A 48,389-nucleotide genomic window follows, 5' to 3' on the forward strand; every position below is an offset into this window, starting at 1 on the left:
GATTACATGCTTTCCGGTGGGCTTAACGCCGAGAACATCGGCGAGGCCATGGTGCAGACCCGCGCCCGGGCCATCGATATCTCCTCCGGCGTCGAGAGCGCGCCGGGCGTCAAGGATCTGAAGCTCATGGAATCGTTTTTCAATGCCGTTCGCCAGGCGGAGGCGGGCATGCCACGGTCAGGGAGCAGGACGTGAACCAGGCGCCAAAGTTGAATTCTTTCCGGGGCGGTCCCGACGAGGACGGCCGTTTCGGCATTTTTGGCGGCCGTTTCGTGGCCGAGACATTGATGCCTTTGATCCTCGACCTGCAGGACGAGTGGAACAAGGCAAAGGACGATCCGGCCTTCAAGGCGGAGCTGGCACATCTCGGTGCCCACTATATCGGCCGGCCGAGCCCGCTCTATTTCGCCGAGCGACTGACGGCCGAGCTCGGCGGTGCGAAGATCTACTTCAAGCGCGAGGAGCTGAACCACACCGGCTCGCACAAGATCAACAACTGCATTGGCCAGATCCTGCTCGCCAAGCGCATGGGCAAGACGCGCATTATCGCCGAGACCGGTGCCGGCCAGCACGGCGTGGCTTCGGCGACGGTTGCGGCTCGCTTCGGCCTGCCCTGCGTCGTCTACATGGGCGCGACCGATGTCGAGCGCCAGGCTCCGAACGTCTTCCGCATGAAGCTGCTCGGTGCAGAGGTTAAGCCGGTAACGGCCGGCAGCGGCACGCTCAAGGATGCGATGAACGAGGCGCTGCGCGACTGGGTCACCAATGTCGACAACACCTATTATCTGATCGGCACGGCTGCCGGTCCCCATCCCTATCCGGAAATGGTCCGCGATTTCCAGGCGGTTATCGGCCAGGAAGCAAAGGAGCAGATGCTCGCTGCCGAAGGCCGGCTGCCGGATCTCGTCGTCGCTGCCGTTGGCGGTGGCTCCAACGCGATCGGCATCTTCCATCCGTTCCTTGATGACGAAAGCGTCAAGATCGTCGGCGTCGAAGCCGGCGGCAAGGGCATCGAGGGCGACGAGCATTGCGCCTCGATCACCGCCGGTTCGCCCGGCGTTCTGCACGGCAACCGCACCTATCTGCTGCAGGACGACGACGGCCAGATCAAGGAAGGCCATTCGATTTCGGCCGGGCTCGACTATCCCGGCATCGGTCCGGAGCATGCCTGGCTCAATGATGTCGGCCGCGTCGAATATGTGCCGATCATGGACCACGAAGCGCTCGAAGCGTTCCAGACGCTGACCCGCCTCGAAGGCATCATTCCGGCGCTCGAACCGTCGCACGCGCTTGCCGAGGTCATCAAGCGTGCACCGAAGATGGGCAAGGACGAGATCATCCTGATGAACCTCTCCGGTCGCGGGGACAAGGACATCTTCACCGTCGGCAAATTGCTGGGAATGGGGCAGTAAGATCATGACCGCACGCATGGACAAGAGATTTGCCGATGTGGCGGCCGAAGGACGTCCGGTCCTCGTCACCTACTTCATGGCCGGCGATCCGGATTTCGAGACGTCGCTTTCGATCATGAAGGCGTTGCCGAAAGCTGGCGCCGACGTCATCGAACTCGGCATGCCCTTTTCCGATCCGATGGCCGATGGCCCGGCGATCCAGCTTGCCGGTCAGCGCGCGCTGAAGGGCGGCCAGACGCTCGCCAAGACGCTTGAGATCGCTCGCCGTTTCCGTGAAGACGACCAGCGCACGCCGATCGTGCTGATGGGCTACTACAATCCGATCTATATCTACGGCGTTGACCGTTTCCTGACCGATGCGCTCGCCGCCGGCATCGACGGCCTCATCGTCGTCGACCTGCCGCCGGAGATGGACGACGAACTCTGCATCCCGGCGCTTGAGAAGGGCATCAACTTCATTCGCCTGGCGACGCCGACGACAGATGAGCGTCGCCTACCGAAGGTGCTCGAAAACACCTCCGGTTTCGTCTATTACGTCTCGATGAACGGCATCACCGGCTCGGCTCTGCCCGATCCGTCGTTGATCGGCGGCGCCGTCGCGCGTATCAAGGCGCATACCTCTCTGCCGGTCTGCGTCGGTTTCGGCGTCAAGACGGCGGAACATGCAAGAGCCATCGGTGCATCCGCCGATGGCGTGGTCGTCGGTACGGCGATCGTCAACCAGATCGCGTCGAGCCTGACCGAAGAGGGCAAGGCGACCGACGCGACGGTTCCGGGTGTTGAAGCGCTGGTCAGAGGGCTCTCGGCAGGAGTGCGGTCCGCACGCCTCGCAGCAGCCGAATAATTGCCTATATTAGCGCGCACAACCCGAAGAAAGTCTTCAGGAGTTACTAAGTGAACTGGATCACAAACTACGTTCGGCCGAAGATCAACTCGATGCTGGGCCGCCGGGAAGTTCCGGAAAACCTCTGGATCAAGTGCCCGGAAACCGGGGAGATGGTGTTCCACCGGGATCTCGAGGAAAACAAGTGGGTCATCCCGCAGTCCGGCTTCCACATGAAGATGCCGGCCAAGGCGCGGTTGAAGGACCTGTTCGACGGCGGCATCTATGAGGCGTTCCCGCAGCCCAAGGTTGCCCAGGACCCGCTGAAATTCCGCGATTCCAAGAAGTATGTCGACCGTCTGCGCGACAGCCGTACCAAGACCGAGCTCGAAGACACGATCGTCGCTGGCCTCGGCCGCGTTCAGGGTGTCAAGCTCGTTGGCGTCGTGCACGAGTTCAACTTCATCGGCGGCTCGCTCGGAATGGCGGCCGGAGAGGCGATCATCAAGGCCTTCGAAAGGGCAATCGCCGAGAAGTGCCCGCTGGTCATTTTCCCGGCATCGGGCGGCGCCCGCATGCAGGAAGGCATCCTGTCGCTGATGCAGCTGCCGCGCACGACGGTTGCCGTCAACATGCTGAAGGAAGCCGGTCTTCCCTACATCGTCGTGCTCACCAACCCGACGACCGGTGGCGTCACCGCATCCTATGCGATGCTTGGCGATATCCACATGGCCGAGCCAGGCGCCGAAATCGGCTTTGCCGGCAAGCGGGTGATCGAGCAGACGTTGCGTGAGAAGCTGCCGGAAGGCTTCCAGACCTCGGAATACCTGCTGGAGCACGGCATGATTGACATGGTCGTCAAGCGCCATGACCTTCCGTCGACGCTCGCTCGGGTCCTGAAGATCCTGATGAAGAAGCCGGCAGAAGCCTCGAAGCTCAACGGCGGCACGCAGCCGGCCGCTTTGCCGGTCGCGGCAAGCGCTTAAGGCTGCTGTTCCAAGAAAAATCTGAACCGGATTTCTGGAACTGGGCACAAAAAATGAACATCTCCGCGCGACGGAGATGTTTCGGCAGTCGAGCTTGTCGCGGTGGGGTGAGAGATGACAGCGGTGGAAGCCAGCGAAGCGGGCTATGAGATCGAAAAACTCCTTGCCCTCCACCCCAAGGGCTTTGACCTGTCGCTGGACAGGATCACCCGGCTTCTTGCCGCGCTCGGCAATCCGCAGGACCGCCTGCCACCGGTGATCCATGTCGCCGGCACCAATGGCAAGGGCTCGGCAACGGCGTTTTCGCGGTCAATCCTGGAGGCCGCTGGTCTCAGCGTTCACGTCCACACCTCGCCGCATCTCGTCAATTGGCACGAGCGTTACCGCCTCGGCGTCAAGGGCGGCAGGGGCAGGCTCGTCAGCGACCCTGTTCTGGCCGAGGCCGTGCGTCGGGTGGCTCAAGCGAATGCTGGCGAGAAGATCACCGTCTTTGAAATCCTGACCGCGGTCACCTTCCTGCTCTTCGCCGAGCACCCCGCGGATGTCGCGATCATCGAGGTTGGCCTCGGTGGCCGTTTCGACGCGACCAATGTCATAGCCCGACCCGCCGTCTCGGTCATCATGCCGATCTCGTTGGACCATCAGGCCTATCTGGGTGATCGGGTGGAACTGATCGCCGCGGAAAAGGCCGGCATCATGAAGCGCGGCTGCCCGGTGGTGATCGGCCACCAGGAGGAAGAGGCCGCGCGCGACGTGCTGATCTCGACGGCCGAGCGTCTCGGCTGCCCGATGTTCGTTTATGGCCAGGATTTCATGGCGCATGAGGAATTCGGCCGTCTCATCTATCAGGACGGGAGCGGGCTCTCCGATCTGCCATTACCGAAGCTGCCGGGACGTCACCAGTACGCCAATGCCGCCGCCGCCATTCGGGCCGTGCGGGCCGCGGGCTTCGATGTTTCGGAGGCGGCGATCGAGAAGGGGCTTGCCGGTGTCGAGTGGCCGGGGCGCCTGCAGCGCCTGACGAGCGGCAAGCTTACACGCTACGGCCCGGCCGATGCAGAAATCTGGGTCGATGGTGGCCACAATCCCGGTGCCGGCCAGGTGATCGCGGAGGCGATGGCGACCTTCGAAGAACGCGAATCGCGCCCCTTGTTCCTGATCATCGGCATGATCAACACCAAGGATCCGATCGGCTACTTCCGGGCGTTTCTGGATCTCGCCGAACAGGTCTTCACCGTTCCGATCCGTGGTTCGGATGCGGGTCTTGACCCGGTGGCGCTTGCCACTGACGCCGCGGCTGTCGGGTTTGAGGCTTCGGCCGTCTCCTCCGTCGCCGAAGCGCTGACGATCATTGCCAATCTGGTCGATGAGGATCCGGCTCCGCCGCGCATCCTGATCGGCGGCTCGCTCTATCTCGTCGGCGATGTTCTCGCCGACAATGGCACGCCGCCGAAGTGATCCGCCGGTGGCGCCGCCTTCTGGAAATGCCAGATTCAAGATAAGAAAAAAGCCCGGCATGCCGGGCTTTCTGCTGCGGTAGTCAGCGAAGGTTTCAGGCGACCGCCGTGGAGATCCACGAGGAAAGGGCCGTCTTCGGCGCAGCGCCAACCTTGATGTCAGCCACTTCGCCAGCCTTGAACATGGCCAGTGTCGGGATCGAGCGGACGCCGTACTGGGCGGCCAGTTCCGGGTTTTCGTCAATGTTGAGCTTGGCAACCTTGACCTTGCCGGCGAGTTCGTTCGAGATTTCCTCGAGGCTCGGCGCGATCATTTTGCACGGGCCGCACCATTCAGCCCAGAAATCGACAACCACCGGCTCGGCGGAGTTCAGCACTTCCTGCTGAAAATTGGACGTATCGACCTTTACAGTAGCCATAGGCTGCTCCTTGCGTTCGGAATGGCAGTATCCAGATGTTGTGTCTCATGTGAGATGGCACCGCTGGATTTTCAATATCGGGTATCTCACTTTGTCGCGAGGTCTTCAAGGCTCCTGTCGAGCGCCTGATCCGCTACGACATGGATTGCCGGCCCTTCGGTAAAGATCAGCACGCATCGGAACGCGTGTCCGGGATAGAGTGGCCGCAACAGCTCGCGATAGATCGCAAGCTGTGCCCTGTAGGCGAAGGGGATATCACCTTGCGAAGCCGGCACCTGCCGGTTCGTCTTGAAATCCGCAATGGTCACGATGCCGTTGCTGACGGCGAGCCGGTCGATGCGGCCGGAGACCGCGTGCTCGCGGGTGCCGAGGGTCAACGTGCCCATGATCGAGACTTCGGCACGGCTGCCGGTCGAGAAGAGCGCCTCCAGATCCGGGTGGTCGAGCACGTTTTCAACGCCGGAAATCAGCGCCGAGCGCTGTTCGGGCGACCAACGGGGCACGGAACGCAGGAGGTAGCGTTCGGCTGCGGCGCGGCGATCGTGGCCGGCAATCATCGAGGGCAGAACCTGCAGGAGCCGGTGCAGGATGGCGCCGCGCAACATCGAGAGATTGGCCGGTGTCTTCTCTGAAAAGAGCGCGGATCCGACGAGCGCATCACCGTCATCCTCGTCGATGGCGATACCGACGCCGGAGGGGCTTAGCGGCCGCGGCAGCTGCTTCTGCGGCGGCAACGGTGTCGAGAGTGCTTTTGGCAGGCCGGATGCCGGGCGACTGGCGTCCGGTGCCGGCGTGCCCTCGGAGGGAAGGTCGCGTTCAAGCTGCTTCTCGCGCCAGGCATGGCCTGACCATTCCTCGCCGCCCGCATGAAAGGTCTTCGGGTGGCCGCGGCCATTTTCGTCGCCGGTGAGGCTTGCCTGAACCATAGCATGCCATGTTTCGGCGACGGTCCTCTGCCCGCGATAACCGCAGACGATCAAGCGATCGGCAGCGCGGGTCATGCCGACATAGAGCAGGCGGCGATACTCTTCCTCGGCGAGCGTCTTCAATCGGTCGCCGTCTGCGGTCACGAGCGTGTTCGATTCCGAGCCCGGTGCGCGCCACACCGGCAACGACAGGGCGGCGCCATTCCGTTGGGAGAGTTCAAGGAAGCGCAGAGAGGGGACATGCTGGTTGCTGAACGCCGCGCCACCGCCGTCGACGAGGAAGACGACCGGCGCTTCCAGGCCCTTGGCGGCGTGCACCGTCATGATCCGCACTTCGTCGCGCTCCTTGTCCTGCTCGCGCTTGACCGTCGGCGCCTCCATTTCCAGCGTCGAAACGAACGCCTGCAGGCCGGGGAGACCGCTTCTTTCCTGATCGAGCGCGAAAGTCAGGAACTCGTCGAGAATGTCGCTGACCTCGGTGCCGAGCCGCGCCAGGAAGGCGGCCCGGCCGCCATGGACGCCAAGGATGCGGGCATAGAAATCGTGCGGCGCAAGCTGGTCGGCGAGCGCCATATAACTTTTGAGCGACCTTGCTGTCTGGTGGAACAGGATACCCTCGGCCGCCTCGGCCTGCAGCCGTTGCCAGAGGCTTTCGCCTTCCTTGCGTCGGGCTGCGAGCTCGAACAGCGCGTCTTCCCCGAGGTTGAACAGCGGGCTCTTCAGCAGCGCGGCGAGTGACAGGTCGTCTTGCGGCAAGAGGGCGAAGCGTCCAAGTGCCAGCAGGTCCTGAACGGCAATATGTTTGGTGAGTACCAGGCGGTCGGCGCCGGCGACCGGAATGTTGTTTCGGCGCTTGAGAGCGCGGGTCAGGGCGTTCACGAAGGCGTCGCGCTTGCGGACCAGCACGATCACGTCGCCCGGACGCATCGGTCGGCGAATGCCCTTCTCGACGATCGTCTCCTTGCCAATCCAGCTCTCCAGCGTGGCTGCGATCCGGCGAGCGAGGATATTGACCGGTGCACTCTCGGGTGCCGCGTCGAATGCCGCTGTCCACTCCTCGTCCGTGTCAGTCGGCTCGGTGGCAATCACCTCCCAGATGTCGACCGCGCCGGGATGTCCGATGCGGTTCGACGCATGGACGACGGGCTCGTTGCGGGCGCTGAGGCCCCGGGCATGCGCCGGATTGGCAAAGACGGCATCGACGGCAGAAAGCACGTCGACGGTCGAGCGGAAGGAGAGCTGCAGGCGGATGGGTTCGAAGGCCTTGCCGCCGTCGCGGACCCGCCGCTCGGTTTCCTGGCTCTCGCGTGAAAACCGCTCCGGCCGCGCGCCCTGGAAGGAGTAGATCGACTGCTTCTCGTCGCCAACGGCGAACATGGTACGGGCGGTGCCCCGCGCGCTTTCACCAGAGAAGAAATCGGCAGCCAGCGCCTGGATGATCGTCCATTGCGTCGGGCTGGTATCCTGGGCCTCGTCGACGAGGATGTGGTCGATGCCCTTGTCGAGCTTGTAATGCACCCAGGCGCTGACGTCGCCGCGGGCAAAGAGCGCCGCCGTGCGGTTGATCAGGTCCTCGAAATCGAGCTGGCTGCGTCGCCGCTTGAGTTCCTCGTAGTCGACGTTGAGCCTTTCTGCGAGCGTCAGCGCGGCAAGCGTCGCCTCGAACATCTTGAGAATGCTGATGTGATCGATGCAGGCGACGACGTGGCGGTAGGCTTCATCCACGAGGTCAATGAGATCGGGCGCCGCCTGCTGCATCGCCTTGTTGAGGAAGGTCGATTGTGCCCGGGCCTTGCCAGTCCCAGTGAAGAACAAATGCCTGAGACCGTCATAGCGTGCACCCACATCCGTGAGTTTGGAGACGGTCCTCAGCCCTTCCGCAAAGTCGAGCACCTTTGATCCGCCGACACTCGTGGCCAGCGAGACGTACCGTTCCAGGGAGGCGCCGTTCAGTCCCGACAGGGGCCAGATCGCGGCCATCGCGCTGTCGACGCTTTCGTCCGGTGTCAGCTTCAGGGCACGGCGCAACTCCGCCTCGGTGCCACCGTGCGCATCGGCATGCTCGAGGAAGGCCTGGATCGAGGTACGGTTCTCGACGATCGCCGCGAGCAGTTTTTCAAGTCCGGTATCGTCGGCAAGGTCGAGCACGGTGGCGAAGGCGCGCGCCAGTTCCGGATCGTCCTTGGCCGCCGTCGCCGTCAGCAGCATGCGGCGTGCATCGGCAAGCAGCACGGCGGCAGCGCGATCGTCGAGAACCGAGAAATGCCCGGCGACGTTGGCTTCCAGCGGAAACTGATGCAGCAGCGCCTCGCAGAAGGCGTGGATCGTCTGGATCTTGAGGCCACCGGGCGTTTCGAGCGCGCGGGCGAACAGGCGACGCGCTTCTTGCAGCTTCAGCAGACCAGGGCGTTCGCCCTCGATCGCCTCGATTCGCTTTTCGAGCGTCGCGTCGTCGAGCGTGACCCACTCGGCCAGCCGTTCGAAGACGCGGTTCGACATTTCCGATGCCGCCGCCTTGGTATAGGTGAGGCACAGGATCGCCGAGGGACGGCAGCCGGCAAGCAGCAGCCGGATCACCCGCTGGGTCAGCACGTGGGTCTTGCCGGAACCGGCATTGGCCGAAACCCAGGCGGAACGCGCAGGGTCGGAGGCAAGCGACTGCCGACGCGAGGTCCAGTCGAGCCAGCCCTGCGGCGTCGCCTGTTCGGGGCCGAGGCTGTCATCCCTCATCGCCGTCCTCCTCTTCGCTGTCGGCTGTCGACCATTCGGCCACGCGTGCCAAATGGTCATATTCGCCGCCGTAATCGCGCTCTTTCTGAACAATCACGCGTGATGCAAAGCCATGCCTGCCCGAAAGCAGCGCACTCAGGAGCTTTCTGAGCTCGGTAAGGGATTCGTCGGCGAGTAGGTCGGCGGATTTGGTTTCCTTGGCTTTGCTGCCCTCGTTATTGACCGTCTCGTGCTTGAAACGCGATCCGGGCTTGAGCCGGACATAGAGCAGAGATTGCGGATGACTGGGGGGCACATCCTTGAAGGCACCGGCCTTGAGAGCGGCCGCTTCGAGGGCGAGCTGCGGGTCGAGCAGCACACGCGCCTCCTTGACCGATGGGCTGGAGCCGGTCTTGTAGTCGATGATCTCGACGCTGCCGTCGGTCAGCGTATCGAGCCGGTCGGCAATGCCGGTCAGCCGCATGTCGGCGACGCCAAGCTCCATCGATGCGGCCACCTCGGTGCGCGAACGACGCAGGAAGCGGGCGCGGTCCCGTTCCCATTTGATGAAGGCCAAGCCGACGGCGGCAAAGCGCGGCCGCCAGATCGTATCGATATGCGTTGGCAGTCGTGCCTCGTCGAAAGCCTCGTTCAGCAGCCGCTGCATCGCTTCCTCGGCTGCACGGGACTGGAGGTCGAAACCGCCGCGGACGAAACGCTCGACGATCTGGTGATAGAGTGTGCCGCGCTCGGCAGGACCCGGGTCACTGTTGAACGGCAGCAACGGGTGCAGGCGAAGGATCCGTCGGGCGTAGATCGCGTAGGGGTCGCGCCTCAGCCGTGAAACTTCGCTGAAGGAGTATTTGCGAGGCTGTAGGTCCGCCGGCGGCTTGGGGGCAGGGCGCTCGGCCAGTGGCTGCCTTCCTCCGTCGTCCAGCATGCGGGCCCAGGCCAGATAGTCCGAACCATTGGCCCTCAAGGCTGCCGTCAGCCGTTCGCCGCCGAGTGCCAGCAAGCGCTGCAGCCAGCGCGAGGCGACGGTGGGTGCTGCGCCCTGGCGCATGGAGCGGGTGAAGATCAGCCGTCTTGTGCCGCAGGCCATCTGGAAGTCGTGCGCGAGCTGGCCGATTCGCCGCTCGGGCGGCTCGAGACCGATGCCCGTCTTCATCGTGCGCGACAGGAACGGGTCGTTGGCGGTCTGGCCCGGCCAATTGCCCTCGTTCATGGCGCCGAGCACCACCAGATCCATGCTCTGCAAGCGGGACTCCAGCGCACCAAAGATGAAGACCCGCGGATGGCGCATGGAACGCGGCTTGACCGCAGCACCTGCCGCAAGCGCCTCCATGACGTCGCACCATTGCGGCCCGTCCGCAGTCATCTGGCCATCGGTTTCGATGATGCCGCGAAGCAGGGTCGCGAGCGTATCCGCCGCCTCGCCGGACCAGAGCCCGCCGAGATCACCGCGCTCGTCGGCTGACGCTGCTTCCAGCGCCTGGCCACTGCGCGTCGCCCAGTCGGCGAAAGTGAACTCCTCCGAAAATACACGGCTGCCGTCCTTGCTGCGCGTGAGCGCGGAAGCCAGCGGTGCGACGGCAAGGCCGATCTTCACCGCCAGATCGCGCGCTGCCTGAAGCTCCTCGGTGCCGATCCCGGCCCGCCACTCCGGTGGGTGGCGATCGGTCTTGTGCCCTGCAATGGCCGCCTCGAGCAGCGGTTCAAGGGCGAGAATGTCGACGGTCGTGGTGCTGCCGCGCAGTGCCATGCGTTCGAGCGCGTCGGCGCCCTGTCGCATCGCCTCACGCGAAAGCCCGAAACGCGCCAGCGGGTGTTTGAGCAGCGCAACGAAGGGCACGGGATCGCCGGGCCGCAGGCTTGCCTCCAGGAGAAGGCGCATAAAGCTGCCCTGTGGCGTCGAGGATAAAGGGGTGCCGGCGGAATCGTCCGCCTCGATGCCGAAGCGGGCGAGCTCGGCGCCAACCCGTCGCGCGAGATTCCGATCCGGCGTAATCAGCGCCGCCTGGCTCTCGTCGCTGCCTTCGAGTGCCAGCCGCAGCGCAACGGCAATTGCCGCCGCCTCCTCGCGTTCGTTGGCGGTTTCGATCAGGGCCGCATCCCTGAAGGCGGCGCGCAGTGAATCGGGATCGAGTTCGCTGCGCATTTCGGTCCAGGCATTGGTAGCTTTGGCCGGCAGAAGTGCGTGAGAAAGGATCTCGGCGCGGAAATCGAGGTCGGCCTTAGCATCGGACAAGGCGGTCACGTCGGGACGGAGCACGGCCATGCGTTTCAGCAGCCGGTAGAAACCGTATTGCGGGTGGCTGCGGCTTGCCGGGTCCGGCCTGCCGTCGAGTGCTGCGTCGGCGACGATCATGTCCCATTCGGCATCGCTCATCGTCTGGTCGAGACCGGGCAGCACGATCGTGCCGTTCGGTAGCTTCTGCACGGCGGCGATCAGCGCGGCGGTGGCCGGAATGGAGCCGGTCGAGCCGGCAATGATGATCGGGCCCTCGATCTTGCCGCTGGCAATGCGCTGCGTCTCGGCCTGCAGGATGGCGTTGCGGTGACGTGCAGGCGAGGATTGCTTGAGTTCCTCCAGCCGCTCCGGCCAGTAGCTGCGGGCAATCTTCAGGAATTCGAGCGTCAGCTGCCACCAGAGCGCATGCTCGCCGGCATCGAGCCGGTCGAGCTCGTCCCAGTCCAGCTCTTCCGTCTCCATCGCATCGATGAGATCGGCAAGATTGCGCGCGAGCCAGACCGCATCGGCCGGGCTCGCCGGCGCAATCAGCGGGCTTTCCGCATGGATGTCGAGCACCACCTTCGGCAGGCGGTTGCGCCAGGCGAGGATAAGCCGGCCAAGCTCGATCAGGCGGGCGGTGCCGGGCAGGGGCGGGGCCAGATCGAGGATCGCCGGGACCTCGGCATCGAAGAAGCCGCTGTCGTCGTCGGTCTCGCCGAGCGCCTTGATGGTGGGCAGAATGGTGGAACGGCCGCCGAGCAGATCGACGAATTCGGATCTGAGCACACGGGCCGAGCGCCGCGTCGGCACGAAGATCGTAACGCCCGCGAGCGGCAGGGGATCGGCCGCGTCGTAGCGGAAGTCCGGGGTCAGGCTACCGTCGCAGAGCTTTTCGGCGAGCGTCTTCAGGAAGGGGAGGCCAGGCGGGATGGTGAAGACGTTGGACCGGCGGCCGCTCACGCTCATCCTCCCGGCTGATGGCGGCGGATTGCCGCCTCCGCTTCGCCGATCGCTTCGGGTGTGCCGACCGTCATCCAGTGGCCGTCGAGCAGGAGGCCGTGCAGGCGTCCCTTCTCGGCCGCGCGGTCGAAGTAGATGTTGAGGTTGAAGGCGTCACCGGGCGCGTCCGCAAAGAGCCGGGAGTGAAGCGCGATCGCGCCAGCATAGACCACCGGGTTCGGCAGGCCTTCGGTGTACCGCGCCAGCCTGCCATCGTCGCCGAGCGAAAAGTCCTTCTTTCCATTGTGCCCGGTCGTGTCCTCGTCGCGCACGCAGAGAAGCAGCATGTCCATGCGATCGGCGTCGAAAGCTGCAGCAAGCCGCGTCAGATTGCTCGGCACACCCGAGGGCTCGCCGACCCAGAAGAGGTCGGCATTCATCACCAGAACGGGACCTTCCGGCAAAAGTTTCAAGCCCTTGGCCAGGCCGCCGCCGGAGTTCATCAGCGCCTCGCGCTCGTCCGAGATCAGGATCTCCGGCGCGCTCCGCCGGCTGAGGTGCCCTTCCACCTGATCGGCAAAATGGTGCACGTTGACCGCGGCCCTGGTGACGCCGGCCTCTACCAGCAGGTCCAGCACATAGTCGATCATCGGTTTGCCGGCGATTTCCACGAGCGGCTTCGGCATGGTGTTGGTGATCGGGCGGAGCCGGGTGCCGAGGCCCGCGGCGAGCACCATCGCATTGCTGATCGACATTGCTTCTCTGTCAGTTCGCTGATTCGGAAACGAGGATTCCGGTCTTCATACACCAGTCGTGCAAGGGTTTCAGCGATTCATGTGAAAGCGCCGCCTGAAGATAGGCGAAAGTGCGCGGCATGTGTTTCATGTAGCCGGGCTTGCCGTCGCGCTGCATCAGCCGCACCCAGATGCCGACGAGCTTGCAGTTGCGCTGTGCCGACATCAAGTGCCAGTCGCGCAGGAACGTCGCCTCGTCAAAGCTGCCGCTCGCGCGTCGCTCCGTGAGGTAGGTTTCCATCATCCGGTTTGCGAGCGAAGGTGCGATGCTGACGCGCGCATCCTGCACCAACGACGCCACGTCATAGGCGATCGGACCAATCATTGCGTCCTGGAAATCGATGAGGCCGATCCGGTCCAGGCCCTGGCGTTCCCCACGCCAGATGATGTTCGGCGAATGGAAGTCGCGCAGCAGCAGGTTGGTCTCGGACGTCTGCAGCAGGTCGATCAGGCTGTCCCAGATTTCCGCATATTCGCGCTTTTCGTCGTCGCTTGCCGGCGCGCCGCGTCTCCACGGCAGATACCAGTCGGTCAATAGCCGGGTCTCGATCTTCATCGCCGTGCGGTCGAAATCCGGAATGCGGTGAATGATCGCTTGGTCGACGCTGATCTCGGTTGGCACCTGCTCTGTATGCAACTGTGCCAGCAGCCGTGCACTTTCGACGTAGCGCTCATCGATCGGCTGTCCGTCCGCATCGAGAACGCCGTCCGAGCCCAGATCTTCGATCAAGAGGATGCCCTGGTCGAGATCGCGCGCATAGATTTCAGGCGCTGCAAAGCCGCGGGCAATCAGCAACTGGTCGATGGCGACGAAGGGAACGACGTCTTCGGCGATATGAGCGAGCTGCTGGTAGTATTTGCCGTCCTGCAGAATGGGTCCCGGCTTGTGTCGTGAAGAATCCATCAGAATCCGGCTAACGGAGCCGTCTGCCGGGTAAACGCGCTCATAGGCGCGGATCGAGGCGTCGCCGCTCAGGTGGCGGCGTCGCGCCCTTGGGTGATCGTTCCGGTCGAGGAAGTCTCGGATCGCGAGCGTGCGGGCAATGCGCTGCAGCTTTTCGTCCGGCCCCGCAATTTCGACGCGGCGCCCAGCGCCTTCATGGGTGATCGTCAGCGCGATGCGGCTGGCGGGAAGGGCGTCGTCAGCCCGTTCCGGCCATTCGACAAGGCAGATGCCTTGCGATAGCGCCTCGTCAAAACCGAGTTCGTCCAACTCGCTGGAATCGGCGAGCCGGTAGAGGTCGAAATGCGCGACGGGTATGCGCAGGTCGTAGCTTTGGACCAGCGTGAAGGTCGGGCTTGGCACTTCCAGCCCATCGTCATCGGCAATGGCTCGAAGGAAGGCGCGTGCCAGGGTCGACTTGCCGGCGCCGAGGTCACCCGAGAGCGCGACGCAGTCGCCGGGCCTCAGGGCCAGCGCCAGATCTTCGCCGAGCTCGATTGTTGCCGCCTCATCCGCCAGGAAGCGCTCGATCGCGGGCATCATTCAGCCGCGACGACAGTCGGCACGTCGGCCGAAGGAATGCGGCAGGTCACTTCGGTACCTTCGCCTTCCTTGCTGCGGATGGAGACGGTGCCATGATGCAGGCTGACGAAGCTCTCGACGATCGAAAGTCCGAGACCTGCGCCGCCACGCTGGCCGTAGCTCTCGAAGCGATTGAAGACGGTGTCGAGCACGTCCTGCGGGATGCCTGGGCCGCGGTCCGAAACCGAGAAGATGAAGTCGCTGCCCTCGCGGCGGCACTTCAGGTCGATAGCGCTGCCATCGGGCGCGAAGTTGGCGGCATTGGTGAGCAGCTTGACGAAGATCTGCTTCAGCCGCTGCTGGTCGGCGATCATGCGGCCGAGATTGTCGGGGGCGGCAATCCTGAGGGTCACGCCGCTCTCCATCAGCCGATCGGCCATCTGATGGGCGATATCGTCCAGGAAATCGGTGAGGCTGATGTCTGACATGTCGAGCTGAACGATGCCGGCATCGACGGTCGCGAGATCCAGGATGTCGTTGACGATGGTCAGCAGCAACGACGAAGAGGTCGCGATATGGTCGACATACTCCGCCTGCCGGTCGTTGAGATCGCCGAAGGCCGGGGTCTTCAACAGATCGGCGAAACCGATGATGTTGGTGAGCGGCGAACGCAGCTCATAGGAGACGTGATGCACGAAGTCGTTCTTCAGGGCATCCGCCTTGCGCAGCGCTTCGTTCTTTTCGGTGAGCGCGCGTTCGACCCGGACGCTGTCGGTGATGTTGACGAAGGTCAGCATCGTCTGCGCGTTCGGCAGCGGGATGACGGCGTAGTCGAGGATCAGCCCGGTTCGAAGCTCGAGGATGCCGCGGCTGGAGGGCCGTTCGTCATCGAAGCTCGTGATGATGTGGGTGAACCGCTTCCAGCCGTCCGGCTGGTCGTAGGAGATGAGGCAGGCTTGCTCGATCGCCCGGATATGGGTGCCGGGCTTGGCTTCCGCCTCGCTGATGCCCCAGATCGCTCGGAACGCGGGGTTCGACAGGCGAATGCGACCGTCGGGACCGAACACTGCCACACCTTCGGCCAAATGGTCGATGGTCTCGCCCTGGACCTGGACAAGCGTGTTGTAGCGCGTTTCGAGGTCGACCTTCTCGGTCAGGTTCTCGAATACCCAGGTGACGCCGCCCTGCGGGCGGGCGGTGGCAAAGACGCGCAGTGTCTGGCCGTTCGGCAGGTGCCAAAGGTCGCTCTGCGTATCGAGCGCCTGATAGACGGAAAGCGCGTTTGCCTTCCATTGTTTCCAATTGAGCTGTTCCGGCAATTGGCCGCCAGCGCGCAGCCGGTCGAGTACTTCGCCGTTGTCGGGCTTGCGTTCCAGGAAGCCGATATCGAGGTTCCACAGGCGCTGGAAGGCCTGGTTGTAGAACTGCAGGCGTTGACTGCCGTCGAAGATCGCGACGGGGGTCGCGAGATGATCGAGCGTTTCGGCGTGGCTCTTGAGCGTGCGGTTGAGTTCCTCGCGCACGGCTTCGATGCCGGAAATATCGACGGCAACGCCGGCCGAGCCGGCAGGACTGCGGGCGTCGACGACGTCGAAGAAGGTGCGGTTGCCCCGAACGACGGTCGAGACTTTGTCGCGGAACGGCGTGTCGAAGGTCGAGACTGCGCGGATTTTTTCGCGCGCAACGGTCGCGAGCAGTTCGCGCCCTTCGTTGACGGCGGTCGCAACATCAGGTGCCTCGACGGCGTCGGCATAGGCTTCGTTGACCCAGGTGAGCGAGCCATCCGTACCGCGTTGCCAGACCGGCAGGTCGATAGCGTCAAGAAGCGTACGGAAGGAGACCAGCGCGGTATTGAGCCGATCGTGCTCAAGTTTCAGCTCCGCGAGCTCTGCGCGCATGTTGTTGAGGGCGATGAAACGCACGAAAGCGCGCCCGCCCGAAACCCGCCCCTGGGCCTCCAGCACTTCATTGCGCTGCGTTTCGAGCACCAGGTCGAAGCTGCGTGCCTGTGTGCGTAGCGCCTCGATCGCGTTTTCCAGTTCGCCGGCGGACTGCGCCTTGATCCAGCGTCCGAAGGCCAGGAACTCGCGGTCGTCTGCCGGAGCGCCGGTTTCAGCCGGCAACTGGCCGAGCAGTTCGGCGCGTTCAAGAAGCCCGTCCCAGACAACGATCCGGCGGTTCTTGTCGGCCACGAGCGCCTGGTAGCGCGAGAGGCGCTGGTTGGCGTCCGACAGGTCGGAGCGCAATTCACGGTTTTCGGCTTCGATGTTGCCGCGCTGGCGGATCAACCAGATCGCCGAGATCATGGCTGCAGAAACGACGCCGATGAGTACGGAGAAGGTGACGACCTCCGACGAGCCGAAGATGTTGGCTTTTTGCGGTGCGACCTGGGCGAGCGCATCCGTTGCTGCAAAGAGAGCGGTGCCGGCCAGCAGGTGGCGCAGGAACTTCGGGGCCTTGCGGCGGGTGCCCGGAATAGCTGTTTGGTCTCTGTTCATGGCGCTGCCATCCCCGTCTGTCCAAAGGGTGCTGCTGGCCTTGTTGCGCCTTGCACAGTTCCCCCGAGGCCCTGGTCAAGGGTCCGCGTCAGTTCCGCTTGCATCCCCGGTCTGTCTCCGTCTGTTTGCCGCTTATTCGACAAGACATCCCATCCGCGATGCCCAAGGTCCGCACCGGCATCACGAATCAATGGGTTAGAGCATACTTCCTAGTCGAATCGTCGGGAAGGGAGAGGCCCAAAAAAGCGGCCGCGCTCTCTTGTCAAGAACGCGCCCACAAGATGTTGTGGATTGCCCGGGTAACGATTAGTACCGGTAGTGCTCAGCCTTGAACGGGCCCTGCGTCTTCACGCCGATGTAGTCGGCCTGTTCTTCGGAAAGCTCGGTGAGTTTGGCGCCGAGCTTCTTCAGGTGCAGGCGAGCGACCTTTTCGTCGAGCGCCTTCGGCAGGACGTAGACTTCGTTCTTGTAGCTCGCGCCCTTGGTGAAGAGTTCGATCTGCGCCAGGACCTGGTTGGAGAACGAGGCCGACATGACGAAGGACGGGTGGCCGGTAGCGTTGCCGAGGTTCAGCAGGCGGCCTTCCGAGAGCAGGATCATGCGGTTGCCCTTCGGGAACTCGATCATGTCGACCTGCGGCTTGATGTTCGTCCATTTCAGGTTGCGCAGTGCCGAGACCTGGATCTCGTTGTCGAAGTGGCCGATGTTGCCGACGATCGCCATGTCCTTCATCTCGCGCATGTGGTCCATGCGGATGACGTCCTTGTTGCCGGTCGTCGTGATGAAGATGTCTGCGCTGGAGACGACGTCTTCGAGCTGAACGACTTCATAGCCGTCCATGGCAGCCTGCAGTGCGCAGATCGGGTCGACTTCGGTGACCTTGATGCGCGCGCCTGCGCCGGCGAGCGATGCTGCCGAACCCTTGCCGACGTCGCCGTAACCGCAGACGACGGCGACCTTGCCGGCCATCATCACGTCGGTGCCGCGGCGGATGCCGTCGACCAGCGATTCCTTGCAGCCGTACTTGTTGTCGAACTTCGACTTGGTGACCGAGTCGTTGACGTTGATCGCCGGGAACGGCAGCAGGCCCTTTGCCTGGAGCTGGTACAGACGGTTGACACCGGTGGTGGTTTCTTCGGTAACGCCCTTGATGGCGTCGCGCTGCTTGGTGAACCAGCCCGGCGAAGCCTGAAGGCGCTTCTTGATCTGCGCGACGAGGATCTCTTCTTCCTCGGAGCTCGGATTCGAGAGAACGTCTTCACCGGCTTCGGCGCGGGCGCCGAGCAGGATGTACATGGTGGCGTCGCCGCCGTCGTCGAGGATCATATTCGAGACGCCGCCGTCGGCCCACTGGAAGATCTTGTCCGTGTAGGTCCAATATTCTTCGAGCGTCTCACCCTTCACGGCGAAAACGGGGACGCCACTCGCGGCGATCGCGGCAGCGGCATGGTCCTGGGTCGAGAAGATGTTGCACGAGGCCCAGCGCACGTCGGCGCCGAGAGCGACCAGCGTCTCGATCAGAACGGCGGTCTGGATGGTCATGTGCAGCGAGCCGGTGATGCGCGCGCCCTTTAGCGGCTTGGAAGCGCCGAACTCTTCGCGGCAGGCCATCAGGCCCGGCATTTCCGTTTCGGCGATCGCAATTTCCTTGCGCCCGAAATCGGCGAGACCGATGTCGGCGACGATATAGTCCTGAGTGGTGGTCATGGAATTCTCCGGGCTGATCTCTTCAAGCCGCATGGCTTCAACCGAACTGCGGCGCGATTATGCCTCCCGCGCTTACCGACACGGTGAGAGTGCGACCGATCTATCAGGAATCAGGGGAGAGGGCAATATCGACATAAAGAAGTCTTTATATCTTTATATTGTCCGTTACATTTCTTCGCCGAACTTGTCGGCGACCAGGGCGTCGAGCGCGTTCAACGCCTCCTCGGCCTGCGTGCCGCTGGCGGTCACGCACACGCTGCAGCCGGTGCTGGCGGCCAGCATCATCAATCCCATGATCGACGTTCCGCCGACCGTCATGCCGTCCTTCGACACGGTGATCTCGGCGTCATAGGCTTCGACCGTCTGCACGAACTTTGCCGACGCCCGCGCATGCAGGCCTCGCTTGTTGATGATCAGCAGTTCGCGCGTCAGCGACATGTCGGGGCGATGATCCATTACTTGCCACTCAGGACGCGGCTGGCGACGTTGATGTATTTCCGTCCGGCTTCCGAAGCCTCGACCAGCGCCTTGTCCATGTCGCTCTCGCCGCGAACGCCGGCAAGCTTGATCAGCATTGGCAGATTGACGCCGGCAATCACTTCGACGGTACCGCTGCGCATCACCGATATGGCGAGGTTGGAGGGCGTTCCGCCGAACATGTCGGTCAGGATGATGACGCCATTGCCCTCGTCGACATTGGTGACGGCGTCGAGGATATCCTGCCGACGCTGGTCCATGTCGTCCTCGGGGCCGATGCAGACGGTCTCTATAGCTTTTTGCGGACCGACGACATGCTCAAGCGCAAGTCGAAATTCCTCAGCCAGCTTGCCATGAGTGACAAGCACAAGTCCGATCATGTGTATCTTCGCTCCAACTGCACACGCAATTCACTGATGGCCAGATATCGCAATGCAGCAATTTCGTCCACCTGTTGGGGCGGCCATCTTGGCAAGGAAAAGGGGAAGTGCAAGCCAAAAATGCCGAAAAACCAGTCGCGCTGACGGTAAATCGAGCTAGAATCCTATTTTTTCAGCGATGAGCGCCCGCAAAATATCGAGAGCTTGGGCACCATCTTCAACGGGAACGCGAACAATCGGAAGTACTCGCCCGAATGGTAGGGACAGCATCTCGTCTTCCGGCGGTAGGCGCGGGTCGAAAGGGGCGCTGATGGGGAGCAGGGCCCAGTCCATCACCGCGGCAGGCACGGTTTCGATCTTGCCGATGCCGGCGCCGCGGATTTCGATGAGGCCGTGGATGGACGGGGGGCAGCGCGCAACGATCCTGTCGTGTTCCAGGCTCAGATCCACCCGATCGTCGGCGACGAGAGCCGCGAAGTGACCGGCCTGTCGTGCGGCGGTAATGCATGCGAGCGCCAGCCTGGATTTGCCGATACCGGAAGAGCCCGTAATCAGGAAGCCGCGCGTCCCGAGCACGATGGCAGTGCCGTGGATATTGGTGCGCTCCATCACGCGTGCGGCTCGGCGGGAAGCGACAGGATGAAGCGCGCACCGCTGACATGGCCGTCCTGGGCGATGATGTTCTCCGCCTTCAGTGTGCCGCCATGGGCTTCGGCGATCTGCCTGGAAATCGACAGACCGAGGCCCGAGTTCTGGCCGAAGTCCTCGCCTTCCGGCCGATCGGTGTAGAAGCGCTCGAAAATGCGGTCGATGTCTTCCGCCTGGATGCCGGGGCCGTTGTCCTCGATATAGACGAGGCAGCGCGACCGCGACCGTGTCAGGCGGACGACGATCCGGCCGCTGTCTTCGGGAACGAACGAGCGGGCATTCTCGATCAGGTTGGTGATGATCTGCCCGATGCGCAACTCATAGCCGCTGACGGCAAAACGGGCCTTGGGGCTGTCCTTGCGGTCGATGACGAAGTCGAGCAACACCGTCTTCTTCTTGCTGCGGACCTGGCGCGAGATATCGACGAGATCGCCGAGAAGCTTCTCCAGATCGATGATCTTGGCGTCGCTACGCGCAAGTTCGGCGTCGAGCCGCGAGGCGTCCGAGATATCGCTGATCAGGCGATCGAGGCGGCGGACGTCATGCTGGATGACGTCCATCAGGCGCTTCTTGGATTCGTCGGTCCGCGCCAACGGCAGCGTCTCGACGGCGCTGCGCAGCGAGGTAAGGGGGTTCTTCAGTTCGTGACTGACGTCGGCTGCGAAGGCCTCGATCGCCGCGATCCGGTCGTAGAGCGCGGTCGTCATCTCGCGCAGTGCGACGGAAAGGTTGCCGATCTCGTCCTGGCGGGAGGAGAAGTCAGGAATTTCCTCGCGCTCCTTGGCGCCGCCGCGACGCACGCGAACGGCCGCGGCCGCCAGGCGCCGGAGCGGATTGGCAATTGTCGAAGACAGAAGCAGCGACAGGATGATGTTGACGAGGGCAGCCACGCCGAAGACGCGGATGATGGCGAGCCGTTCCGCCTGAACGATCTTGTCGATGTCGCCGGCCTGCGTCGAAAGCAGGAGTACGCCGAGAACGGCGCGGAAGCGCTGCACGGGAACGGCCACCGAAACGATGAGCTCACCCTTCTCGGTCACGCGCTCCACATAGCCGCGCACGCCGGTCAGCGCGTTGGTGACCTCAGGGTAGATCGAGCCGTTGCCGCCGGGCGGTTCCTTGTAGAGCGGCAGATTGCCGGGCTGGAGCAGCTTGTTCAGCCAGCTGTTGAGCTTCTCGGCAATGCCCGTCGATTCCGGCTCGATCGGCGGCAGGTCGAAGCGCAGCACCTGGCCGCCGCTATAGAGGTGTCGCGAATCGAGCAGCAGGTCGGCATCCGCGTCGAAAAGCCGGGCTCGGGTACGTGTCGGTGAGATCAGCCGGCGCAGGACCGGTGCGACGCGTTCCTGGATGATCGGGAAGTCGAGATCCTCGTCGCTCGGCAGCGGCGTAATGCTCTGGCCAGCCTGCAGCTCCAGCAGCTTTTCGGGATCGATGGTGATCGAGTTGGTATCGACCGAGGCTGATGCCGAGATGGCGCCGGCGATGATTTCGCCCTGGGTCAGCAGGCTCTCGACGCGCGCATCGATCAGCCCCTCGCGGAACTGGTTGAGGTACATGATGCCGCCGACGAGGACGACAAGTGCCACCAGGTTGAAGAAGACGATGCGGCGCGTCAGGCTCGAGAAGACGGCATTGCCGAACAGTCGGCGAATCAGCGTGAAGGGATGTGCCCAGCGGCGCTGACCCTGCTGTGCCTGCGCACGCCCGTCACTGTCTTCGATGTCGCCCTGCAAGACTTCTACCAAATGTCCCGCTCCCGCGCGGACTGTCCTTCACGTTTGTTCGATTGCGACGGCGGCCGCTGCCGGTCGCGTCGCCGCTGTCTTTATCGTTCCGGTCCAAAGACGGCGGAGAACGCGGCGAGCTTCAAAGGAGGCCGTCGGCCACGCTCACCGTAGCGACGCTTCAAATGCGCCACTATGGGAGCGATGGCAAGCCCTGCGGCTCAGGCGGTCTCCCGGAAACGGTAACCGACACCGTAAAGCGTCTCGATCATATCAAAGTCGTTGTCGACCATCTTGAACTTCTTGCGCAGCCGCTTGATGTGGCTGTCGATGGTGCGGTCGTCGACATAGACCTGCTCGTCATAGGCCGCGTCCATCAGTGCGTCGCGGCTCTTCACCACGCCCGGGCGTTGGGCAAGCGAGTGGAGGATGAGGAATTCGGTCACCGTCAGCGTCACCGGCTCGTTCTTCCAGGTGCAGGTGTGGCGCTCCTGGTCCATCACCAGCTGTCCGCGCTCCAGCGAGCGCGAGGGTGCATCGGAAGCCTTCGTGGTGTTGGTCGGGTTGGCGGCCGCGGCCTCGCGGTTTGCAGCCCGACGCAAGATCGCCTTGACCCGTTCGACCAGCAGGCGCTGCGAGAACGGCTTGGTGATGAAATCGTCGGCGCCCATCTTCAGACCGAAGAGTTCGTCGATCTCTTCATCCTTGGAGGTGAGGAAAATCACTGGGAGGTCGGACTTCTGTCTCAGGCGGCGCAACAGTTCCATGCCGTCCATGCGCGGCATCTTGATGTCGAAAATCGCAAGTTGCGGCGGCCGGGCAAGCAGGCCCTCGAGCGCGGAAGCACCGTCGGTATAGGTCTCGACCTTGTAGCCCTCCGCCTCCAGGGCGATGGATACGGACGTCAGAATATTCCGGTCATCATCGACAAGCGCGATGGTCTGCATCGTGTTCAACTCCGTCTTTTGAGGTGCCGGTCTCGTCCCCGAAAACTCCGGCATTCGCGAGTCACGGGTGCGTTAGTGAGTATAAAGGTGGAACAAATTGTGGCGAAGCCCAAAAAGCACCTGTCGTGACGATAGGATAGCTCCCCTCAGTTCGGTGTTTTGCAGGCCGAATTCAACCGATTAAAAAAACGATAATTTTCTTTAAATCGATTAATATACTGAAATCATTATTCTTTTTTTGACGCCGCCTTGTTTTTGAGCGAGCATGCAAGTAAGGTCCGGCGAAATTCAACGCCAATGGCCAAACACGAAGGAAGCTTGACCATGGAGCAACTCGGCACTCGCAATCTCGCGAACGGCTTGGAAAAACTCGGCTTTATCGACCTCGAAACGGTTCGGTACAACCTCGAAGCCGCAGAGCTTTATGAGGAAGCTCTTCGCCGCGGCGAGGCTGAGCTGACGGCACACGGAGCACTCGTCGCCCGTACCGGCCAGCACACCGGCCGTTCGCCGAAGGACAAGTTCGTGGTTCGCGATGCGAACACTGACGACCAGATCTGGTGGGACAACAACAAGCCGATGTCACCGGAGCATTTTGCGCTGCTCCGCCAGGACATGCTCGATCACGCCAAGGGCATGTCGCTCTACGTGCAGGATCTCGTTGGCGGTGCCGACGCCGATAACGCTCTGCCGACCCGCGTCGTCACCGAATATGCCTGGCATTCGCTGTTCATCCGCAATCTGCTGATCCGCCCGGCCCGCGAAGCCCTCGGATCCTTCCTGCCGAAGCTGACGATCATCGATCTGCCGAGCTTCAAGGCTGATCCGGAGCGCTACGGCTGCCGTACCGAGACCGTCATCGCCTGCGATTTCACCAACGGCCTGATCCTCATCGGCGGCACGTCCTACGCCGGCGAGATGAAGAAGTCCGTCTTCACGGTTCTCAATTACCTGCTGCCCAAGAAGGGCGTCATGCCGATGCATTGCTCGGCAAATGTTGGTCCGGAAGGCGACACGGCGATCTTCTTCGGCCTCTCCGGCACCGGCAAGACGACGCTTTCGGCTGATCCGACCCGCACGCTGATCGGCGACGACGAGCACGGCTGGGGCGACCAGGGCGTCTTCAACTTCGAAGGCGGCTGCTACGCCAAGGCGATCCGTCTGTCTGAAGCTGCCGAGCCGGAAATCTATGCGACGACCCGCCGTTTCGGCACCGTCATGGAAAACGTCGTTCTCGACGAACGCCGCCTTCCTGATTTCGACGATGGTTCGCTGACGGAAAACACCCGCTGCGCCTATCCGCTCGATTTCATCCCGAACGCCAGCGCCACCGGCACTGCACCTCAGCCGCGCACCATCATCATGCTGACCGCCGATGCCTTCGGCGTGATGCCGCCGATTGCCAAGCTGACGCCGGAACAGGCGATGTACCACTTCCTTTCCGGCTACACCGCCAAGGTTGCCGGCACGGAAAAGGGCGTCACCGAGCCGGAAGCCACCTTCTCGACCTGCTTCGGCGCACCGTTCATGCCGCGCCACCCGTCGGAATATGGCAACCTGCTGAAGGATCTGATCGCCAAGAACGGCGTCACCTGCTGGCTGGTCAACACCGGCTGGACCGGTGGCGCCTACGGCACCGGCAGCCGCATGCCGATCAAGGTGACGCGCGCTCTGCTTGCCGCCGCACTTGACGGTTCGCTGAACGCCGCTGAACTGCGCACCGACGGCAACTTCGGTTTCGCCGTTCCGGTCTCGGTCCCGGGCGTCGACGACGGCATCCTCGATCCGCGCTCGACCTGGGCCGACGGTGCAGCCTACGATGCACAGGCACGCCGCCTCGTAGACATGTTCATCACGAACTTCGCCAAGTTCGAGAGCCATGTGGATGGCAGCGTTCGCGACGCGGCTCCCGGCACCAAAATCGCCGCCGAATAAAGATCGTCGGCTATGATTCACGTGAAACCCGGTCCTTGTGGCCGGGTTTTCGCGTTCGCGCCTGCTGTATGCCCCTTAGATTCCTCTTCGATTTGAGGGAACATATACAGCTGTCAAAGTGCTCCGGCGCCCTTTGCGCGTCTGATGAGACGCGCGACGCCCGTAGTGTTTTCAACGGGTTCGCTCTGTGCCATAGATCGGGCCGAGGTGAACCATGGCCAGCGACCCGCTCTACATAAACGACAATATCGTCATCGCCGGCTGGGAGCTGACGGAGCAATTCGTGCTGGCCGGCGGGCCGGGCGGACAGAACGTCAACAAGGTGTCGACCGCCGTTCAGCTGTTCTTCAACGTCCAGGCTTCTCCGGCACTCTCCGATCGCATCAAGGCCAATGCCCTGAAGATTGCCGGCCGTCGCGCCTCGAAAGAAGGCGTGCTGATGATCGAAGCCAGCCGTTTTCGCAGCCAGGAGCGCAACCGAGAGGATGCCCGCGAGCGGCTGAAGGAACTGATTCTCAAGGCCGCCGAGCCGCCACCGCCGCCGCGCAAGAAGACGAAACCGACCCGCGGTTCCGTCGAGCGGCGCCTGAAGGAAAAGTCCGGTCGTGGCGAGATCAAGAAGCTCCGAGGCCGGCCGGGCGGGGACTGATTTCTTTCTGCCGCTCCCTTGCCTTTGCCAGGCGGCGCCCTCTCTTATCGAGCAGCGTTTTCACAAAAGGAGATATTCATGGGTCTTTTCAGCTTTATCAAGAACGCCGGCAAGAAGCTCGGCATCGGTGGCGATGACGACGCTCCGGATGCCGAAAGCGTTCAGAAGGAGCTTGCGTCGCACGATCTCGGCACCAAGGACGTGCAGGTCGAAGTGGCCGGTGACAAGGTCGTGCTGAAGGGTGTCGTGAAGGATCAGAGCGTCTTCGAAAAGGCAGTCGTTGCCGTCGGCAACACGCTCGGCGTCTCGGCTGTGGAGGCCTCCGAACTCAAGGTCGCCGATGCCGGTGCTGCACCCGCTCCGGCGAAGGAGCCCGTGTTCTATACCGTCAAGAAGGGCGACAATCTCTGGAAGATCGCCGAAGCGCAGTACGGCAAGGGCAAGGGCGCCAAGCACACGGTCATCTTCGAAGCCAACAAGCCGATGCTGACGCATCCCGACAAGATCTATCCCGGCCAGGTTTTGCGCATTCCGGATCTGGATGCGGCCTGAGCGTGTCCTTCAGACGTTCATCTGCAATTGCAGCGCTGGCGGGTCTCTGGCTTGCCGGCGCTTGTTTGGCGCAGCCCTTCCGCGAGCCCGCCAAGGGCAGCGCCGAGCGCGCAGCCATCCTTGATGCCATCCGCCCGGCGGTGGAGGCTGAGATGCGTGGCCCCGTCGAATTCGTGGTCACGACCATGCGCGCGGCGCCCAACTGGGCCTTCATGCAGGTCGAGCCGCAGCGTCCGGGCGGAGGGACGATCAACCTTACGCAAACCGGGTTGCGCGACGAAGCCGACATGATGGATGGTCTGACGGTGTTTGCACTCGTCAGTTTCCAGAATGGCCGCTGGAACCTGGTCGATCACGTCGTCGGGCCGACGGATGTCGCCTATGCGGGCTGGCCGCTTCGCTATGGCGTTCCCGCGGCACTTCTCGGCCTGGAACAATAAGGACTGCCTCTCATGCAGGTGCTCCCGAAAGGGGTCAGACATATTCCGGGCTATCTTGATCGCGCCCGGCAGGAACAACTGGTCGAGGCAATCCGCCTCGTCGTCGCCGAAGCGCCGCTCTTCGTGCCGGAGATGCCGAAGACCGGCAAACCCATGTCGGTGCGGATGACCAATTGCGGCGCGCTCGGCTGGGTTACGGACCGCGATCGCGGCTATCGTTACCAGGCTCAGCATCCTTTGACCGGTCGCCCCTGGCCGCCAATGCCGGATGTGCTACTCGATATCTGGAACGCGGTTTCCGCCAGCAACAAGACGCCGGAAGCCTGCCTTGTGAACTTCTACTCCGAGGAAGCCCGCATGGGCCTGCATCAGGACCGCGACGAGCGCGACCTCGAAACCGCCGTTGTCTCGATTTCGCTTGGCGACAGCTGCCTCTTTCGTGTCGGCGGCAATACGCGCGGCGGCCAGACGATGTCTTTCCGCCTCGAAAGCGGTGATGTCGTCGTGCTCGGTGGGGAAGGGCGGCTCGCCTTCCATGGCGTCGACCGCATCTATCCGAATACGTCGACGCTGCTGAAGAATGGCGGCCGGGTCAATCTGACGCTGCGCCGCGTCAATCCGTGACCAACTGGATGGAAAACCGTTTCACCCTTTTCCTGAACTTGCTTCGGGCCGAAAAGCTCAGAGCTTCCTGAGCGCCACCTTCTCCGTCAGGTGGTTCGGGCCCTTCTGCAGGATCAGGTCGGCGCGCGGGCGCGTCGGCAGGATGTTCTGGTGCAAGTTCTTCAGGTTGATGTTGTGCCACAGGCCTTCGGCTATGGCGCGGGCGGCATCCTCGCTGATCGTCGCGTAGCGATGGAAGTAGGATTCCGGGTTCTTGAAGGCGGTTTCGCGCAGCCGCATGAAGCGGTTGACGTACCAGCTGTGGATCAGGCTTTCCTCGGCATCGATATAGATCGAGAAGTCGAAGAAATCCGAGACCATCGGCACGATCTTCCCGTCAGCCGGCAGGTTGCGTGACTGCAGAACGTTGATGCCTTCAAAGATCAGGATATCCGGCCGATCGATGACGGTGAACTGATCCGGAAGCACGTCATAGGTCAGGTGCGAATAGCTGGGTGCCCTGACGTTCAGCTGGCCGGCTTTGATCGCCGAAAGGAAGCGCAGGAGTGCGCCGACGTCGTAGCTCTCCGGAAACCCCTTGCGGTCCATCATGTTTTCGCGCTGGAGCACGGCGTTCGGATAAAGGAAGCCGTCGGTCGTCACCAGGTCGACCTTCGGGCTCGACGGCCAGCGTGACAATAGCTGCGCGAGAATACGAGCCGTCGTCGACTTGCCGACGGCGACCGAACCGGCAATGCCGATGACGAAGGGGGTCTTGGTCTCGGACATGCTGAGGAAGCGCTTGCGTTGCTCGAAGAGCATCTGCGACGATTCCACATGGGTCGAGAGCAGGCGTGACAGCGACAGGTAAATCTGCCGGACCTCCCCGAGATCGACGGGGTCGTTCAGCGAGCGCAGCCGCTGTACCTCGTCGGCCGTCAGCGTCAGCGGCGTATCGGCGCGAAAGTGCGACCATTCCTCGGCGGTGAAGAAATGATAGGGCGAATAATCCTGCTTCTGTGGGTTATCGGGCAGGTCGGCCGGTTCGATGTCTTTCGCCACTATCGTCATGGATTCTGCCGATTTGCCTTTTCCTGCAGGCCAGATTGCTGCGTCCGCCGCGCAAGTTCGTTCAGCACATCCTGCAACGGAACGTCGGCGATCTTCAATACGACCATCAGATGATAGATGAGATCGGCGCTTTCGGCGACGAGATTCGCGCGGTCGTTGCTGATGGCCGCGATCACCGTCTCGACCGCTTCCTCGCCCAGTTTCTTGGCCGCCTTCGGCTGGCCGCCCGCGACCAGCTTTGCCGTCCAGGATTGGTCCGGGGCAGCCTGCGCGCGTGTCGCGACGATGGCCTCGAGATCGGAAAGTGTGAAGTCAGCCATGGAAGATCCTGAAGCTCAGTCGAGGCGCATGGCGATGCCATGCTCGGCCATATAGCGCTTGGTTTCGCCAATGCTATAGGTGCCGAAGTGGAAGATCGAGGCGGCGAGCACGGCGGTAGCATGGCCGTCTTTGATACCGGCGACCATGTGGTCGAGCGTGCCGACGCCGCCGGACGCAATCACCGGCGCGCGGACCGCATCGGCAACGGCGCGGGTAAGCGCGATATCGTAGCCGCTCTTCGTGCCGTCACGGTCCATCGAGGTCAATAGGATCTCGCCAGCGCCGAGATCGACGACCCGGCGGGCAAAGTCGACCGCGTCAATGCCGGTCGGCTGGCGTCCGCCATGGGTGAATATCTCCCAGCGATCCGCTTCGCCATCGGCAGAGACCTTTTTGGCGTCGATGGCGACGACGATGCACTGGTTGCCGAATTTGTCGGCCGCTTCAGCGACGAAGTCCGGGTTCTTCACGGCAGCCGTGTTGATCGACACCTTGTCGGCGCCGGCCAGAAGCAGCTTGCGGATGTCGGAAACCTGGCGCACGCCGCCGCCAACCGTCAGCGGCATGAAGCACTGTTCGGCCGTGCGGGCGATGACGTCGAAGATCGTCTCGCGATTGTCCGAGGACGCGGTGATGTCGAGGAAGCAGAGCTCGTCGGCGCCGGCAGCGTCATAGGCGCGGGCCGCCTCCACCGGGTCACCGGCGTCGATCAGGTCGACGAAGTTGACGCCCTTGACGACACGGCCGTCCTTGACGTCGAGGCAGGGGATAACGCGGGCTTTAAGCGTCATGGTTTCAAGCCTTTCTCGCAGCGCGGATCAGGTCCAGCGCCTCCTGCGGGTCGATGCGGCCGTCATAGAGCGCGCGGCCGGAGATGGCACCTTCGAGCTTGCGTGCGTCCGGCTCGACCATCCGGCGGATGTCGTCCATCGAGGCGAGACCGCCCGATGCGATGACAGGAATGGAAACCGCGTCCGCGAGTTCCAGGGTCGAGGCCCAGTTGATGCCCGTCAGGATGCCGTCGCGGTCGATGTCGGTATAGATGATCGCCGAGACGCCGGCGCCCTCGAACTTCTTGGCAAGCTCGATCACGCCGAGCTCGGAGGCCTCGGCCCAGCCTTCGACGGCGACCTTGCCGCCCTTGGCGTCGATGCCGACGGCGACCTTGCCCGGGAATTTGGCGCAGGCTTCGATGACGAGCGCCGGGTCACGCACAGCGACGGTGCCGAGGATGACGCGGGCAAGCCCGCGCGACAGCCAGTTTTCGATGTGCTCGAGCGTGCGGATGCCGCCGCCGAGCTGCACCGGATTCTTGGTCGCCTTGAGGATGGCGTCTACGGCGGCACCGTTGACCGTCTCACCGGCAAAGGCACCGTTCAAGTCGACGACGTGCAGCCACTCGAAGCCCTGGTCTTCAAAGGCGCGGGCCTGGGCCGCCGGGTCGGGGTTGTAAACTGTCGCCTGGTCCATGTCGCCGAGCTTCAGGCGCACGCATTGCCCGTCTTTCAGGTCGATCGCGGGAAAAAGGATCATGGGTTTGTCCAATCAGTCGTGCGAAAGCTCAGGGCTTCCAGCGCAGGAAATTCGAGATGAGGGCAAGGCCGAGCGCCTGGCTCTTTTCCGGGTGGAATTGCGAGCCCGCCTTGTTGCCGTTGGCAACGAAAGCCGTGACGGGTCCGCCGTAGTCCGCCTCGGCGACCACGTCGGCGGCGTTCTCGGCGGCCAGGTGATACGAATGCACAAAATAGGCATGCAGACCGGTTTCGCCAACACGGATGCCGTCAAACAGCGGGTGCTCGCGCTTGAGCTTCAGCGTGTTCCAGCCGATCTGCGGGATCTTCAGCGCGGTGTCGGTAGGTGTCATTTCGACGACATCGCCGGGGATCCAGCCGAAACCATGGGTGATGGTCTTTTCCAGCCCGCGCGACGACATCAACTGCATGCCCACGCAGATGCCGAGGAAGGGGCGGCCGGCCTGTTCCACCGCTTCCGTCAGCGCCTGTTCCATACCATCGACGGCGGCAAGGCCGCGGCGGCAGTCGGCATAGGCGCCGACGCCCGGAAGCACGATGCGGTCGGCGCTCGCCACCCGTTCCGGCCTGTCGGTAAGGTCGATCTCGGCCGAAATACCGGCTTCGCGGGCGGCCCGTTCAAAGGCCTTTGTGGCCGAGCGCAGGTTGCCCGAGCCGTAATCGATGATGGCGACGCGCATCAGCGTTCTCCGTAGGAATCAAAAAGGCCGAGGCCGGTGCCGCCACCTGAGGGCTTGCGCGCGGTCCAGTCGGCCGGGGAAGGGGGGGTGGGCCTGGTCTCGCTCGAAGCCACGCTTGTGAAGTAGATCTCTTCGGCGGCCGCGAGATTGGGCGCCGGAACGATGGAGCGCAGCGTCCAGTCTCGGGCCGTCAGGCTGCGTGCCACCAGAACCGGTCCTTCGAGGGCAACGAGCAGTCGCAGCGCGAGCTGCACCAGCACCGATGCGAGGAAGCCGCCTGACAGGCTCGACAGGGAGATTAACGAAATCTGCAGAACAGCAACTGCGATTCCGATTACCCATTGGCGCTTGAAGAGAAGCCAGAGCGCCGGGAAGAGAAATGCGCCCCAGGAGAAACCGTCGGCGACGAAACGTGCCCGCTCGTCGTCGGCGCGCGCACCCGGCGGGGTGAGGATCATGTAAGAAGCCATGAGTCAAAGCCAGTGACTGGCCGCTTAGGCAAGGGTCCCCTTGGTCGAGGGAACGCGGCCGGCCTGGCGCGGGTCGATTTCGGTTGCGGTGCGGAGCACGCGGGCGACGGACTTGAAGCAGGTCTCGGCGATATGATGGTTGTTGGCGCCGTAGATGTTCTGGATATGCAGCGTGATCCCGGCGTGCTGGGCGAGTGCCTGGAAGAATTCGCGCACGAGTTCCGTGTCGAAGGTGCCGATCTTCGGCGAGGTGAACGTCACGTTCCAGACGAGGAACGGCCTGCCGGAAACATCGACCGCCGCGCGCGTCATCGTCTCGTCCATGGCAAGGTCGAGTGAGGCGTAGCGGGTGATGCCGCGCCGGTCGCCGAGCGCCTTGGCGATGGCCTGGCCGATGGCAATGCCGGTGTCTTCGACCGTATGGTGGTCGTCGACATGCAGGTCGCCGTCCGTCTTGATCTCCATGTCGATCAGCGAATGGCGGGCGAGCTGGTCCAGCATATGGTCGAAGAAACCGACGCCGGTCGAGATCTTGGCGATCCCGGTACCGTCGATGTTGACCGATACGGATACCGCGGTTTCGTTGGTCTTTCGCGAAACTTCTGCGGTGCGGCTGGACGTGGCTTCTGCCATCGGGCTCTCCTGTATGCGCTGACGCGGCTCCTTATCAGGCAAAAGCTGAAATATCCAGAACCGAGCGGTCGATTCGAATCATCGGACGGGGGGTGCCGAACGAAGATTGCGCCCACGGCCTGTTGCCATTTGCAAACGTGTCTGCCGTACTTACATAGGCCTCAAGCAACCAGGCTCGTGTCACGAGCCGCAACGCCCCAGTAAACGCCCCCATGTATCAGGGGCCGACAGGTAACTTCATGAGCGAACATAATCCCTACGGAACGATGCATGCGACGACCATCATCACGGTACGCAAGGATGGCAAGGTGGTCATGGCCGGCGACGGCCAGGTGAGCCTCGGCCAGACCGTGATGAAGAGCAACGCGCGCAAGGTGCGGCGCCTCGCCAAGGGTGACGTCATTGCCGGCTTTGCCGGCGCCACCGCCGATGCCTTCACGCTGCTGGAACGGCTTGAGGCCAAGCTCGAGCAATATCCCGACCAGCTGATGCGCGCCGCCGTCGAGCTTGCCAAGGACTGGCGCACCAACAAGTATCTGCGCAATCTCGAAGCGATGATGCTGGTGGCCGACAAGTCGATCACGCTGGCGATCACCGGCAATGGCGACGTTCTCGAACCCGAGCACGGCACCATCGCCATCGGATCGGGTGGCAACTACGCCTTTGCGGCGGCCCGCGCCCTGATGGACAGCGACAAGTCGGCCGAGGATATCGCCCGTAGGGCGCTGCAGATCGCCGGTGACATCTGCGTCTATACGAACCACAATATCGTGGTGGAGACGCTGGATGCCGAATGAGCCCGCGCATGTCAGTTTCGTGCCGGTGGCCAATAGCCACCTGCCGCTACTGCATGCCTGGCTGAGCGAACCGCATGTGCGGCAATGGTGGGGCGATCCGGATAAGGAAGTGGAGCTGATCCGCGAGGGCTGTGCCACTGGAGAAGTGGAAGGCTTCATCTTCCACGTGGCCGGCGAGCCGGCGGGCTATATCCAGTCGTGGGTGCCGGCCCAGTACCCGGACGACGAGCCCTGGGCGAAGGACATGCCGGACGATGTGCCCGGTATCGACATCTTCATCGGCCCGGCGGAACTGACAGGCAGGGGCGTCGCGTCGCTGGCGGTCAGGGCCTTTGCCGAGCGGCTCTTTGCCGCCGGCGCGCCGCGCGTCGTGATCGACCCCGATGCCGGCAACCGTCGGGCGGTCAGCGCCTACGCCAAGGCCGGTTTCGTGCCCTATGCAGAATGGATTGATGCATCCGGCCGCACGCTCCTGATGGAGTTGACGCGGACCGAGTTTGAGAGGACTACATGAGTACGTTTTCACCCAGAGAAATCGTGTCGGAACTCGACCGTTTCATCATCGGCCAGAACGACGCAAAGCGCGCCGTGGCCATCGCGCTGCGCAACCGCTGGCGCCGCCAGCAGCTCGGTGATGAACTGCGCGACGAGGTGATGCCGAAGAACATCCTGATGATCGGCCCGACGGGTGTCGGCAAGACCGAGATTTCGAGGCGCCTGGCCAAGCTCGCCGGTGCGCCCTTCGTCAAGGTCGAGGCGACCAAGTTCACCGAGGTCGGTTATGTCGGCCGCGACGTCGAGCAGATCATCCGCGATCTCGTCGAGGTTGGTATCGGTCTCGTGCGCGAAAAGCGCCGCGCCGAGGTCAAGGCGAAGGCCCACCAGAATGCTGAAGAGCGCGTGCTCGACGCGTTGGTCGGCGCCACGGCGTCACCAGCGACGCGGGATTCGTTCCGCAAGAAGCTCCGCGCCAACGAACTCGACGACAAGGAAATCGAGATCGACATCGCCGAGAGCGGTGCGCCCGGCGGCTTCGAGATTCCGGGCATGCCCGGCGCCAATATCGGCGTCCTGAACCTCTCGGAAATGTTCGGCAAGGCAATGGGCGGTCGCACCAAGAAGGTCAAGACGACCGTCAAGGCTTCCTATGGCATGTTGATCGACGACGAGTCCGATAAGCTGCTCGACAACGAGCAGATCCAGCGCGAGGCCATGAAAGCGGTCGAGGACGACGGCATCGTCTTCCTCGACGAGATCGACAAGATCGCCTCGCGCGAGGGCGGCATGGGTGCGGGCGTATCACGCGAAGGCGTGCAGCGGGACCTGCTGCCGCTCGTCGAAGGTACGACCGTCGCGACGAAGTATGGGCCGGTCAAGACCGACCACATCCTCTTTATCGCGTCCGGCGCCTTCCACGTGGCCAAGCCCTCGGACCTGCTGCCGGAATTGCAGGGCCGTCTGCCGATCCGCGTCGAGCTTCGTGCGCTGACCAAGGAAGACTTCCGCCGCATCCTGACGGAGACCGAGGCAAGCCTCATCCGCCAGTACAAGGCGCTCCTGGATACTGAAGAGGTCAAGCTCGACTTCACCGACGATGCGATCGATGCGCTCGCCGATGTCGCGGTACAGCTGAACGCCACTGTCGAGAACATCGGCGCCCGCCGGCTGCAGACGGTGATGGAGCGTGTGTTGGACGAAATCTCGTTCAATGCGCCCGACCGTGCCGGCCACGAGGTGACGATTGACGCCGAATATGTGCGCAAGCATGTCGGCGATCTCGCCGCCAATACCGATCTGTCGCGCTACATCCTGTGACATTTCGGTCGTAGGTCATGCAAACGCCCGCAACCCTGAATGTGCAGGCCGCCTGTCTCTCGACAGGCGGCCTCATTTTTTCTAACACGGAGACGGTCACCGATCGTGGTTCGGGCATTTTTCCGACATGATCTTGGCGTAGGAGCCGCCCCGCCGACCAAGGCAGCCTCCACCAGTCATAGGAAGAAGAGATCGTGCGTTTCACCGCCTGCATGCTCGCTATCGCCACGTTTTGCCTGACCGCAAGCCAGTCAATCGCAGCGACCGCCGTTCCGCCGGGAAACCGCAATGTCGAGCAGCCCGGTATCCCCGGTGCATCCGTGCGCCGCACCAAGGCCGGCCGCACCTCCTTCGACGCCAAGTTCGAGAAAGTCCGCGATCTGCTTGCGACCGACAAGCAGCTGATGAGCAAGATCAAGTCCGTGTCGCGCGCCTATGGCATCGCCCCGATCCATATGGTCGGCGCCATCGTCGGCGAGCACACCTACAACGTCGATGCCTACGACCGGCTGCAGTCCTACTACGTCAAGGCGGCTGCCTATGCCGGCAACAGCTTCCAGTTCGGCTACGACGGTGAAACCGTCACCGAATTCGTGGCGCGCCCGCAATTTGCCGAGTGCGGCGCCAAGAAGGGCGCCTATGCGCTCTGGAGCTGCCGCGAACGCGTCTGGAACAATGAGTTCCGCGGCAAATCGGTGGGCGGCAAGTCCTTCCCGAACAACCGCTTCAGCGCCGTCTTCTTCCAGCCGTTCTTCGCTGGCCAGACCTTCGGCCTCGGCCAGATCAACCCGCTGACCGCACTGATGCTGACCGACATCGTTGCCAAGACCTCGGGCTATGAGCAACTCGACGAAAAGAATGCCGCCGGCGTCTATGAGGCGATCATGGATCCGGATGTGTCGCTCGCCTATATGGCGGCCTCGATCCGCCATTCGATCGACGTCTACAAATCGATCGCCGGTGTCGATATCTCCAACAATCCCGGGGTGACAGCGACGCTCTACAATGTCGGCAACCCGGACGGTCGCGCCGCAGCGCTTGCCGCCAAGATCCAGAGCGGCCAGGCGCAATGGCCGGAGGAGAACTATTACGGCTGGCTCGTCAACGACAAGCTTTCGGAGCTCGAAAGCTTGCTGTGATTCACGTGAAGCACTTTCCTTGATTGCGCCGTAAAAACCTGAAATCATTGGCGCAATCGAGAAAGGCAATCACCATGGACATGCGTCCGGAGCCCTTCGAACCGCCGGCTCCCGTTCCTCGCGTGGGCATCCCTTCCTACCTGAAGATCATCAGGACGGTCTTGCGCAATCCGCTCGAGCTATGGGGCGAGCCGTCCTATACGTTGCCCTGGATCGAGACGAAGTTCGTCACCCAGCGCACCCTGATCGTCAACGATCCCGGCCTCATCCGTCATATCCTCGTCGACAATGTCAGCAACTACGAGATGTCGAAGGTGCGCCGGCTGATCCTCAGGCCGATCCTGCGTGACGGCCTGCTGACGGCCGAAGGCGAGGTCTGGAAGCGTTCGCGCAAGGCCATGGCGCCGGTGTTCACGCCGCGCCACGCCAAGGGTTTTGCCGGCCAGATGCTGCGGAGCGCCGAAGCATTCGTCGAGCGCTACGCCGGAGCCAGGAAGGCTCCGTTCACGACCAATGTCGCCAACGACATGACGGAACTGACATTCGACATCCTGGCCGAAACGCTGTTTTCGGGCGAGGTCGCCGTCGAGCGGGATGGCTTCGTCCAGAGCGTCGAGGAGCTGCTGCACCGCATGGGCCGCGTCGACCCGATGGACATCCTGCTCGCGCCGGAATGGGTTCCGCGCCCGACGCGCATCGGTGGCAAGAAGGTGATGAACCGTTTCCGCTCGATCGTCTCCGAGACCATGGCGCTGCGTCGTCGCAAGATGGTGGAGAATCCCGAACGGACGCCGCAGGATTTTCTGACTCTGCTTCTGCAGATCGAGGGCAGCCAGGGGCTTTCGACGGCCGAGATCGAGGACAATATCCTCACCTTCATCGGCGCCGGGCATGAGACGACCGCTCGGGCGCTCGCCTGGACGCTCTATTGCGTCGCCAATACGCCCGCCTATCGCGAGATCATGGAAGCCGAGATCGATGCGGCGATTGCAAGCGGTGCGGAGCCGGTCGACTGGCTCGGCCTGATGCCGCATGTGCTCGCCGCCTTCGAGGAGGCGATGCGGCTCTATCCGCCGGCGCCGTCGATCAACCGTGCCGCGATCGAGGAGGACGAGTGGACCGCTCCGTCCGGCGAGCGGGTGCGCATCCCCAAGGGGATCGCGGTGCTGATCATGCCCTGGACGCTGCATCGCCACGTGCTTTACTGGGATAAGCCCCGCGCGTTCATGCCCGAGCGCTTCCTGCCGGAAAACCGTGAGAAGCTGCACCGCTATCAATATCTGCCCTTCGGCGCCGGCCCGCGCGTCTGCATCGGCGCGACCTTCGCGCTGCAGGAAGCGGTGATCGCGCTCGCGGTGATGATGCACCGCTACCGTTTCGATCCGACCGAGGAAACCAATCCCTGGCCGGTGCAGCGGCTCACTACTCAACCGCGGGGCGGGTTGCCGATGAAGGTTTCGGTTCGCTGAAGGTCTTGCCGGGGATTGGCGACTGGACGGAGCGCACCGGCGAGTCTGCCGGCTTCGGCTGCTGCAGCATCTTCGACGGCTTCTTGATCGTCTTGATCTGGGCGCAAGTGGCGTCGCCGACATTGTCGCAGGGCTTGTAGACGACGATCTCGCTTCCGGCGCCATCGTCCCACACCGCCTGGATCGTCAGTGTCTTCGCGGTGTCGGCCGGCAGCGAGATGTAGACATACTCGGCTGTCTCGTCGGCCGGCAGGTTGAAGGGGATCTGCGGATTGCACTTCGCCAGCGGAAAGCGCTGGTCGAGCGCGTCCGAATTGATCGAGTAGCGGATTTCCGATAGCCGGCAATGCATCGTCTGCAATGCGGTGAAGTACACCAGCTGCCGGTCGTCATAGTCGCGAAACTGCACCCAGCCGGTCTGCTTGTTGGCGTCCAGCATCGCCTTGTAGATCGCGACATCGGGCAGTTGCGGCTTATACTCGTCTTCGGCATCCTGCGCTTGAGCGGCCCCCGTCGGTAACCAGAGGACGGCGGCTGACAGGAGCCAGGCGAGTATAGACGGACGGCGGCCTTCGAGCATGCGCAGGTGTCCCGATCTTTTGATCCGTGTCGCCCAGTTGATCATCGATGTCTGCGGCACGATGGTTTTCTATTGAAATATGTCATATCACCGCATCGATCCCCATTGAACCCGGGGCCTTGCGCCCCGCGCGAATTCCGGACTGCGCGAATTGACCTCTCATTTTCTTCTCGGCATCGACACCGGCGGCACCTACACCGACGCTGCTCTCTTCTCGGAAACGCAAGGGGTCGTCGCCAAGGCCAAGGCCCTGACGACCCGCCATGACCTCGCAGTCGGTATCTCCGGCGCGGTCGAAGCGGTACTTGAACAGGCGAAAGTGCCGGTTTCCGCGATCAGCATGGTCTCGCTGTCGACGACGCTGGCCACCAACGCCCTCGTCGAAGGGCAGGGCGGTCGCGCCGGCCTCGTCATGATCGGCTTCGGCCCAGAGGATCTGAAGCGCGATGGTCTCCTGGAAGCGCTCGGCTCCGATCCTGTGATCTTCCTGCCGGGTGGCCATAATGTGCATGGCGGCGAGACCCCGCTCGACATGAGCGAACTCGACGCTGCCCTGCCGGTACTTGCCGGCCAGGTCTCCTCCTTCGCCATTGCCGGCTACTTCGCCGTTCGCAATCCGGATCATGAAAGGCGGGTGCGGGATCGCATTCGCGAAGTCTCGCACCTGCCGGTCACCTGCAGCCACGAGCTGTCCTCTAAACTCGGAGGCCCGCGCCGCGCGCTGACGACGCTGCTCAATGCGCGCCTCGTCTCGATGATCGACCGGCTGATCGGCTCCTGCGAAGGCTTCCTGAAGGCGCGCGGGATCGATGTGCCGATGATGGTGGTGCGCGGTGACGGCGCCCTGATCTCGGCGGAAGAAGCGCGGCTGCGGCCGATCGAAACGATCCTCTCCGGTCCGGCGGCAAGCCTCGTCGGCGCAAGGCATCTGACCGGTCTCGACAATGCGGTGGTCTCCGATATTGGCGGCACCACCACCGATGTCGCAGTTCTCGACGGCGGTCGGCCGCGACTCGATGCCGAAGGCGCCGTCGTCGGTGGTTTTCGCACCATGGTCGAGGCGGTTGCGATGCGGACCTATGGCCTCGGCGGCGATTCGGAAGTGCGCATCAACGACCGCGGCCTGAAGGCGAAGATCGATCTCGGACCACGCCGGCTGATGCCGCTCAGCCTTGCCGCCGCTCTTCATGGCGACGCCGTTATCTCTGTGCTCGAAAAACAGATGCGCGCCCAGCATACCGGGCGCCACAATGGCCGCTTTGCGGTCCGCACGGGGCTGCCGGATTACCTCGCAAGCGGCCTGCAACCGCAGGAGCAGGCGCTCTATGAGCGTATCGGTGCGGTTCCGGTTGCGCTGGAGACGCTGCTGGTCTCGACCCCGCAGAAGGCGACGCTCGACCGGCTGGTGGGGCGCGGGCTCGTCCATATCTGCGGTCTGACGCCGTCGGACGCCATGCATGTCCTCGGCCGGCAATCGCAATGGAACCTTGAGGCGGCCGAGCTTGGCATTCAGCTTGCGGCTCGCACCCGCGACGGCTCCGGCCAGCCGATCGCGTCGTCTCCGGAAGCGATGGCCCAGATGATCGTCGATCGGCTGACGCGGCAATCCTCCGAAGTCATTCTGCAGGCCTGCCTTGGCGAGGATGGCGCCGGCGCTATCGATCCCGCGGTTTCGCAGGCCGTCGATCGTGCGCTGACCCGGACGCCCGGCATCGTCCGTTTCTCGCTCGGCCTCGACCGCCCCCTGGTCGGCCTCGGTGCTTCGGCGCCGGTCTATTACCCGGCTATTGCTGAAATGCTCGGAACCGAAGCCGCCATTCCCGAAGAGGCCGGCGTCGCCAATGCGGTTGGCGCCGTGGTCGGCCAGGTGAGCGCCACGGTGACGGTTTTCGTCACGATGCCGGAGGAGGGCATTTTTGTCGTCAACGGTGCCGGAGCCAGCGAGCGCTTTCTCGATCAGGAAAAGGCTTTCGACGCTGCACGTCGGCGGGCGGAGGCGGTGGCGCTGGAGACTGCGCGCACCAACGGCGCCGACGATCCCGCGTCGCTGTTGCGTGAGGAGATCGATGCGCCGGAAGTCGAGGGCAGCCGCAAGCTGATCGAGGCACGATTCATCGCGTCCGCGAGCGGTCGTCCACGCATCGCGCACAGCTGATCTTTTCCATTTTGGAAACAATTCTTCGCATCCTTGCAGAATTGACAGGGAATGAATTGGTGAGAAACTGCGGCCGTTTCACGCGCGTATTGCGCATGGGCTGGTCCGTGACCCGCTTCAGGCGCAAGATCAACATGTTGGGGCGCTTTCATCGCATCCGGTCGGATCGGTGGCGCTCCTTACGTCTATTTCAAGGAGTTGGCAGATGGACCGCATTGAGAAGTATGGATTGAAGATTGATGCGGACCTCCATCGCTTCCTGGTGGAAGAAGCGATGCCGGGCACCGGCGTCGAGGCCGAACATTTCTTTGAGCAGCTTTCCGCCCTCGTGCACGACCTGGCCCCGAAGAATCGGGCACTGCTCGCCAAGCGCGACGACCTGCAGGCCAAGCTCGATGCCTGGTACAAGCAGAACGGCGCACCCAGCGATATCGAGACCTATCAGGCTTTCCTGCGGGATATCGGCTATCTCCTGCCCGAGGGTGGCGAGTTCAGCGTTTCGACCGCCAATGTCGACCCGGAGATCGCCACCATCGCCGGTCCGCAGCTCGTCGTTCCCGTCATGAACGCCCGCTATGCGCTCAATGCCGCCAATGCACGCTGGGGTTCGCTCTATGATGCGCTCTATGGCACGGACGCAATCTCGGATGCCGATGGCGCAGAAAAGGGCCGCGACTACAATCCGAAGCGCGGCGCCAAGGTCATCGCCTGGGCCCGCGACTTCCTCGACGCCAGCGCGCCGCTGGCGAAGGGAGGCTGGGCGGATGTCATCTCGCTCAAGGTCGCGGGCGGTGCGCTGGAGATCGGCCTCAAGGACGGTTCTAGGACGACGCTGCGCAATGCGGCTCAGTTTGTAGGTCATTCCGGCTCGGAAGGCGCGCGCTCGGAAATCGTTCTCCGGCACAACAACCTGCATGCGATCGTCGTTCTCGACGCCTCCACGCCGATCGGCAAGGAAGATCCGGCCGGTATCTCCGACGTCATCCTCGAATCGGCGATCACCACGATCATGGACTGCGAAGATTCGGTCGCCGCCGTCGACGCCGAAGACAAGGTCGTCGTCTACCGCAACTGGCTCGGCCTGATGAAGGGCGACCTTACGGAAGAAGTCGCCAAGGGCGGCAAGACTTTCACGCGTCGTCTCAATGCCGACCGTACCTACCAAGCCGCCGCCGGCGGTACGCTGTCCCTCCCTGGCCGTTCGCTGATGCTGGTCCGCAATGTCGGCCATCTCATGACGAATCCGGCTATCCTTGACCGCGACGGTAAGGAAGTGGCTGAGGGCGTCATGGACGCTATGGTCACGGCACTGATCGCGCTGCACGACATCGGCAATGGCGGTCGCCGCATGAACTCCCGCGCGGGGTCCATGTATGTCGTCAAGCCGAAGATGCATGGGCCTGAAGAAGTCGCCTTTGCTAGCGAGATCTTCGCGCGTGTCGAAAAGGCGCTCGGCATGCCCGCCAACACCATGAAGATGGGCATCATGGACGAGGAGCGCCGCACGACGGTCAACCTCAAGGAGTGCATTCGCGCCGCCCGCGAGCGCGTCGTCTTCATCAACACCGGCTTCCTCGACCGCACCGGCGACGAGATGCACACCTCGATGGAAGCCGGCCCGATGATCCGCAAGGGCGACATGAAGCAGGCCGCCTGGATCGGCGCCTACGAGAATTGGAACGTCGATATCGGGCTTGAATGCGGCTTGTCCGGCCATGCGCAGATCGGCAAGGGCATGTGGGCCATGCCCGATCTGATGGCAGCGATGCTCGAACAGAAGATCGCGCATCCGAAGGCCGGTGCCAACACCGCCTGGGTTCCGTCGCCGACGGCTGCGACGCTGCATGCGACGCACTACCATCGCGTCAACGTTGCCGACGTCCAGGCAAGCCTGAAGAGCCGCACCCGCGCCAAGCTCTCCGACATCCTGTCGGTGCCGGTCGCCGTCCGTCCGAACTGGACGCCGGAGGAAATCCAGCGCGAACTCGACAACAACGCGCAAGGCATCCTCGGCTACGTCGTGCGCTGGGTCGACCAGGGCGTGGGCTGCTCGAAGGTTCCGGACATCAACAATGTCGGCCTGATGGAAGACCGCGCGACGCTGCGCATCTCCGCCCAGCACATGGCCAACTGGCTGCACCACGGCGTCGTCACCGAAGTGCAGGTCGTCGAGACGATGAAGCGCATGGCCGCCGTCGTCGACGGTCAGAACGCCGAGGACCCGCTCTATGTCGCGATGGCGGGCAACTTCGACGGATCGATCGCTTTCCAGGCGGCTATCGAGCTGGTTCTGAAGGGCCGCGAGCAGCCGAACGGCTACACCGAGCCGGTCCTGCATCGCCGCCGTCTGGAATTGAAGGCGCGCAACGCCGCCTGATTCGTCCTGATTTGAATGTATCGACAAGGCCGCGTGTTCAATGGAACCAGCGGCCTTGTCATTTACCGGCTCGGCCTTGACCTAGAACTCGGCCCATCCGTCGGTGGCAAGCGCAGTATTGCCTTGGGCGGCGAGCGGAGTCGATCGCTTGGCGACCCGAATGGTGCGGTCGCCGTGATGGTAGCTGACTGCTGCCGCCGCCGGCTGATGCCGATATTCCGCTCCTGACTTCGCATTCGCCTCCCCGCCGAGGATGAAGCGCCCGATCAGGTTGCGCAGATTGGTACCCTCCTGCGCCAGGGTGGCGGAGGCGGCATTGGCTTCCTCGACCATCGCCGCGTTCCTCTGCGTCACTTGATCCATCTGGTTGACGGCGGTGTTGACCTCGCTCAGTCCCACGGACTGTTCCCGGGCGGACGTCGCGATCGCGGCCATATGTTCGTTGATGGTGATCACATGCGTCTCGATCGTCTGGAGCGCCTCACCGGTGTCGCGCACCAGGCGCACCCCGTTTTCGACCTCCTGGCTCGATGTGCGGATAAGTTCCTTGATTTCTTTCGCGGCCTTGGCCGAGCGCTGTGCAAGTTCACGCACTTCCTGGGCGACGACGGCAAAACCTTTGCCCGCCTCACCGGCGCGTGCTGCTTCTACGCCGGCGTTCAATGCCAGGAGATTCGTCTGGAAGGCGATCTCGTCGATGACGCCGATGATGCTGGAAATCTGGTTGGAGGATTCCTCGATCCGCCGCATCGCCTCGACGGCATTGGCGACGACGGCGGCCGATTGGGCGGCGCTCGTCTTTGCCTCGCCGGCAACGTCGCGCGCCTCCTCCGTCCGTCTCGACGAGTTGCTGACATTGGCGGTGATCTGATCAAGCGCGGCTGCCGTCTCCTCGAGCGAGGCGGCTTGCTGTTCGGTCCGCTTGGAAAGATCGTCGGCGCTCTGGCTGATCTCGCGCGTGCCCATGCCGATGTTGCCGGCGCTGTCGGCGACGGCCAGAAGAGCGTCGTTCAACTGTCCCGCCGCCTTGTTGAGGTCATGTCGCAACTGTTCGAACTCGGCGGCGAAGGGTTCCTGCAGTCGGACGGCGAGGTCGCCATTGGCGAGCCGCTGCAGCCCGCTCGCGAGACCGGCCGTCGCCTGGCTCAGTCGCTCCTGAGCGTCCTGTTCCGCTTGTCTCTGTACGCGGACACGCTCGGCTTCATTGGTTCGGCGGGTCTCCTCCGCTTCGGCTTGCAGCCGCAGGTTCGATCGTGCCGCCTCGCGGAATGACTGAATGGCGCGGGCCATTTCAGCGATCTCGTCCTTGCCGCCGACCGGCTCGCCGGCATCTTCGACGTGACCGTCGATCAGCCGGCGCATGGCGGCGATCTGGCGGCCGAGTGGCCCGACGACGCCGCGCAGCACCACCAGGAAAGTGCCGGCGGTCAGCGCCATGACGAGAACGATGATCGCGATGTTGAACGTCTGCACCGTTTCGAACTCGCGATGCTTCGCTTCGAAGGCACCGCCGGAAAGCTCGACCTGCAGGTCCGAGATGTGGGAGATCGTCGCCGTCAATGGGTCGATCGTCGCGTAGAGCTTGTCGCGCACGAAAGCGTCGAGCGCCTTCTGATCTCTGTCGGCGAGAATTTGCGTCAGTGTGGCGATCGAATCCATCGCCACGACCATCTGACCGCGCGCGTCGTCGACGAGTTTTCGCTCTCCGTCGGTCATCGACGTCGCGGCATAGGCATCCCAGTTGTTCTTGATCGCTTCCCGCGCGGCGTTGACCGAGGCAAGCCCGCTTTCCATCGTTTCGTTGCCGTTGCGCACCTTATGGGCGGCATCGACGATCGATACGGCAAACGCATCGGATGTCGCCTTTAGATTCTTGAGTGGCACGATGCGATCGGCATAGACCGCATCCATCATGTGGCTGGTTTCCGAGAGCGTGCTCTGGGTATGAATGGCGATGCCGATGGCGATGGTTGATAGCAGCGCAATCGCGCCGATGAGCTTTGTCTTGATCAGCATGCCAGTTCCTCCGAGCGGATTTTCTGGCCACACTGTTTCTTTTATTTAGATAACGCTTACTTAATAAGCGGCTGAATTTAAGTCGAAATTGGGCCTATCTGCACCAAGGCGACCAGTTCTCGCGACCCTGATTTGAGTCCATTTTCGCACGGCAACTGTGCGTCGCTGACGCGATGCGTTGCGGCTCGCACCAAAGAAAAATGACGGTTGAGCGTCGATGCAAAAAAGCCGCCGACCAAGGTCGACGGCTTCCTCGAGACCGAAGTGATTCGGTTATTGCTGGACGACGACGCGGGCGCTCTTGCCCGGGCGAACGCGCGAATAAAGGTCGATGATGTCCTGGTTGATCAGGCGGATGCAGCCCGACGATGCGGCCGTACCGATCGAAGACCATTCCGGCGTGCCGTGCAGGCGGAACAGCGTGTCCTTGCCCTGGTCGTTGAAGAGGTAGAGCGCGCGGGCGCCGAGCGGGTTCTTGAGGCCGGGGCCCATGCCTTCCTCGACATACTTGGCCACTTCCGGCTTGCGCTCGGCCATTTCCTTCGGGGGATGCCACATCGGCCATTCCTGCTTCCAGGCGATGTAGGCTTCGCCTTCCCATGCAAAGCCGGCCTTGCCGACGCCGATGCCATAGCGAACGGCTTTGCCGCCGGGCAGCACGTAGTAGAGGAAGCGATTCGGCGTGTTGACGACGATCGTGCCCGGGCGCTCGCTGGTGGTGTAGTCGACGATCTGGCGATGGAAACGGGTGTCGACCTTGTTGATCGGGATCGCGGGCAGCGCGTAACCGTGGTCCTCAACTGCGCCATAATCGCCGTTGAAGATCTGATTCGTAGCAACTGTTACCGCTACCGGAGCGGGATCGTTGGCAGCCGTCTCGGGCTTGGACGAGGTCGTCGAGCAGCCGGCAACGGCGAGTGTCGCCGCGAGGCTGCACAAGAGGAAGGCATTGCGGAAGCGCATGGGAGTCTCTTAAAAAGAAGCAAAGAAAAACTGGGTCGCCGCGACCAACAGTGCGTACGGTTATTTTCGATTAGTTTGTGCTATGCAAGAGATTGCGCGGCCACAATTTGGCTGGAAAGTGCAAATTCCATGACCCTTGTTTTTTTGCAACAAAATGACCGTCCCAAAGGGACACCCGGCGCATGACCATCCTCTCCATCCATGGCGACAATCCGTTGATCGACGGTCGGCAGTCGAATCGCGCAATGATGGTGCGTCGCGGCGTGCAGCGGCTTTTTGCCGAACTTCGCCATTCCGTCCTGCCCGAATTGACGCTGGCCAGCGGCAGACGCGCCGACCTGATCTCGCTCTCGGCCAAGGGTGAGATTTGGATCGTCGAGATCAAGACCTCGATCGAGGACTTTCGCGTCGACCGCAAATGGCCGGACTACCGGCAGCATTGCGACCGGCTGTTCTTCGCAACCCATGCCGGCGTGCCGCTGGATATCTTCCCGCAGGAGTGCGGTCTGTTGCTTTCCGATGGTTATGATGGGCACATCGTTCGCGAAGCGCCCGAACACAAGCTGCCGCCGGCGACACGCAAGTCCGTCTTGCAGCTCTTTGCCCGTACGGCGGCACAACGGTTGATGCTCGCGGAGTGGGCCGCCGAGCGCAATGGCGAACTCGGTGATTCGATCGGCGACATCCTGTCCGGTGGCCGCGATAGCGGCTGACCCCGGAGCAATCCACGAAAAGTGTGACGCGGTTTTCCGCCTACGATCGCGCTACTTCTGAAGAGCTATTCGCTTACTTCGGCGCGCGCTTGGCAAGAATGCGCTGCAGCGTGCGGCGGTGCATGTTGAGCCGGCGTGCCGTCTCCGAGACGTTGCGCTCACACATCTCATAGACGCGCTGAATGTGTTCCCAACGGACACGATCGGCCGACATCGGGTTTTCCGGCGGCTCGACGCGTTCACCCTGGCGCTGAACGAGGGCTGCGAAGATATCGTCGGCATCGGCGGGCTTTGCGAGATAATCGACGGCGCCGAGCTTCACCGCGTTCACGGCGGTGGCAATGTTGCCGTAGCCGGTCAGCATGATCATGCGCGTGTCGTCGCGTCGCCCGCGGATCGCTTCGATCACGTCGAGGCCGCTGCCGTCGCCGAGGCGAAGATCGATGACCGCGTATTTCGGCGGGTTGCCCTTGGCCTTGGCAATGCCTTCAGCGACCGATTCGGCAATGTCGACGGAAAAGCCGCGCGCTTCCATGGCGCGGGCAAGGCGCCGGAGAAAGGGCGCGTCGTCGTCGACGAGCAACAGGGTGCGGTCCGGTCCGATCAGTTCGGCGTCCTGGGCTGCGGGCGTGCTGGGCGAAGCTGTCGATTTGTCGGTCATTCTGGCAATCCTTGAGCGAAAACCTGCGCTTTCGCCGAGACTTTAGGTTTCCTCTACTGCGCCGCGCGTCGTGCAAGACGCTAAAGGTCGCTGTAGCACTTTGAATTACTGCACAATCTTGCCTTTAAATCGATTCCGATTTGAAAATTATGCGATAGCCTCGTTCAATAAACTGCGAAATGTCACTTCGCCAGTTTCGTATCCATCAGGGCGCGCGGCCATTCGACGCTGACCCGGGCGCCCGGCCTGTCCGGCCCACCGTTTTCGAAACGCAGGCGCGCGCCGGACCGTTCCAGCAGCGTCTTGGCGATGAAAAGCCCGAGCCCGAGGCCGCCGGCGCTGTCGTCCTTCTGTCGGCGGGTCACGTAGGGTTCGCCGATACGCTGCAGGATATCCGGGGCGAAGCCGTCGCCATCGTCCTCGATCGTCACTTTCACGCGGTCCGTCGTATGCACGACCGTTACCGTCACTTCCTTCTTGGCATAGTCGACCGCGTTTTCGAGCAAATTGCCGAGCCCGTAGAGAATGCCGGCATTGCGGTTGCCGACCGGCTCGGTGGTGCGGTCGCCCTTCTCGACGAGGTTGATGTGGATGCCGAACTCGCGATGCGGCGCCATCACCTCTTCGATCAGCGATGACAACGGCAGCATCCGCATGTGTTCTTCGCTTTCGGAGGAGAGCGTCGTCAGCCGTTTCAGGATATCGCGGCAGCGTTCGCTCTGGCTGCGCAGGAGATGCACGTCTTCGCCGAAGCGCGGATCGTTGCCGAGCTCGCGCTCCATTTCCTTGGCGACGACGCTGATCGTCGCAAGGGGCGTGCCGAGCTCGTGTGCCGCGGCGGCCGCCAGGCCATCGAGCTGCGACAGGTGCTTTTCCCGTTGCAGCACGAGCTCGGTTGCCGTCAACGCTTCCGAAAGCTCGCTCGCCTCCAACGAGACCCGATAGGTATAGAAGGCGGCAAAGGCGGTCATCGAAACGATCGCGAACCAGATGCCGGCGGTCAGCACCCGCGGCATCAGCAGAACCGTGCCCGGGTACCAGGGGAGGGGAAAGGGCGAGAAGGCAAGCGCGGTGATGGCGATCACCGCGAGACCGGCAAGGATGATGCTGTGCGATTTCGGTTGCGACGCCGACGAAATAATGACCGGAACGCAGAGAAGCGGTGCAAAGGGATTGGTGAGACCACCGGTGATGAACAACAGCCCGGTGATCTGCGCGAGATCGAGGCCGAGAAGCGCGAAGGCGGCCGGAGGCTGCAGCCGGTGCGTCGGCGGACAGCGCAGCGTCACATAGGCGTTGACCAGCGCCAGGCTGGCGATCAGCACCAGGCAGGAAATCAGCGGCAGCGGAAACTGCAGCCAGAACGCGGTAATGAGGACGGCGATCGACTGGCCGCCGACAGCAAGCCAGCGCAGCCGGACGAGCGTCTGCAGGCGCAGGCTGCGGTTGGTGGTCTGGTCGTTGTTGTGTTCGAGCGCAACTGTGGTCATTCGTCCTTGTATTCCCGCCATCGGTGCTTTCGTCTCATGTACCACGGGGCTTCGCCCGTGTCGTCGGCGCCGCATTCGCCGGATCTTCGGGCCACGGGTGTTTCGGATAGCGCCCACGCATGTCCGCGCGCACGTCCCGCCAGGAACCCGCCCAGAAACCGGGAAGGTCGCGCGTCGTCTGGATCGGGCGATGGCCGGGCGAAATCAGTTCGAGCAGCAGCGGCAGGCGGCCATTGCCAATCGCCGGATGGGTCTTGAGACCGAACAGTTCCTGTACGCGGATTGATAGCAGCGGTTCGTCGCCGTCATAGTGGATCGGGTGCCTTTGCCCGGTCGGCGCCTCGAAATGCGTCGGCGCGAGCTTGGCGAGTTCTCGCTGCCGCTCGTGCGGAATGAGCGACAGCAGGCCATCGGACAGGTTGGACGGCTTGATGTCGGCAATGGCGGTCACGCCGTGCTGGAAGGGCACGAACCACGTGTCGAGACGGTCGAGTAGCGCCTGATCGGAGACATCCGGCCAGGGCTCGCCGATCGAACGGTTGAGGAAACCGATGCGATCGCGCATCTGCATCGCCTCTTTCGAGAACGGCACGACGGCAAGGCCGAGCTGGCGCACGCCGTCGGCAAGCGCGCGTGCGGCAGCTTCGCCGGTGGGTCTTGCAAGCGGCGCCTCCTCGAAGATGATGGCGCCGAGCCGCGTTACGCGGCGTGCGCGTACCTGCCGGCTCTGCTTGTCGAAGAAGCTCTGGTCTTCGCGGGTGATCGCCTCGGGCATATGTGC

43 protein-coding genes (2 of these 43 cut by a window edge) are annotated in these 48,389 nt (G+C 63.0%); 18 read left to right on the plus strand and 25 right to left on the minus strand.

Annotated features, from left to right (window positions below):
* From LAC81_RS18530 to LAC81_RS18550, 5 genes are all read left to right on the plus strand, one after another.
* Positions 1–195 carry the end of a phosphoribosylanthranilate isomerase gene (locus LAC81_RS18530; RefSeq protein ID WP_223725968.1) on the plus strand. The gene continues 480 nt to the left of window position 1, outside the view, so only the last 195 of its 675 coding nucleotides appear in the window; the start codon falls outside the window, past its left edge; the stop codon is at positions 193–195.
* On the plus strand, positions 192–1,412 hold the full coding sequence (gene trpB, locus LAC81_RS18535; protein WP_223725969.1) for a tryptophan synthase subunit beta: 1,221 nt from the start codon (positions 192–194) through the stop codon (positions 1,410–1,412). Before LAC81_RS18530 ends, trpB begins: the two co-directional genes overlap by 4 nt.
* Before the next feature lie 4 nt (positions 1,413–1,416).
* A complete protein-coding gene (gene trpA / locus LAC81_RS18540; protein WP_223725970.1) occupies positions 1,417–2,256 on the plus strand; it encodes a tryptophan synthase subunit alpha in 840 nt (279 codons plus the stop codon).
* 50 nt (positions 2,257–2,306) lie between these two features.
* On the plus strand, positions 2,307–3,221 hold the full coding sequence (gene accD, locus LAC81_RS18545; protein WP_113538261.1) for an acetyl-CoA carboxylase, carboxyltransferase subunit beta: 915 nt from the start codon (positions 2,307–2,309) through the stop codon (positions 3,219–3,221).
* A gap of 114 nt (positions 3,222–3,335) precedes the next feature.
* Positions 3,336–4,679 (plus strand): bifunctional folylpolyglutamate synthase/dihydrofolate synthase, encoded by a 1,344-nt coding sequence (locus tag LAC81_RS18550; RefSeq protein WP_223725971.1) that lies wholly within the window; start codon positions 3,336–3,338, stop codon positions 4,677–4,679.
* A gap of 94 nt (positions 4,680–4,773) precedes the next feature.
* Here LAC81_RS18550 and trxA read toward each other — a convergent pair whose 3' ends face one another.
* The 12 genes from trxA to chvI all read right to left on the minus strand — a co-directional run bounded on the left by trxA (position 4,774) and on the right by chvI (position 22,547).
* The gene (trxA, locus tag LAC81_RS18555; protein ID WP_034801674.1) at positions 4,774–5,097 is read right to left on the minus strand and encodes a thioredoxin; all 324 of its coding nucleotides are present in this window, start codon (positions 5,095–5,097) and stop codon (positions 4,774–4,776) included.
* 86 nt (positions 5,098–5,183) lie between these two features.
* Positions 5,184–8,753, minus strand: coding sequence for a double-strand break repair helicase AddA (gene addA, locus LAC81_RS18560; protein WP_223725972.1), 3,570 nt, complete (start codon positions 8,751–8,753; stop codon positions 5,184–5,186).
* Positions 8,743–11,931 (minus strand): double-strand break repair protein AddB, encoded by a 3,189-nt coding sequence (gene addB / locus LAC81_RS18565; protein ID WP_419195783.1) that lies wholly within the window; start codon positions 11,929–11,931, stop codon positions 8,743–8,745. Before addB ends, addA begins: the two co-directional genes overlap by 11 nt.
* Positions 11,928–12,659, minus strand: coding sequence for a nucleotidyltransferase family protein (locus LAC81_RS18570; RefSeq protein ID WP_223725974.1), 732 nt, complete (start codon positions 12,657–12,659; stop codon positions 11,928–11,930). The genes addB and LAC81_RS18570 overlap by 4 nt, the downstream gene beginning before the upstream one ends.
* Positions 12,660–12,669: 10 nt before the next feature.
* Complete coding sequence (gene tsaE, locus LAC81_RS18575) at positions 12,670–14,181, minus strand: tRNA (adenosine(37)-N6)-threonylcarbamoyltransferase complex ATPase subunit type 1 TsaE (RefSeq protein ID WP_223725975.1); 1,512 nt, start codon at positions 14,179–14,181, stop codon at positions 12,670–12,672.
* Complete coding sequence (locus LAC81_RS18580) at positions 14,181–16,661, minus strand: PAS domain-containing sensor histidine kinase (RefSeq protein WP_223725976.1); 2,481 nt, start codon at positions 16,659–16,661, stop codon at positions 14,181–14,183. Before LAC81_RS18580 ends, tsaE begins: the two co-directional genes overlap by 1 nt.
* 306 nt (positions 16,662–16,967) lie before the next feature.
* Positions 16,968–18,368 carry an adenosylhomocysteinase gene (gene ahcY / locus LAC81_RS18585; protein WP_113538279.1) on the minus strand — a complete coding sequence of 467 codons (1,401 nt, stop codon included), beginning with the start codon at positions 18,366–18,368 and terminating at the stop codon, positions 16,968–16,970.
* A 165-nt stretch (positions 18,369–18,533) separates the two neighbouring features.
* Complete coding sequence (locus LAC81_RS18590; protein ID WP_113538254.1) at positions 18,534–18,824, minus strand: HPr family phosphocarrier protein; 291 nt, start codon at positions 18,822–18,824, stop codon at positions 18,534–18,536.
* Entirely contained in the window at positions 18,824–19,225 is a 402-nt protein-coding gene (locus tag LAC81_RS18595) for a PTS sugar transporter subunit IIA (protein WP_065774303.1), read from the minus strand. The genes LAC81_RS18590 and LAC81_RS18595 overlap by 1 nt, the downstream gene beginning before the upstream one ends.
* A 156-nt stretch (positions 19,226–19,381) precedes the next feature.
* Positions 19,382–19,834, minus strand: coding sequence for an HPr kinase/phosphorylase (locus LAC81_RS18600; protein WP_223725977.1), 453 nt, complete (start codon positions 19,832–19,834; stop codon positions 19,382–19,384).
* Entirely contained in the window at positions 19,834–21,621 is a 1,788-nt protein-coding gene (locus LAC81_RS18605; protein WP_113538251.1) for a sensor histidine kinase, read from the minus strand. The genes LAC81_RS18600 and LAC81_RS18605 overlap by 1 nt, the downstream gene beginning before the upstream one ends.
* A 200-nt stretch (positions 21,622–21,821) precedes the next feature.
* Complete coding sequence (gene chvI / locus LAC81_RS18610; protein ID WP_113538278.1) at positions 21,822–22,547, minus strand: two-component system response regulator ChvI; 726 nt, start codon at positions 22,545–22,547, stop codon at positions 21,822–21,824.
* A 324-nt stretch (positions 22,548–22,871) separates the two neighbouring features.
* Between chvI and LAC81_RS18615 the strand changes: the two genes are divergently transcribed.
* From LAC81_RS18615 to LAC81_RS18635, 5 genes are all read left to right on the plus strand, one after another.
* Positions 22,872–24,482, plus strand: a complete 1,611-nt coding sequence (locus tag LAC81_RS18615; protein ID WP_223725978.1) for a phosphoenolpyruvate carboxykinase — start codon at positions 22,872–22,874, stop codon at positions 24,480–24,482.
* A gap of 214 nt (positions 24,483–24,696) precedes the next feature.
* Positions 24,697–25,131, plus strand: coding sequence for an alternative ribosome rescue aminoacyl-tRNA hydrolase ArfB (arfB, locus tag LAC81_RS18620; protein ID WP_113538249.1), 435 nt, complete (start codon positions 24,697–24,699; stop codon positions 25,129–25,131).
* Between the two features lie 78 nt (positions 25,132–25,209).
* Positions 25,210–25,683, plus strand: coding sequence for a peptidoglycan-binding protein LysM (gene lysM, locus LAC81_RS18625; protein WP_034802175.1), 474 nt, complete (start codon positions 25,210–25,212; stop codon positions 25,681–25,683).
* A gap of 2 nt (positions 25,684–25,685) precedes the next feature.
* On the plus strand, positions 25,686–26,123 hold the full coding sequence (locus LAC81_RS18630; protein ID WP_223725979.1) for a hypothetical protein: 438 nt from the start codon (positions 25,686–25,688) through the stop codon (positions 26,121–26,123).
* 12 nt (positions 26,124–26,135) lie between these two features.
* On the plus strand, positions 26,136–26,747 hold the full coding sequence (locus LAC81_RS18635; RefSeq protein WP_223725980.1) for an alpha-ketoglutarate-dependent dioxygenase AlkB: 612 nt from the start codon (positions 26,136–26,138) through the stop codon (positions 26,745–26,747).
* 57 nt (positions 26,748–26,804) lie between these two features.
* Here the strand turns inward: LAC81_RS18635 and coaA are convergent, their stop codons facing one another.
* From coaA to hisB, 7 genes are read right to left on the minus strand one after another with little or no spacing between them, the layout of a single operon-like run.
* Complete coding sequence (gene coaA / locus LAC81_RS18640) at positions 26,805–27,797, minus strand: type I pantothenate kinase (RefSeq protein WP_113538247.1); 993 nt, start codon at positions 27,795–27,797, stop codon at positions 26,805–26,807.
* On the minus strand, positions 27,794–28,117 hold the full coding sequence (locus LAC81_RS18645; RefSeq protein WP_113538246.1) for a phosphoribosyl-ATP diphosphatase: 324 nt from the start codon (positions 28,115–28,117) through the stop codon (positions 27,794–27,796). Before LAC81_RS18645 ends, coaA begins: the two co-directional genes overlap by 4 nt.
* 15 nt (positions 28,118–28,132) lie before the next feature.
* Positions 28,133–28,909 (minus strand): imidazole glycerol phosphate synthase subunit HisF, encoded by a 777-nt coding sequence (gene hisF / locus LAC81_RS18650; RefSeq protein ID WP_223725981.1) that lies wholly within the window; start codon positions 28,907–28,909, stop codon positions 28,133–28,135.
* Positions 28,910–28,913: 4 nt separating this feature from the next.
* Positions 28,914–29,651: a 1-(5-phosphoribosyl)-5-[(5-phosphoribosylamino)methylideneamino]imidazole-4-carboxamide isomerase gene (hisA, locus tag LAC81_RS18655; RefSeq protein ID WP_113538244.1), complete on the minus strand. Its 738-nt coding sequence runs from the start codon at positions 29,649–29,651 to the stop codon at positions 28,914–28,916.
* A gap of 28 nt (positions 29,652–29,679) precedes the next feature.
* Positions 29,680–30,330: an imidazole glycerol phosphate synthase subunit HisH gene (hisH, locus tag LAC81_RS18660; protein WP_223725982.1), complete on the minus strand. Its 651-nt coding sequence runs from the start codon at positions 30,328–30,330 to the stop codon at positions 29,680–29,682.
* On the minus strand, positions 30,330–30,800 hold the full coding sequence (locus LAC81_RS18665; RefSeq protein ID WP_223725983.1) for a DUF2628 domain-containing protein: 471 nt from the start codon (positions 30,798–30,800) through the stop codon (positions 30,330–30,332). The genes hisH and LAC81_RS18665 overlap by 1 nt, the downstream gene beginning before the upstream one ends.
* 24 nt (positions 30,801–30,824) lie before the next feature.
* On the minus strand, positions 30,825–31,433 hold the full coding sequence (hisB, locus tag LAC81_RS18670) for an imidazoleglycerol-phosphate dehydratase HisB (protein WP_034802151.1): 609 nt from the start codon (positions 31,431–31,433) through the stop codon (positions 30,825–30,827).
* A gap of 239 nt (positions 31,434–31,672) precedes the next feature.
* Here hisB and hslV point away from each other — a divergent pair, with 239 nt between their 5' ends.
* The 5 genes from hslV to LAC81_RS18695 all read left to right on the plus strand — a co-directional run bounded on the left by hslV (position 31,673) and on the right by LAC81_RS18695 (position 36,653).
* Positions 31,673–32,230 (plus strand): ATP-dependent protease subunit HslV, encoded by a 558-nt coding sequence (gene hslV, locus LAC81_RS18675; protein ID WP_057252069.1) that lies wholly within the window; start codon positions 31,673–31,675, stop codon positions 32,228–32,230.
* Positions 32,220–32,744: a GNAT family N-acetyltransferase gene (locus tag LAC81_RS18680; RefSeq protein WP_223725984.1), complete on the plus strand. Its 525-nt coding sequence runs from the start codon at positions 32,220–32,222 to the stop codon at positions 32,742–32,744. Before hslV ends, LAC81_RS18680 begins: the two co-directional genes overlap by 11 nt.
* Positions 32,741–34,045 (plus strand): ATP-dependent protease ATPase subunit HslU, encoded by a 1,305-nt coding sequence (gene hslU / locus LAC81_RS18685; protein WP_223725985.1) that lies wholly within the window; start codon positions 32,741–32,743, stop codon positions 34,043–34,045. Before LAC81_RS18680 ends, hslU begins: the two co-directional genes overlap by 4 nt.
* 194 nt (positions 34,046–34,239) lie before the next feature.
* Entirely contained in the window at positions 34,240–35,184 is a 945-nt protein-coding gene (locus LAC81_RS18690) for a DUF1402 family protein (RefSeq protein ID WP_223725986.1), read from the plus strand.
* A 74-nt stretch (positions 35,185–35,258) separates the two neighbouring features.
* Positions 35,259–36,653: a cytochrome P450 gene (locus tag LAC81_RS18695; RefSeq protein WP_223725987.1), complete on the plus strand. Its 1,395-nt coding sequence runs from the start codon at positions 35,259–35,261 to the stop codon at positions 36,651–36,653.
* Here the strand turns inward: LAC81_RS18695 and LAC81_RS18700 are convergent.
* Positions 36,607–37,293, minus strand: a complete 687-nt coding sequence (locus LAC81_RS18700) for a hypothetical protein (RefSeq protein WP_223725988.1) — start codon at positions 37,291–37,293, stop codon at positions 36,607–36,609. The genes LAC81_RS18695 and LAC81_RS18700 overlap by 47 nt on opposite strands.
* A 91-nt stretch (positions 37,294–37,384) precedes the next feature.
* Here LAC81_RS18700 and LAC81_RS18705 point away from each other — a divergent pair, with 91 nt between their 5' ends.
* Entirely contained in the window at positions 37,385–39,388 is a 2,004-nt protein-coding gene (locus tag LAC81_RS18705; protein WP_223725989.1) for a hydantoinase/oxoprolinase N-terminal domain-containing protein, read from the plus strand.
* Between the two features lie 205 nt (positions 39,389–39,593).
* Positions 39,594–41,765 carry a malate synthase G gene (locus LAC81_RS18710; RefSeq protein ID WP_223725990.1) on the plus strand — a complete coding sequence of 724 codons (2,172 nt, stop codon included), beginning with the start codon at positions 39,594–39,596 and terminating at the stop codon, positions 41,763–41,765.
* Positions 41,766–41,846: 81 nt separating this feature from the next.
* On the opposite strand, the gene LAC81_RS18715 is transcribed toward LAC81_RS18710, so the two are convergent.
* Positions 41,847–43,781, minus strand: a complete 1,935-nt coding sequence (locus LAC81_RS18715; protein ID WP_223725991.1) for a HAMP domain-containing methyl-accepting chemotaxis protein — start codon at positions 43,779–43,781, stop codon at positions 41,847–41,849.
* Positions 43,782–44,054: 273 nt separating this feature from the next.
* Entirely contained in the window at positions 44,055–44,744 is a 690-nt protein-coding gene (locus tag LAC81_RS18720) for a L,D-transpeptidase (RefSeq protein ID WP_113538232.1), read from the minus strand.
* 182 nt (positions 44,745–44,926) lie between these two features.
* Here LAC81_RS18720 and LAC81_RS18725 point away from each other — a divergent pair, with 182 nt between their 5' ends.
* Positions 44,927–45,457 carry an MmcB family DNA repair protein gene (locus tag LAC81_RS18725; RefSeq protein WP_223725992.1) on the plus strand — a complete coding sequence of 177 codons (531 nt, stop codon included), beginning with the start codon at positions 44,927–44,929 and terminating at the stop codon, positions 45,455–45,457.
* A gap of 73 nt (positions 45,458–45,530) precedes the next feature.
* Here the strand turns inward: LAC81_RS18725 and LAC81_RS18730 are convergent, their stop codons facing one another.
* The 3 genes from LAC81_RS18730 to hrpB all read right to left on the minus strand — a co-directional run.
* Entirely contained in the window at positions 45,531–46,118 is a 588-nt protein-coding gene (locus LAC81_RS18730) for an ActR/PrrA/RegA family redox response regulator transcription factor (protein ID WP_113538230.1), read from the minus strand.
* Between the two features lie 182 nt (positions 46,119–46,300).
* Positions 46,301–47,608, minus strand: coding sequence for an ActS/PrrB/RegB family redox-sensitive histidine kinase (locus LAC81_RS18735; RefSeq protein WP_223725993.1), 1,308 nt, complete (start codon positions 47,606–47,608; stop codon positions 46,301–46,303).
* 34 nt (positions 47,609–47,642) lie between these two features.
* Positions 47,643–48,389: the 3' end of an ATP-dependent helicase HrpB gene (hrpB, locus tag LAC81_RS18740; RefSeq protein WP_223725994.1), read on the minus strand. 1,713 nt of this gene lie beyond the right edge of the window; 747 of the gene's 2,460 nt are visible here — the last part of the coding sequence; its start codon lies beyond the right edge, outside the window; its stop codon occupies positions 47,643–47,645.

The sequence above is a fragment of the Ensifer adhaerens genome, assembly GCF_020035535.1.
In the GTDB taxonomy this organism is placed as follows: domain Bacteria; phylum Pseudomonadota; class Alphaproteobacteria; order Rhizobiales; family Rhizobiaceae; genus Ensifer.

What these genes read in the sequence shown, in the direction of transcription:
- trpA (WP_223725970.1), top strand. Translation starts at nt 1,417, where the DNA reads ATGACCGCACGCATGGACAAGAGATTTGCCGATGTGGCGGCCGAAGGA.
- LAC81_RS18550 (WP_223725971.1), top strand. Translation starts at nt 3,336, where the DNA reads ATGACAGCGGTGGAAGCCAGCGAAGCGGGCTATGAGATCGAAAAACTC.
- trxA (WP_034801674.1), bottom strand. Translation starts at nt 5,097, where the DNA reads ATGGCTACTGTAAAGGTCGATACGTCCAATTTTCAGCAGGAAGTGCTG.
- addA (WP_223725972.1), bottom strand. Translation starts at nt 8,753, where the DNA reads ATGAGGGATGACAGCCTCGGCCCCGAACAGGCGACGCCGCAGGGCTGG.
- addB (WP_419195783.1), bottom strand. Translation starts at nt 11,931, where the DNA reads ATGAGCGTGAGCGGCCGCCGGTCCAACGTCTTCACCATCCCGCCTGGC.
- LAC81_RS18570 (WP_223725974.1), bottom strand. Translation starts at nt 12,659, where the DNA reads ATGTCGATCAGCAATGCGATGGTGCTCGCCGCGGGCCTCGGCACCCGG.
- tsaE (WP_223725975.1), bottom strand. Translation starts at nt 14,181, where the DNA reads ATGCCCGCGATCGAGCGCTTCCTGGCGGATGAGGCGGCAACAATCGAG.
- LAC81_RS18580 (WP_223725976.1), bottom strand. Translation starts at nt 16,661, where the DNA reads ATGAACAGAGACCAAACAGCTATTCCGGGCACCCGCCGCAAGGCCCCG.
- ahcY (WP_113538279.1), bottom strand. Translation starts at nt 18,368, where the DNA reads ATGACCACCACTCAGGACTATATCGTCGCCGACATCGGTCTCGCCGAT.
- LAC81_RS18590 (WP_113538254.1), bottom strand. Translation starts at nt 18,824, where the DNA reads ATGGATCATCGCCCCGACATGTCGCTGACGCGCGAACTGCTGATCATC.
- LAC81_RS18595 (WP_065774303.1), bottom strand. Translation starts at nt 19,225, where the DNA reads ATGATCGGACTTGTGCTTGTCACTCATGGCAAGCTGGCTGAGGAATTT.
- LAC81_RS18600 (WP_223725977.1), bottom strand. Translation starts at nt 19,834, where the DNA reads ATGGAGCGCACCAATATCCACGGCACTGCCATCGTGCTCGGGACGCGC.
- chvI (WP_113538278.1), bottom strand. Translation starts at nt 22,547, where the DNA reads ATGCAGACCATCGCGCTTGTCGATGATGACCGGAATATTCTGACGTCC.
- LAC81_RS18615 (WP_223725978.1), top strand. Translation starts at nt 22,872, where the DNA reads ATGGAGCAACTCGGCACTCGCAATCTCGCGAACGGCTTGGAAAAACTC.
- arfB (WP_113538249.1), top strand. Translation starts at nt 24,697, where the DNA reads ATGGCCAGCGACCCGCTCTACATAAACGACAATATCGTCATCGCCGGC.
- lysM (WP_034802175.1), top strand. Translation starts at nt 25,210, where the DNA reads ATGGGTCTTTTCAGCTTTATCAAGAACGCCGGCAAGAAGCTCGGCATC.
- LAC81_RS18635 (WP_223725980.1), top strand. Translation starts at nt 26,136, where the DNA reads ATGCAGGTGCTCCCGAAAGGGGTCAGACATATTCCGGGCTATCTTGAT.
- coaA (WP_113538247.1), bottom strand. Translation starts at nt 27,797, where the DNA reads ATGACGATAGTGGCGAAAGACATCGAACCGGCCGACCTGCCCGATAAC.
- LAC81_RS18645 (WP_113538246.1), bottom strand. Translation starts at nt 28,117, where the DNA reads ATGGCTGACTTCACACTTTCCGATCTCGAGGCCATCGTCGCGACACGC.
- hisF (WP_223725981.1), bottom strand. Translation starts at nt 28,909, where the DNA reads ATGACGCTTAAAGCCCGCGTTATCCCCTGCCTCGACGTCAAGGACGGC.
- hisA (WP_113538244.1), bottom strand. Translation starts at nt 29,651, where the DNA reads ATGATCCTTTTTCCCGCGATCGACCTGAAAGACGGGCAATGCGTGCGC.
- hisH (WP_223725982.1), bottom strand. Translation starts at nt 30,330, where the DNA reads ATGCGCGTCGCCATCATCGATTACGGCTCGGGCAACCTGCGCTCGGCC.
- LAC81_RS18665 (WP_223725983.1), bottom strand. Translation starts at nt 30,800, where the DNA reads ATGGCTTCTTACATGATCCTCACCCCGCCGGGTGCGCGCGCCGACGAC.
- hisB (WP_034802151.1), bottom strand. Translation starts at nt 31,433, where the DNA reads ATGGCAGAAGCCACGTCCAGCCGCACCGCAGAAGTTTCGCGAAAGACC.
- hslV (WP_057252069.1), top strand. Translation starts at nt 31,673, where the DNA reads ATGAGCGAACATAATCCCTACGGAACGATGCATGCGACGACCATCATC.
- LAC81_RS18680 (WP_223725984.1), top strand. Translation starts at nt 32,220, where the DNA reads ATGCCGAATGAGCCCGCGCATGTCAGTTTCGTGCCGGTGGCCAATAGC.
- hslU (WP_223725985.1), top strand. Translation starts at nt 32,741, where the DNA reads ATGAGTACGTTTTCACCCAGAGAAATCGTGTCGGAACTCGACCGTTTC.
- LAC81_RS18695 (WP_223725987.1), top strand. Translation starts at nt 35,259, where the DNA reads ATGGACATGCGTCCGGAGCCCTTCGAACCGCCGGCTCCCGTTCCTCGC.
- LAC81_RS18710 (WP_223725990.1), top strand. Translation starts at nt 39,594, where the DNA reads ATGGACCGCATTGAGAAGTATGGATTGAAGATTGATGCGGACCTCCAT.
- LAC81_RS18715 (WP_223725991.1), bottom strand. Translation starts at nt 43,781, where the DNA reads ATGCTGATCAAGACAAAGCTCATCGGCGCGATTGCGCTGCTATCAACC.
- LAC81_RS18720 (WP_113538232.1), bottom strand. Translation starts at nt 44,744, where the DNA reads ATGCGCTTCCGCAATGCCTTCCTCTTGTGCAGCCTCGCGGCGACACTC.
- LAC81_RS18725 (WP_223725992.1), top strand. Translation starts at nt 44,927, where the DNA reads ATGACCATCCTCTCCATCCATGGCGACAATCCGTTGATCGACGGTCGG.
- LAC81_RS18730 (WP_113538230.1), bottom strand. Translation starts at nt 46,118, where the DNA reads ATGACCGACAAATCGACAGCTTCGCCCAGCACGCCCGCAGCCCAGGAC.
- LAC81_RS18735 (WP_223725993.1), bottom strand. Translation starts at nt 47,608, where the DNA reads ATGACCACAGTTGCGCTCGAACACAACAACGACCAGACCACCAACCGC.